The organism is Pontibacter anaerobius (assembly GCF_026241195.1).
GTDB lineage: Bacteria > Bacteroidota > Bacteroidia > Cytophagales > Hymenobacteraceae > Pontibacter > Pontibacter anaerobius.
In genome coordinates this window covers 57,672-114,872 of sequence record NZ_JAPFQO010000006.1, presented here as the reverse complement: position 1 = coordinate 114,872, position 57,201 = coordinate 57,672, and the positions used below count along the sequence as shown (strand labels likewise).

Genomic DNA, 57,201 nt, shown 5'->3' with positions numbered 1-57,201 from the left:
GGTGGTCTTACCGTTGGTACCGGTCACGCCAATAAGCTGCAGCTGCCTGGAAGGATGCCCGTAGAAAGCAGAAGCCATTTGCCCCAGCGCCTCCGCCGAGTCCTTTACCTGCACATAGGTTAAGCCCGGCTGCAGTTCCTGTGGCAGCTCCTCGCAAACGATTGCCGCTGCATGGGCTTCCTCCGCTTTTTGTATAAAAGCATGGCCATCTGCCTGCACACCGCGCACCGCTACAAACAGCACCCCATCCCGCACCTGTCGCGAGTCGAAGGTGATGGCCTGCACCGGCACATCGAGTGTGCCGTGTGTGCTGCGCACGTTAACGTTTTGTAGTATGTTCTGCAGTACCTGCATCAGCCAAGTATAATTGTTATCTTTTTGTCTTCGTTAATATCTGTTCCCGGCGCCATCGACTGTTTTTTAACCGATTTCCCGATCCCCTGCACGTCTACATCCAGGTGCTGGTTACCAAGTATAAACAGCGCGTCCCGAAGGGTCATTCCCACCACATCCGGCACTTTGCCCTGTAGCACCGGGTTGGCCTTAAACTCCAGGGAGCGGCGTTTGGCCGAAACCTTTACCCAGTCTTCCTCTGCGTTAGCGGTTTGGGTGCTGATACCGAGCTTGTTGTAAATCATCTTCAGGTCATCAAAACTACCTGCGTTCGCCACCGGCATGCTGTCTTTGTTTGGCACCACACGGGCCTGCATCGGCTTGTGCATGGCCAGGTCACGTGCATATGCCTTATCAGCCAGTTCCTTGAACACCGGTGCCGCCACATCGCCACCATACACATTTACACCTCTCGGGCTATCAATGATCACGATACAGCTGTACTTCGGGTTATCTGCCGGAAAGTATCCCGCAAATGAGGTGGAGTATTCCCGCACATAGCGTCCCTCTTTTACCTTTCGGGCTGTACCTGTTTTGCCAGCTATTTTATAGTCACTGCTCAGGATGTTCTTGGCGGTGCCTTCCGCCACTACACCCTCCAGCATGATTTTCAGTTTTTTCAGTGTTTCGTCTGAGCAAATCTTCTCGTTCAGCACGCGTGTCTCAAACGATTGCACCACCTCATCCACCTTGCGGATCTCCTTCACAATGATTGGCTGGATCTTTACCCCGTTGTTTGCCACGGCATTGTAAAAGGCCAGCGTCTGCAAAGGCGAAAGCTTCAGTTCGTACCCGATAGACATGGAGGTAAGCGTTGTGCCGTACCAGTTCTTATCCTGCGGGTCTTTCATGTATGGCCTCGCCTCGCCCTCCATCTGGAAACCAAGCGTGCTGTTTAAACCGAATTTGTTCAGGTACTCGACATAAGCCTGCTGCTCATTGCCGAAATATTTTTCCATCAGTTTGGCCACCCCGATGTTGGATGACTTCTCAAACACCTGCTGCACCGTCAGTTTGCCGTATCCGTTGATCTTGGCATCCGTCATGATGGTGTTTTTGATGCGGTAGCGGCCATCCCCGGTATCAATGGTATCGGTTAGGTTAACCTCCGGCGAGTGCTCAAAAAGCGCCATCATCGAGGCTAGCTTAAAGGTGGAGCCTGGCTCTGTACGCCCCTGGCTACCAACTGCATAGTTATAATCCTCAATGTAACCGCCTTTGGTTTTCCCCAGGTTAGCCAGTGCCTTGATCTCACCAGTCTTCACCTCCATCAGGATCACGGTGCCGTACTCCGCATTTGTTTTCTCAAGCGCCTTGTATAGGGCATTTTCCGCTACGTCCTGCAGGTTGATGTCTAACGTGGTCTTGATATCGTAACCGTGCTGCGGCTTTACCTCGGTGCCGTCGTAGATCGGCTTGCTGCCCCCGGCAATACGCTCAAAAAGCGCTTCCCCGTCTGTTCCGGACAGGTTTCCGTTGAAGCTATACTCCAAGCCAGCCCCGTTCTTATCTTCGTTTATAAAGCCAATGGTACGCTCGGCTAGTATACCGAATGGCTTAAAGCGTTTCTCTACTTTCTCGAAAATCACGCCTCCCCTGTTTTTACCCTCCCGGAAGATCGGCCAGCGGGACATCATTTTCTTGTCCTGGTAATTGATCTGGCGGCTGTGCAGACGGATATACCTTCTGCCGGAATGCCGCGCGTTCTTGATCTTGCGGCGGTAATAATCCTCTGACTTCTCCCCATAAAAGCGCGAGAGGAGCAGCGCCAGCGAGTCTACCCCACTGTTAAACACCTCTGCCTTCGCCACGGTAGGGTCGAAAGCCACGCGGTAAAAAGGCAGCGAGGTGGCCAGTATACTCTCATTATCGGAGAGGATGTTGCCACGGGTAGCATGCACTGGCTTGTAAAAGATGCGGCGCTCCTTGGAGATGCTCTTCCACTTATCGCCATTCAAAAACTGAATATGCACGACCTTATACACGATCGCGCATGCAAACAGGCACACCAACAGGAATACCAGTCTAACCCTGATCAGTATGGACTTCTTAATACTCATCTGCAGGCACTATCACTTGGTAAGGCGGCCTGGAGCTTTCCTCCAAGCCCAGCGGCGCCACGTTACGCGCCACCTCCGATTGCTTACTCGCTTCCATGTACTCCGACTTTAGGGTGGAGTAGTCTGCACGGAGGTCTTCTACCTCCACCTTCACTTTATCAATCTGCCGAATGGTTTTCACGGCAAAATGGGTATTACCGATGTATAAAAGCGTAATGCCCGTCAGAAACAGGACGCGCGGCATGTATTTAAGCGGCACCCCCTCCTCAAACAAGGCATCAACATTGGCGTACTTATCCAGCAGTGCAAACAGACTGAAACCCTTTTTCTTAGGCTTCTGCGGTTCTTCTGCCTCTGGCTTCACGCGTACCGAATTACCCCTCGGCGCGCTCGTTCTTTTTGTAAGTACATTAGAAGCCATACTTGTTTTCTTTAGCTAGTAGTTTGTTTTACTTTCCTTCGCGTTCCTCCTTCTTCTCAGCTACCCTTAGCTTGGCACTCCTGGAGCGGCTGTTCTGCAGCAGCTCCTCTTCTGTTGGCGTTATCGGCTTGCGATGCACGGCCTCCAGCGGCTTTATCTCGTTCCCGAACAGGTCTTTCTCCACCTCTCCGAAGAACTTGCCTTTGGCTATGAAATTCTTCACCAAACGATCCTCGAGCGAGTGATACGAGATCACCGAGAGCCTTCCGCCCGGCTTTAGCACCTCTGCCGCCTGCTCCAGCATCTCCTCCAGCGCCTTCATCTCATCGTTCACCTCAATGCGGAGGGCCTGGAACACCTGGGCCAGGTACTTATTCTCCTTCCCTTTCGGGGTACAGGAGCTGATAGCCTGCTTAAAGTCAGCGATCGTCTCCAGGGGCTGCCGGTTGCGTTTCTCCACCACCGTGCGGGCCAGTGTCTTGGCGTTCTTCACCTCCCCATAGATACCGAAGATGCGATGCAATTGCTCTTCTGAGTAAGACTCCAGCACTTCCTGAGCGGTTACACCTGCATCGGGGTTCATGCGCATGTCAAGGGGCCCGTTAAAGCGGGTCGAAAAACCACGCTCCGGCACATCGAACTGGTGCGACGAAACCCCCAGGTCGGCCAGAATACCGTCCACTTGCTTCACACCGTATAGGCGCAGGTATTTCTTCAGGTCGCGGAAGTTGGCACGCACAAACTGAAAGGTCGACCCCTCCAGCTTCTTCGACTGCTCCTGTGCATCACTATCCTGATCAAAACTATAGAGCTTGCCTGTTGTAAGCTCTTTCAGGATGCGCGCAGAGTGGCCTCCGCCCCCAAACGTCACATCCACGTATATTCCGTCCGGCTTTACAGCCAGCGCCTCTACTGATTCCTCCAGTAATACTGGGCGATGATACTCCATTATACAAGTGGCTCCTCAGCCGGTTTATCCCCCAGGAACTTCTGGGCAAGCTGTGAGAAATTCTGCTGGTCCTTAATCAGGAACTCCTCATACTTATCAGGGTTCCAAATCTCTACACGGTTCCCTAGCCCTACCACAATCGCCTCCTTCTCCAGCTCAGCAAAGCGCGACATGGTTTTGGGCACAATAAAACGACCCGCACCATCCAGCTCTATCTCGGTGTTACCCCGGAAGAAGTTCCGCTGAAAGTGGCGGTACTCCTCGTTGAACTCGTTCAGGCCGGCCACCTTGTCGTAAATCACCTTCCACTCGGCCTTCGGGTATAGAACCAGGCAAGGCTCAAACCCCCTCATCAGCACCACATGATTGCCAGACGCCTCCGGCAGGTTGGCTTTTATCTTTGCAGGTAAAACCAACCTTCCCTTCGGATCGATCTTGCACTCATATTCGCCGGAAAGGAAGTTCATAGGCTTATGGTGGTTTTGTCCGTATAGACTTTGGACTATACAAATGTAGCCAATCAGCAAAATAACGCAACCACAATCTACCACTTTTTACCACTTTGTGGATAAATTATGGTAATCCACACCACTTATCCACATTATCCACACCACCGGCCCCTCATTTTGGGTATAACTAAATTTGCAGCGAATCTTCAAATTCAGTAAAATACGACCCCAATTAAATATAAATATCTGATAATCAAATAATTAATGTTATAGTATAAAAAATAGACTATGTTTTATACTTATCCACCGGGAGAGTGGGGCGAAGTGGCAAAAGTGGGAGAAAGTGGAAGGGATTTAACTAAGGTGGAGGAAGGTGGCAGATGATTTCGTATATTTGTGATGTGAGAAGCATCCTCAGACATATCGTTCTGCTGGCACTAACGCTAAGTGTGGTTATGGGCTCAGTTGGCGTTGCACTAAGCAAACAGCTTTGCCAGGTAACCGGGCTGCAGCCGGCAAGCGCTTCCTCACTGCCGGAAACCTGCTGCGCAGCCCCGGAGAATAAGGAGAGCAAGGACGATTGCTGCCAGGAGCATGTTGCTTACCAAAAACTGGAGCCAGTACCGGAGCAGAAACTGTTTCATTTACAGGTACCCCTGCTGGCACCTGATATCCAGTTACCGGATGCTCTGAAGTATGCCTCAGGTATAAATCCGCACATCCGTGTTTATACTTACACCAACACCTCACCCCCTCTGCACGGCCGACAGCTGCTGCATTTCCTGCACACCCTGATCGTTTAGACCAACTCGGAAACAGACAAGCATGCACAGGCATCATAACCTGGGCCACTTATGCGATTTATTTTATTCTGAGCGAAAACGATTACTTACATGATAAACCTTAGCGGCAATGCAAGGGGCTACATGCTTGCCCTGTTTGCCATATTTTCATTTACCACACTAGCCACCGCCCAACAACTGCAGGGCAAGGTGGTAGATAAACAAAACCCAAGCCTGCCACTTATTGGCGCTAACGTAGTCTGGCTGGGAACCGAAAAAGGTACCGCAACCGACGCCTCGGGTAACTTTACCCTCTCCTGGGCAGATGCCACCACACCGGCTGTTATCGTGACTTACATAGGCTATACCCCGGATACCGTGGAGGTAAGCGGAAAGAGCCAGGTTACACTTAGCCTAAGCCAGGCAAGTGGCCTGAAGGAGGTGGTGATAGAGGGAGAAGTGGAGCGCCACTCTGCCCTTACCCCTACCCAGACCGAGATCATCACAAGCCGCGACCTGGAGAAATCGGCCTGCTGCAACCTGGCGGAGAGCTTCGAGACCAACGCCTCTGTGGAGGTAAGCACCACCGACGCTGTTTCCGGGGCAAAGCAGATCCAGATGCTGGGGTTGGATGGCTCCTACACTTTACTGACCACCGACAACGTGCCTGCGCTGCGCGGCTTGGCCACACCTTACCGGCTCAACTACCTATCCGGCACTTTCATTGAGTCGATCGACATTATCAAAGGTATGGGGTCGGTGCTGAACGGTTATGAGTCCATATCGGGACAAGTGAACGTGACGCTGCGCGACCCGGCCAAGGCGGAGCGCCTGTACCTAAACCTCTATGGCAACAGCCTGGCCAAGTATGACGCCAACCTAAACCTGGCCACCGGTCTTGGAGATAAATGGAGCACCCTGTTGATGCTGCACACCAACCAACTGCACAACCGCGTAGACCGCAACGACGATGGCTTTATGGATCTATCGCTGGGATCACAGTACAACCTGTACAACAAATGGAAGTATGAGCATGGTGCCTGGGTATCGGAGTTTGGGCTGAATGCACTGCAGGAGGAAAGAACCGGCGGACAAACAATGTATGACAAGGACAAACCACAGGCAACCCAGCCATACTACGGCACAGAATCGGAAGTGGACCGGCTGTCTGGCTTTAACAAGACTTCCTATACTTTCCCCGGTAGGCCTTACCAGAGCCTGGGACTCATCACCTCTGCCACACACCACAAGTTCGACTCGCAGTACGGGCTGCGCACCTATAACGGAGAGCAGAACAGTGCCAACGCGCGCCTGATCTTCCAATCTATTATAGGCGACACGCGCCATACGTATAAAACAGGCCTCAGCTATACTTTTGAGGATTACGCGGAAAGCCTTTCTGACTCCTCCTTTAGCCGCACGGAGCGTATCCCGGGTGTTTTTGGCGAATACGTATACAACAACACCGCAAACCTGACGGTAGTGGCGGGGGCCCGGGCAGATTTCCACAACCTCTACGGCACTGTGTTCACGCCAAGGCTCAACCTGAAGTATGATTTCTCCCCGAACACCATCGTGCGCATAGCCACAGGCAAAGGATTCAGGGTAGCCAACCCGATAGCCGAGAACACGGCGGCCCTGGTAAGTGCACGCATATTTGTGGCAGAAGAGGAACTGCAGCCGGAGGAGGCTTGGAACATTGGTGGGTCTTTTACCCACTACTTTGAGGCGGCCGGTCGGCCGGGTGCTTTCGTAACGGATTTTTACCACACCAGCTTTACCAACCAGGCAGTGGCGGATATGTACAGCCAGCCGGGGGCAGTGTTGCTCTACAACCTCGACGGCCGCTCCTACTCCAACAGCTTCCAGGCTGAACTGCAGTATGAGTTGCTGAAGGGCCTGGACGCCAAAGCGGCTTATAAGTACTACGATGTAAAGACAAGCTACAAAGGCGAGTTGCTGCAAAAACCCATGATACCGGAGCACCGCTTCTTCGTGAACCTTGGCTTTGCCACTCCTTTTGATAAGTGGCGCGCCGACCTGACTACCCAGTTCTTCGGCCTGATGCCGCTGGCCCCGGTGGCTCGGCAACCGGAACAACCTGTCCATACTTCCAGGCGCTTTGCCACGGTAAACTCGCAGGTAACGCGGGCCTTTAAGCATTGGGAAGTATACCTGGGAGCCGAGAATCTGCTGAATTACCGTCAGTCTAACCCAATTATTGGCGCAGACGATCCTTTTGGCAGTAACTTTGATGCTAGCATGGTGTGGGGGCCTATAACCGGCCGCGTAGTATATGCCGGTCTCCGATTCAGAATTGATTAACCTTTTATTTCACCATACTTTAAAATCATACATAGATGAAAAAACTACAAGTTCTATTCTTCTCAATGGTGCTGGCCCTGGTAAGCATGGGGGCAAACGCCCAAACCAAGCAGGACGACAAAACGCAGACGGTGCAGATCAAGACTTCGGCTGTGTGCGAGATGTGCAAGAAAACGCTGGAGAAATCCATGGCCTACGAGAAAGGCGTAAAATCCTCTAACCTGGATGTGCAGTCGAAGGTGCTGACAGTGGTGTTTGACAACCGCAAGACAAATTCAGACAATATCCTGAAAGCCGTGACCAAAACCGGTTACGACGCCAACGAACTGACAGCCGATGAGCGTGCCTACAACCGCCTGGACGACTGCTGCAAGAAAGAAGCCGGCGACCACTAAGCGCCTGCCTATCTATTAAGAAGAAAGGGAGCCTTTACAGCTCCCTTTCTTTTTATACCTACAGTCTGAAGATACCCTAGAATTTAAAACCCAGGTGCATCCCGATGGAAAGCACCGGTGTGCCATCCTTGTAATGGAAGTAGGAGATCCGGCCACCGGCCACACCGTTGCGAAGTATACTGAAATCGTTTTCCAGGAAGCCGTGCAGGCCTACGTCAGAGGTTTTAATGTGGGTTACGGAGCCATCTACGGTTCCCTGTCCTTCAGGGTCAGAGTTGATCTCGGCACGGTGTCTAAAGCTTGGCCCTGCCCCCAGCCTGAGCAAAACAATCTCTCCCTGCATCACATCAAAGGCAGCTTCTAAGGAGCCCATGTAAAAGGTGTTCTGGATGGTGTAGATCTGCTTGGAATCGTCGTAGCGTTTGGCGGAAAGCAGGCCCAGGTTCAGGCCAAGGGAAAGCCTGTCGCCGAGGTAGTGGCTAAAGCTATTGCTAAACATCAGGCCTTGGCTGTCGTTTTCGGAGAGCCAGACAAAGTTTACACCCGCCTTCAGGGTGGCAGGTTCTTTACCGGCACCACCGTTCACGAAAGTCTGTGCTGATGCGGTGTACGGCTGGCTCAGCAAAAGTATACTTAAGCAAGCACTCAGGGCAATAGAGGCTACTCTGAATCTCATGGCAGGAAAGGCAAAGGGTTAACAGAAAGTATAAACCTTTAAGCATACGACAGGCCTGCTGTCGCTGTTGCACTTCTCAGCCTCTCAATTTTATACTTCTCAGATTTATACTTTGGTTTTATAAAGCTGCCACCAGGGCAGGTAGGGTTTGTCGTGGTGCTCGTAGTGGTAGCCGAAGAAGTAACAGCTGATAAATGCCCAGAAATGGTTTTTGGCCTGCGTGCCTGATTTATGCGGGTTATCAGCCGGGTGCTCGCCCCGGTGCGGCAGGTAAGTTCCGAAGTAAAAAAGCTGAAAAGTGGCCAGAATTGCCGGCAGCATCCAGAACAGCACCACGTTCTCCAGCGGAAAAATTAGCTTGAGCACATTGAACGTAAGAGCCATCAGCAGGAGCTGCCACCAGGTTATATACTGCTTCAGAAAGCTGAAATACCAGGGCCAGAACGCGCCGTGGTGGTAATCCGGGTCATCATCGGTGGCTACGTGGCGGTGGTGCTGGTGGTGGCGCGGCAGCAGGCGCGGGTACCAGTTGTAGGCAAACAGGAAAGCCGTTACCGTACCAATTGCCCTGTTAAGGCGGGGTTTGCCCGGAGCCGCCACACCGTGCATGGCATCATGGGCCGTAATGAACAGGCCGGTGTACAGGTGCGTTTGCAGCAACACAAAGATGTAGGTCAGCGGCGAAGAGAAGTCTACAGCATAGGACGTGAGCAAGTATACCAGCAGCACAGACCAGCAGACAAGTATAATTGCTGCGATAGCTGTTCCCCGGTAATCGTTTCTTCTTGCTATAGCCATTCTTTTTGTTCTATCATAAGATCGCACTAGGTAGCACGATTATTTCTGAGGTTATTGCCCTGCAGAAACGCACTCCTCTTCTTTACTTCTAAGTCTTAGGTAAAAACAGCCGTTATACTTGTTGCGGAAAACGTGCTACGCCTCTAAAATTTATACTTCAGCAGCTCATCGCGCACCTCTTCCATGAGCCACATGGGGGTTGAGGTGGCCCCGCAAATTCCCACCGTCTGGTCGGCAGAAAACCACTCCTGTTGCAACTGCTCCACCTTCGAGACAAAGTATGTCTCCGGGTTTGTATCCTTGCAGACCTGGTAGAGCACCTTGCCATTGCTCGACTTGGTACCTGAAACGAAGATCACTTTATCGAATCTAGAAGCAAACTTGCGCAGCTCTTTGTCACGGTTCGAGACCTGGCGGCAAATGGTATCGTTGGCATCCACTTCGTAGCCCTGCTCCTCCAGCCTGTTTTTTATACTATAGAAGCTGTTCGTGCTCTTAGTGGTCTGGCTATAAAGGGTTATTTTGGGTGGCAACTCGTGCTGCAGCAGTTCCTCCATACTTTCGAACACTACTGCCTGGTTACTTGTCTGGCCGAGCAGGCCCATCACCTCGGCGTGGCCGTGCTTGCCGTAAATATAGATCTTGTCGCTTTTGTCGTAGGATGTTTTGATGCGGTTCTGCAGTTTCAGCACCACCGGGCAGGAGGCATCCACCAGGGTCAGGTTATTCTGCAGGGCGGTCTGGTACGTTTCCGGTGGCTCCCCGTGGGCACGGATAAGCACCGTCTCGTTGTGCAGCTGCCGCAGCTGCTCATGGTTGATGATGCGCAGGCCCCGCTGCTGCAGGCGCTCCACCTCCACATCGTTGTGCACGATATCTCCGAGGCAATAAAGATACCCCTGCTCATCCAGAATATCCTCGGCCATCTGGATAGCATACACCACTCCGAAGCAAAAGCCGGAGTTATCGTCTATGGTTACGTGCAGGGTGCTCATACATATTCTATACAGCTACAGGGTCATATTGTTTAACGCTTTTCCGCTGCCTAAGTCCCTCATACACAGAAATAGTTAGCAAAAGCATCAGCATAGAGTATAAAGTGTCCTCCACAGGTATGGAAACGATCCGGAGGCCCAGGTTATAGTCGTTATTGTACCACACGATGGGCAGATACGTGAGTACGCCGTTTACAAGCAGGAACGGCACCAGGTGCACGAGGTAAGCCAGGTAAAAGCGCCCCAAATAGCGGGTGCCAAAATACCTGAGATGCACCAGGTGCATCAGCGTTAACAGCATGAAAGTGATGGAAGTATAAACCCGCCCCATGTTAAAGACAGCGATCAGGGGCAGCACCAGCATCAGCAGCACGGCTATTACCTTGGTGTAAGGCTGCAGCAGGTCCTTTGTGATGTAGGCATTCAGCACATCGTAGATAAAAACGCAGGCATAGGGCACCGTGATAAAGAACAGCACCTCCTCCAGCGGCAGGTTGAACAGGTAAACCCCCGTGAGGTACTCCTTGTTAAAGCCCCAGATACCTGCTTTAGTGAAAAGGGCATCCCATACGATAAACAATGCGCCGTTTGCCAGTATGGCCGGGAACAAAGCACCCCAATTTCTATAGAAGGCCACCTTACGGTCGAAAGACAGGAGGAGCGGGAACAGGATGGTGAAAATGTTCAGGTACAGGTAGAGGTACATTCAATTTAATGTATAAAGCGGAATCAACAGTAAATATGAAAACTGATTATGAATAATGCTAAAAGCCCTGCCCAATCGACACTACGCATCACTCCTACCGCCTTATACTTTCAGGGTTAGATGCTGATGCGCCGTAGCTCCTTCTTCTCAGCCTCCGTGCAGTGGTCTTTAGTCAGCAGGAAATCGCGCATGGTGCGGGCAAACTCCGTCGATACGCCTGAGTCCGGGTGGGACTTCAGGCTGCTGATCATCACCTTCTTGTCGCTCTCCAGGTTTGTGCTCAGGTTTAGGTAGCGGGGCACGTAATGCTCCACGGTAAACCTCAGAAAGCGGATCTCCGGGTTGTCCTTATCCAGCTTCACGGCTTCCTCAAAAATGGCGGCTGCTGTCCTGATCTGCTTCAACTTGCTGTAAGGGTTCCAGACGTATTTGGCCATCACCGCCTCAGAGGCGGCTTTGTAAGCCAGCACCACGGGGTCCTTCTCCTCATACTTGCCCATTTTCTTGTTGAAGCGTTCGGCAGCATCTTTGTCTTTGCTCGCCTCCAGGTATTCTGCCCTTAGCTCAGACACGGCGTATACAGCCTTGTTATCGGCCAGGGCTACTTGTATTACAAAAAGTAAAAGTATAAATGGTAATCTCTTAAGCATTTAAATCGCATTAAATCTGTACTTGACGTAGGAACTAAGCAGTAAAGCCAGCTTAGTGTTATCAGGTACTCTTACGCGCTCCTTAAGTATGTGTTTTGCGGGCAGGGCCTGTATCTTGCGGAAAAGCTTGCGGTAATACACGTAGGCCAGGTACACGCCCATGCGTGCCGAGCGCGGTAAGGCCATTATGCCTGCATAGGCATAATTGAAATCCTTCAGGATGTCTTGCTCTATCTCCGCCTTGCATTCGTTGCTGAACTTGCGGTACTCCACCTTCGGGAAGTATACCCTGCCCCGCTCCTTGTAGTCGCTTTTCATGTCGCGCAGGAAGTTTACTTTCTGGAAAGCCGCTCCCAGGCTGCGCGCCGGCTTCTCCAGCCGCTTAAACATCTCCTCATCCCCCTCACAGAACACTTTCAGGCACATCAGCCCCACCACCTCCGCAGAGCCATAGATGTACTCATCGTACAGCGAGCGGTCGTACACATGGTCGTCCAGGTCCATTGCCATACTTTTCAGGAAGGCATCAATATATTTTTTGTCGATGCCATACTTATTCACCACACACTGAAAGGCGTTTAGCACCGGGTTTAGGCTCAGCTTCTGGTCGATAGCCTGATACGTATGCTTCTCGAACCTGGCGAGCAGCTTGCGTTTATCATGGTCATGAAAGGTATCCACGATCTCGTCGGCGCAGCGCACAAAGCCATAGATGGCATAAATGGGCATGTGCAACTTCTTGTCCAGGGTTTTGATGCCAAGCGTGAAAGAGGTGCTGTACGCCTGGGTAATGACTTTGCTGCACTGCATGCAGGTATCGTTGAAAAGCTGCTCCATACGCATTCGGGTTTTGGTTTATTATACGTTTACAGCCACTGGCGGTGCATACTCCCTCTCGATCTCCTTCGCTACCACCTGCCCCGAAATAAGCGAAGGCGGTACGCCTGGCCCGGGCACGGTAAGCTGCCCGGTATAGTATAGGTTCCTGACTTTCCTGCTCTTCAGACTTGGTTTCAGGATGGCTGTCTGCAAAAGCGTATTGGCCAAACCGTAGGCATTGCCTTTAAAAGCATTATAGTCCTGTATAAAATCTTTGTGCGCGTAGCTGCGCTTGTAGATGATGTGGCTCCGGATATCCTGCTTCGTCAGGCGCTCCAGGCGGTCCATCACCAGGTTAAAGTATTTCTCGCGCAGTTCCTCCGTGTCCTGCAGGCCCGGGGCCACCGGTATAAGTATAAACAGGTTCTCACAGCCCTCCGGCGCTACGCCCGGGTCGGTTACCGATGGTGCCGAAACGTAGAACAGCGGTTTTTTAGGCCATTGGGGGTGAGTATAGATCTCCTGCGCGTGCGGCCCGAAGTCCTCATCGAAAAACAGGTTGTGGTGCCGCAGGTTTTTCAGGCGCTTGTCTAGGCCGAGGTAAAACAGCAGCGAGGATGGGGCCATCACGCGGGTGTCCCAATAGCTGTCAGTGTAGCTTTGGCTGGCCTTTGGCAGGAGCTCCTTCTCCACGTGGTGGTAATCAGCACTGGCCACTACAACCTCCGCCTCAAACGTGCCTGTCTCCGTCTGCACATGCGATACGCTTCCCTCCTGCACCTGCAGCCGCTGCACATTCTGGTTATACAGAAACTTTACACCTTTCTCCTCGGCCAGCCGCACCATCCCCTCCACAATCTTGTACATGCCTCCCACCGGGTACCAGGTGCCCAGGCTGATATCGGCATAATTCATCAAACTATAAAGTGCGGGGGTGTTGCGGGGCAGCGCCCCCAGGAAAAGGATCGGGAACTCCATCAGCTTGATGATCTTCTCGTGCCGGAAGAAACGGCGGACATGCTTGTGGAACGACTGAAACACATCCATCCGCAGAACATCCAGCAGCAGCCGGGGGCTCATAAACTCTGCCAGGGAACGGCTGGGCTTGTAAACAAGCTGGTTGATGCCTACCTCATACTTATAGGCAGCCTGCTCCAAGAAGCGGTCCAGTTGAGCGGCACTGCCCTTCTCCATACGCTCGAAGAGCGCGCGAAGCTCAGGCATCCGGGCGGGCACATCCATAAAGTCATCCTCGCCGAACACCACCGTATAGGATGGGTCCAGGCGAAGGAGATCATAATAGTCGGCTGTTGATTTTCCGAACCTGTTAAAGTATGACTCGAACACATCAGGCATCCAGTACCAACTGGGGCCCATGTCAAACGTGAAGCCATCGGCTGTGAAGCTGCGGGCGCGGCCTCCGGGGCTGCTGTTCTTCTCCAGCACCATAACCTCATAGCCTTTGTCAGCCAGGCAGGTGGCCGCAGAGAGCCCCGAGAATCCGGAACCGATAACTATCACACGTTTTGCAGCCATACTTTATAAGGGTGTTTTTTAAGCGTCCTGCTTGTATACTTTCAGCACCTGCTTCAGCTCCTTGCGCGCAATGTGGATGCGGTTCTTCACGGTGCCGATCGGTATCTGTAGTTTTTCAGCTATCTCGAGGTACTTATAACCTACATAATACATCATAAATGGCGTGCGATGCTCCTCACTCAGGTTCTCGATGGCTTTATTGATATCGTTCATGACGAAAGTTGCCGTGCCTTTGTTCTGCGTCACGTAGCTTTCGTCGGTATTGAGGTATTGCAGGTATTCCGAACTGTCGATATTGCTGCTGCGGCGGGTCACCTTATTGTAGTTATTAATAAAGGTGTTGCGCATAATGGTATAAAGCCAGGCCTTTAGGTTTGTGCCGGCTTTAAATTTATCACGGTTCGTCAGGGCCTTTAGCATAGTTTCCTGCACCAGATCTTTGGCATCATCCAAGTCACGGGTCAGGTTCATGGCCGCCGGCCGTAGCGTTTGCGCTACATTCTGTACGAGGGTATTGAATTCCAGAGCAGTCATCTTGTTTAATGTTTTATGGTTTAACCATAAACAAATATACGACACAGTCAGGAATAAAAATATGTTTGTGTAATTTAATTTTGCTTTACATTAAACAAATTCGACAAACACACCAATATAACCTGTGTATGTACATATTTTTTAGGTGAACGACATTAAACAGAAAGGCCGCTGCCCCTTATAAACGAAAGAGGCAGCGGCCCGGATTGCGGATTGCACAAAAAATTATTGCATAGTGGCAATAAGCTCTCTCATACAGCTGAAGCGCTGCACGTTTTGCGGAAAAACCAGCCCCTCTTGCTGCACCTGATAGCCATATACATAGATAGTGCAACCTGAGAACCGCTCCGCAAGCTTGTTGAGGTACCCCTGCACCTGCTCCCGCTCCGGCGTGGATGTGAGAACCGTGCACAGGTACTGCGCCTTAAACTGCTCATAGGTCAACTCCAGGTCTTTGAAAGGCAGGTGCTGCCCCATGTATACCACGCGCTTATTATAGGAGCGCAGAATGTAATGCATGTACAGCAGCGCCAGCTCATGCAGCTCTCCTTCAGGCAGATATAAAATGTATACAGGGTCATCCTCTTTCCAGCGCGCTGTTTGCCCATCTATAGCGACCAAAAGTTTCTGCCGGATAAGGTTGCTCACGAAATGCTCGTGTGCCGGGGTGATGTTGCCCGTCTGCCAAAGCACGCCGATCTTGTTGAGAAAAGGGTAAACCACCTCCTGCATGGTTTCCTGGAAACCCATCTGCAGGGTGGCTGTAGAGAGGGCACGGTCAAACTTAAACTCGTCCATGTCCACCATCGCCGTTACAAGTGCACTTACATGGTGCGAGCAGGCACAGGGCCGCTCACAGAGTTGCTGCACCGTTTCCAGTAGCTGCCCCCGCTCCATCTGTGCTATTTTGGAGATCTTATAGCCGCTCTCGTTCAGCAGCGAGATGTTGAGTAGCTCCTTCAAGTCTGCATCGTCGTAGTAACGGATGTTGGTCTCGGTGCGCCTGGGGTTCAGGATGCCGTAGCGCTGCTCCCATATCCTGATGGTGTGCGCCTTGATGCCTGACAAATGTTCGAGTTCTTTAATGGTGTACTGAGCCACGTTTCTCCTGTTCCTGTTTCTTCAAAATTTGATAGGCTGACCTGAAATACCGGGGTGATACCCACAGCATCCCAAACGACTCAGAGCCATACTTCCCATGCACCTTGTGGTGCACCTTGTGCGCCATGTTCAAGGCTTTCAGGTAAACATTAGACGTTTTCCCAAATAACTTTAACCGTCTGTGGATGAACACATCATGTATCACAAAGTAGGCAATGCCATATAAAGTGATACCGGCGCCAATCCAGAACCTGTAGTCTAAGGGCTCGCTGCCAAGGATGAAAAACAACATTGCCAGCAGGCCATAATAGGCAAAAAACAGGTCATTCAGCTCAAAGGCGTGCTTATGGTGCGTGTGGTGCGACTTATGCAGAAACCAAAGGAAGCCGTGCAGCACATACTTGTGCATGAGCCACGCTACGCCTTCCATCACCACAAAAGTCAAGAGTATGATTCCGATGCCTGTCAGCATACCCACAAAACAGCAAGTTTAAGGAATAGTTTAAAATATTAAACAGGTATTTACCACTTTATTCGTTCTTTGTTGAGGAAAGCCGCTATGCCGCGCTGGCAATCCTCACTGCCTCGGGCCACAGCGTTCATCTCAGCCGCATATTGCAGGCCTTCCTCCAGGGTCATGCCCTGCACACGGGCGATCATCTCCTTGGTTACCTCCATACTTTGCTTCGAGTTTTCGGCACACAGTTTCTGTGCGAAGGCGAACACGCGCTCCTCCAGTTCCTCGGCAGGCACAATGTAGTTCACCAACCCGTAGCGCTCCGCTTCCTCCGCCCCAATGAGGTCTCCGGTGAGCAGCAATTGCTTGGCACGCGCCTCCCCTATTTTGCGTAGCAGGAATACTTTTACAATGGCAGGTATAAAGCCGATTTTCACCTCGGTATAGCCAAACTTAGCCTCCGGCACCGTGAAGCCAAAGTCGCAGATGGCGGCCAGTCCGCAGCCGCCCGCTATGGCGTGGCCGTGTACCTGGGCAATCACCACTTTCTTCAAAGTATAGATCATCCGGAAGAGCTCCATCAGGTGGGTTGAGTCGAGCAGGTTCTCGTGGTAATCGTTCTCCTGCAGGCGCTGGATGTATTCCAGGTCGGCTCCGGCACAGAACACTTTTCCCTCGGCGCGAAGTATGATCACCTTGCAGGCATCATCATCCTCGGCAATAGCAAAGGCACGCTTCAGCTCGGTCACCACTTCAAAATTCAGGGCGTTACGTTTTTCGGCCCGGGCCAGCGTGATGTATCCCACCCGGTCTTTTACCTCGTAGTGCACAAATTCCATCGTCAGCCTTTCGGCCGTATTTGTCATTTCGGTCATGATTTCTCGTCTTATATATAAGTAAAGCTCAAAGTAAAGCCTTGTATTCAAATATACGGAAGTATGGAAGCAACGCTGCATAAATCCCGCCTCCCTCGCAAGTATAAAAATTTATGCGGTCTCCCCACAAGTTTTGCCACAGCAAGTCTCCTGCCAACCTTCTAAAAGTATAAGCGTTTATAAAATAAATTTGCTAACGAACGTTAGGTTGCTTATATTTGTTGAATAAGTATGGAAGCAATATTGAGCAGAAAAGAACAAATCGAACGAACAGCCACCGCCCTTTTTAAAACCAAGGGATATTCGGCTACTTCGATGCGTGACTTGGCCACTGCGCTTGGTATAGAGGCTGCCAGTATTTACTCGCACATTAAGTCTAAAGAGGAGATACTGCAGCGGGTATGCTTTAGAATGGCACAGGAGTTTTTTGAAGCCATCGATGCGGCCGAGGAAGCAGGTGGCTCTGCCACCGACAGGCTAAAGCGCGCCATTGCAGCCCATGTGCAGGTATTGACGCATAACAAAGAAGCCTCAGCGGTTTTTCTGCACGAGTGGCGCCACCTAAGCGAGCCCTTGCTTGGCACGTACCTGGCTTTGCGCGACAAGTATGAGGCCCGCTTCCGGGAGATTATCCGGGCAGGCGTGAAGAATGGCGAGTTTGCCGTGCCCGACGAGAAATTCGCTGCCCTGACCATACTTTCCGGACTCAACTGGACCCATACCTGGTACAAACCAGAAGGAAAGATGACTCCGGCTGAGATTGCTGAGAACCTTTCGGAGATGCTATTAAATGGCCTGAGCACCAAAAAACAGGCTTTACACGATACTTACTCTCACCTTAACACAATCTAAACTATCTAACCTGCCGGACTGGTAACACAGTCCGGCACCTTTTACTGAACCTTAAAACTATAAATATTATGTACGGAGGAGGAAACGTTTTTGAGGCTACTAAATTCGATGACCTGCAGACTGAAGATCCTGCTAAACTGGCCGAGTTTGAGGCACGCATCGCACGCGGCGAAAAAATAGAACCGACAGACTGGATGCCAGAACTGTACCGCAAGCAGTTGATTCGAATGATCGAGCAGCATGCGCATTCTGAAATTATCGGAGCACTGCCGGAAGGTACCTGGATTACACGCGCCCCTGGTTTCCGCCGTAAGATGGCGCAAATGGCTAAGGTGCAGGACGAGGTAGGCCACGCACAGCTTTTATACTCTGCCGCTGAAACATTAGGTAAATCGCGTGAGCAGATGCTGACCGACCTGATCAACGGTAAGTCCAAGTATTCCAACGTATTTAATTACCCTGCCTTTACCTGGGCAGACTCCAATATTATCTCCTGGCTGATTGACGCGGGTGCTATTGTAAACCAGATGGCCAACGCCAAGGGTTCTTATGGCCCTTACTCACGTGCCTTGGAGCGTATCTGCGCCGAGGAGGCTTTCCACCTGAAGTATGGCCACGATGCCGTGGTGCACATGGCAACAGGTACACCAAAGCAGCGCGAAATGATCCAGGCGGCTCTTAACCGCTGGTGGCCTCCGATCATGACCTTCTTCGGACCTTCTGACAAAATGAGCACGCACACCGAAACGCTGATGCGCTGGAAAGTGAAGATGGCTTCTAACGACGAATGCCGTCAGCAGTTCCTGGACATGTACGTGCCGAAGATTTGGGAGCTTGGCCTGACAGTTCCGGATCCTAAGTTGAAGAAAAACCAGGAAACAGGCCAGTGGGAATACACCGAGCCGGATTGGGATGAGTTTAAGCGCGTAATTAACGGCGATGGCCCGTGTAACACCGAGCGCCTTGCCGTACGCCGCACTGCCGAAGAGCGCGGTGCCTGGGTACGCAGAGCCCTGCTTAATCCGAAAGCAAAATATGTGAAGCCGTTAGCCTAACACTAAAACTATGAGCTTAAAGTCACTTGACCCGAGAGTAACACGACTGAATTTGCCTGAAGGCGATGTTCCTGCCATGGAGCCAAAACCAGAGCTGGATCAGTTTGAAACATATGAGGCCTTCCATCAAAAGAAAGAAGGTGCTGCCCATACTTATGTTGGACCAGTGCATGCCCCTAACGAGGATGTAGCATTCCTGTTTGCCAAAGAGCAGTATAGCCGCCGCTTTCCTTGTGTTGGTTTGTGGATAATTCGCACTGAGAACATACAGGTAACGCCTTACGCCAACGACGGTGAGAATGTGTATGATATGATACGCATTGAGGAGCCTGCGGAGCGCAGTGAACAACCGGAGCCTTATGAGATTTTCCACCTGAAGAAGCGTGGTAAGGCACATGCTCATGCTGGCCGTGTGATGGCAACATCATACTTAGAAGCACTGCAGGAGGCCAAAAAATCTTTCGGCGAGAAAGGTCCTATTGTAAACGTGTGGGTGGCAAAATCGAAAGATGTGCTGCAGTCTGCGGAGGAAGACAAGGACATGTGGACCACCATTCCGGAAAAGAAGTACCGCGAAGCCATTGCCTACAAAGTAATGGACAAGATCACGAAGTATAAAGAAGAGAATAAACCTACAACTGCCCAATAATGAACGAGCAAGCGATTAAAGACCTGTTATACAAACTGGCTGACGACCAGCTTATACTTGGCCACCGCAACTCCGAGTGGACCGGTTTCGGCCCGATACTGGAGGAGGACATTGCTTTCTCGTCAATGGCGCAGGATAAGATCGGCCACAGCCTGGCATTTTATACTTTGCTGCAGGAGCTTGGCGAAGCTGACCCGGACACGGTTGCCTTTACCCGCAATGCCAACCAGTTCCACAACAGCCAGTTGGTAGAGCTGCCAAACGGCGAGTATGACTTCAGCCTGATCCGTCACTTTATGTACGACAATGCTGAGATCATCCGCTTTGAGATGCTGAGCCAGTCAAGCTATGAGCCGATTGCCAAAGTGGCTACCAAGCTGAAAGGCGAAGTAAAATACCACGTGCTGCATGCCAACACCTGGATCAAAAACCTTGGCTCATCTACAGAAGAGGCTATACTTCGTCTGCAATCAGCTCTCAATGAGGCTCTGCCTTACGCGCTGGGCATGTTTGAGAAATCGAAGTATGAGCAGGAGTTGATCGATGCTGGCGTATATGCTGGTGAGGAAGCTGTAAAAGCAGAGTGGCTGAAGCGCATACAGGTAGTACTGGAAAAGACAGATCTGAAGCTGCCAGACCTTACAAGTATAAATCCAAAGTTTGGCGGACGCTACGGAGAACACACAGAGTACCTGCAACCCCTGCTGGACGAGATGGCCGAAGTATTTAAAATTGACCCTACTGCTGAGTGGTAGTAGTTTAGTTGTTAGTTATCCTTTATTTGGTTTCATGATAAACTAGCAACTGATAACTACTGACAAATAACCAATTATGAACCTGACCAATGAAAACATATTAACCCTGCTGGAGGAGGTAAAAGACCCTGAGATACCGGTATTGTCGCTGGTGGATCTGGGGGTGATTACGGGTGTGGAGATATCGGAAGATGATCACGTGACCGTAAACATGACCCCTACCTTTGCCGGTTGCCCTGCCATGGACTACATGAAAAAGGACGTGGAGCGCACACTTGAAAAGCACGGCATCAGCAACTATACGGTTAATATGACCTTCGATAAGCCCTGGGATAGTAACAAACTATCTGAAAAGGGTCGTCAGCATCTGAAAGAATTTGGTCTGGCACCTCCACCAAAGTATGATGTGATTCTGGACCTAGATATTCTGGAGCATGTAGCCTGCCCTTATTGCGACAGCGAGAACACCACGCTCCGCACACCTTTCGGCCCAACGCTTTGCCGCTCCATGCACTACTGCAACGATTGCAAGCAAATGTTTGAGCAGTTTAAGCCTCTGTAAAGTATAAAAACGAAGCGCCTGCTATACTCAGCAGGCGCTTCGTTTTTATACTTTACTTATCACCCAAATACATACCACAACCCTTAAAATTGATACCTTTGGCTGTTACCCGCACCAGGTACGGCGACACTTTACCTGACATCGTATCCTCACAGGGTTGCTTAATTATCTCCACCTCTAACTTTCCAGCCTCGGTTGTGGCGCTGTAGGTTGTTTTGTTGCCCTCTGTAACCGGATCAGGCACTGGCGTCTCCAAAGCTATACTTTCAGAAGGCAAGGTCCTGAAGTTCATACTTTCCTCCAGGTCAATTTCCAGCGACCATCCCGGTTCATTTCCGGTAGCCACGAAATCAACCCCAAGCTCCCTTTTTTTGCTCCACAAGGCTGGGTTTTCTTCAGGCTGTGCGGTGTCTCTTTTTAACCGGTACATGGGTGCCAGTGCCGTGGTAATGGGTTTACCCTCCCGGTCCAGCATGTTTAGCTCGCCGTTCGGAGCGAGTTCGAAACTGGTGGGAGATCGCGTATCAGAAGACTCAAGTTCTAGTTTTCCCTTGCTAAGGCGCCAGGTGCCACCTCTTGTATAGGGCTGTACATCGCGGTCCTGGTAAATCATGGTTTCTTCAAACCTGTTGTCAGCGCTCAGGCTTAGGTTGTAGTTGATACCCGGGCAATCGGCACAGGGTATAACGCCACGCCAGGTTCCCACAACAGCGGCAGGCGCTATTGTTTTGCCCACATCCACAGGTTCTGTTGCTACTTCCGCACCCGGACTTGTGGTGCAGCCACTGCCACATAGCATAACTCCCATCAACAGTGCAGTAAAAACTCTTTTCATCATGCTAAAGCTTACGCACAAAGTATAAAGCTGTTTTTCAGGGACAACATTCCTAAAACAAGAGCGCCTTGCAGTTTATGCAAGGCGCTCCGTCTACAAAAGTATGTTAGTCTTATCTACACTTTCGCCATTTCATCTTTTACGAAATCTACCAGGCTCTTAATATAGTCTGAGCTAAAATCAAACTTGATACCGGCGGCCTCATACACTTCGCCGATAGAAACTGTGTAGCCCAGGCTCAGCGCACGCTTGTAAGAGGCCAAACCTTCAGATGGGTTCTCCTTATAGTTCTTCCAGACGGCAATGGCACCAAGTTGCGCCATGGCATACTCAATGTAATAGAACGGCACCTCGTAAATGTGCAGCTGCTTCTGCCACATAAACGGCTTATACTTCTCCAACCCCTCCCAGTTCACTAACTTGTGGTTAAAGGTGTTGAAGATACTGAGCCACTCCTGGTGGCGCTGCTCCTGTGTCTGCTCTGGGTGCTCATAGATCCAATGCTGGAATTTATCCACTGTGGCAACCCACGGGAAAGTTTCCAGGACACTTTCCAGGTGCGTCTTCTTGGCACGCTTCAGTTCGTCCTCATCCTCAAAGAAAGTATCCCAATAGTCCATCGAGATCAGCTCCATCGACATAGAGGCCAGCTCAGCCACCTCTGACGGTGGGTGCTTGAAAGAGTTCAGCCACAGGTCGCGCGTCAGGAAGGAATGTACCGCGTGGCCGCCTTCGTGCAGCATGGTGATAACGTCACGGAGGCTGGAGGTGGCATTCATGAAGATGAACGGCACGCCGATCTCATCCAGCGGGTAGTTATAACCGCCCGGCGCTTTGCCTTTTCGTGACTCCAGATCCAGATGGCCCATTTCGCGCATGGTGGCCAGGCAGTCGCCCAGGTAGGTATCCAGTTTGTAAAATACCTGCACCGTCTTTTCCAACAGCTCGTCACCCGACTTAAACGGTTCCAGCGGCTTCTTCCCGGTTGGGTCTACGTCAAGGTCCCAGGGGCGCAGTTGCGCTACACCAAGTTGATCCTTGCGCTCCTCATCCAGTTTTGTAAGGAGAGGAACAATGGTCTCCTCGATAGAAGTATGGAAATCGAAGCAATCCTGCGGGGTATAATCGAAACGGCCCATGGCGGCAAACATGTAGTCGCGGAAATTTTCGAAATCAGCGTTTGTGGCCACCTTATGGCGCAGTTTCAGCAAACCATCGAACAGTTCATCCAGCTTTTCGCGGTCCTGGAAACGGCGCTCCTGCACCACGCGCCATGCCTCCTCGCGCACGGCTCTGTCGGTACGCTTTAGGCGGTCAGCGGCGCGCTGCAGCGTCATTTCCTCCCCATCCAGCGTTACCGTCATAGCACCAGTTACGGCCGCATATTGCTGCTGTTTGGTGCTGATCTCGGTTTGCAGCGGAATGTTTTCTTCCCGGAAAATTTCCAACGCACGCTCCACTCCTCGAAGATAGATTTTATACTTTTCCTTGTCCAGGCCAGCTACGTACGGAGAGTGCATCAGCTTCAGGTTCAGCTCGTGGTCCAGCGGCGCAATGTTAGGCTCTATCTCTGAGATAAAATACTGAAAAGCCTGTGTGGTTTCCTCATTTTGGGTATCACAGGTCATCCGGATGTAGCGCCAGCCAAGATCCTCAGAAAGCACGCTCTCCAGTTCACTTCGGTCCCGCATCCACTTCTCCAGCTCTTCCACACCACCGATATGGCGGGTCTTCAGTTCTTCAAAGTATGGCTTTATGGTTTCCCACTGCTCCACCTTAAAGTCTTCGGAGAGATAAGTGCGGGGCATGCGTTCTGGAATCGTCAGGTTAGTTGTTTGTTGTATTGTCATTATAGCAATGTATATTTCGGAAGTACAATATAGGCACTTCTTATGAAAGTACAAAAAAAAGAGCTGCGCCATAAGAAATTCTTCAGGCGCAGCTCTTTTATACGTTTTTTATGTCTTAACCGATCTCAATCACCACATTTGATGTTAAAGGATGCCCCACACAGTTAAGGGTGTAGCCTTCTTCCATCTCGGCATCAGAAAGGCCCTCCCGCTCATCCAGGTGCACTTTTCCGCTCAGGCACTTACCACGGCAAGCGGTGCAAAGCCCAGCTTGGCAAGAGTAGGGCAAGTCAATATCCTGCTCCAGAGCCGCTTCCAGTATCGTCTGGTCAGGCTCTACCACAAAGCTGTACTCTGATCCTTCATAAATGACTGTTACCGTCTGGGTCGTGATTTCCCCGTCGTCCTCTGAAGAAAGCACAGCGCCATGCTGCGACTCCTGCTGCTGTTTATCCAGCAGTTTGTTGCTCACAAAGCTCTCCCTGAAAATGCGGTCTGACGGCACATGCAGTACATCCAGCGCATGCCGCACCTCTTCCATCATACCCTCCGGACCACACATGTAGTATACGGCATCCGATACTTTGGCTAATTGCAGTCGCTCCAGGATCTTGATGATCATGCTCTGGTTCATGCGGCCGCGGTGGTCGCAGGCCTCCTGCGGCTGGCTGAAAATATACTCCACGTGCAGGCGTCCCTCGTGTTGCGCCTCCAGTTCCTGCAGTTGTGCTTTAAAAATCACAGATTCCTCGTCTCGGTTACCGTAAAGCAAGGTTACTTTACTATTCGGCTCCTCGCGCAGCACCGCCTTAAGTATAGACATGAGGGGCGTGATGCCGCTACCGGCACCGAACAGCAGCACCTGCCGCTGGTTGGTAGGGGCACAGGTAAGGCAGAAGTTACCGATCGGCTCCATCACCTTAACCTCCTGCCCTACCTGCAGGTTATCCAGCAGGTAATTCGACATCAGGCCAGCCTCCACGCGCTTTACCGTTACCGACAGGCGCGGCGCTTCGTGCGGGGTGCTACTGAGGGAATACGAGCGGCGTATTTCCTTGCCCTCTATCGGCAAAATAAGCGTCAGGAATTGCCCGGGCTTATAGTCTATTGCTTGTTTTTCAGGGTGTTCAAAGTGTATGGTGGCAGCATCTGCCGTTTCACGGGTAATTTCTACAACCTTTAGGTTAAGATAAGGGTTACTCATGTTTTTATGCTTTTGCTCTGATTAGTCTAGGTCTAAAACTTATTTCAATTCTGAAAGTTACGACAATCCCTCCTGTTCTGGGAAAGTATCGTATAAATTTTGAGATACCAGCCTCAGGTACACAATAAAAAATTTGAATATTAGTTGTAAAATATATTAAAAAAAAGCTGAACTTTACCGAACGTTGCATAGGCTACGGTACTTTTACCAAACAGCCTTGCGCCTGTATTGAACGCGATCTTTCTTTAACATGAAAACAACCCCATGCTGTACAAATTAACTCTAAAAAACTGTGAAAAAACTGTAGTTGTAGATGACACTACGTACGATTACATCCAAAACAATGCGTATCTGCAACAAATTGAATTTCTGAAGCACCTGCGCATCCACTCCAACGGCTACGCCTTCTTTCAGAAGAACTGGCCTCTCAAAAACGGCAAGTACCGGAACGAGACTATTTACCTGCACAAAATGATCGGGGAGCAGATGCTGGCTAAGCCTGAGAGCGACCTGAAACTATACGTGCACTTTAAGAACGGTAACAAACTGGACTGTCGGCGCGAGAACCTGGAGTGGGCCCCTCTTTGCAAAATTGTTCGCAACACGACTAAAACAGAGAATAAGCTTGGTGTGCGCGGGGTACATAAAGAGGCACAGAAGTATCGTGCCATTATCCACCACAATAAGCAGCGCATTAACCTGGGCACCTTCGAAACCCTGCAGGAGGCCGCCTTGGCCTACAGCAAAAAGTCTGAAGAGCTTTTCGGTAAGACTAAAAGCCTTAAGACCTTTTCCAAGGTTTTAGAGGAGGAAGAGGCTGCGCCTTTAAACTAATTTCTGCTTAACTTGCACATTGGGTAACCTAATACGTACCCATTGTGCAAGCTTATGAACAATACTCCAAACCTAAGCAACCTTCTTAGCAGGCACTGCCATGCCTTCGCCCCCGTACTGGACGCTGACCTGAACGCTGATTGCGTGTGTACGCTGGATTTCTCCGAAAAGAACCAGTTGCTGCAAAACACCAACCTTCAGAATACTGATGCATTTAATGAAGCCGTTGAACAGATGCTGCAGGAGCGCAATGCCACAACCGGCGTAGGCGGCTACCTGGAAAACCGCTTTATCTACCGCCGCAGCCGCCACTTTGACGTGCAGGCCGAAAGCCGTGACCTGCACCTGGGTGTAGATGTATGGCTGCCCGCCGGAACAGCGGTGTTTACCCCGCTCGACGCCATCGTGCACAGCTTTAGAGACAACGATAACTTTGGTGATTACGGCCCAACTATTATTCTACAGCATGAGTTGGAGGGCGTCACATTTTATACTTTATATGGGCACCTGACCCGTTCCTCGCTTCAGGGCCTGCAGGAAGGTCAGCATTTTGCCAAAGGCCGCAAAATTGCAGAAGTCGGCCCTTACCCCGAAAACGGCCATTGGCCGCCGCACCTACACTTCCAGGTCATCTGCTCCATGGAGGGCAAGTATGGTGATTTTCCGGGTGTAGCTACCCTGGCGGAGCGTGCTAAGTATGAGCAGCTTTGCCCTAACCCAAACCTGATCCTGCAGTGCCGTCACCTGTAGCCACTTTGCAAATCCGCCTCATTTTATTGTAAATTGCAAGTTTACAGGCGTTGTCGCGTCAACCTGCAGCGCCTATTTTTTCACCCAAAACCAATAGTAACAAGATGGAATTGGACATAGATTCTATGCGCGAAATGGTCGTGAACTTTGCTGTGCTGTATGGCATAAAGCTTTTAGTGGCCATTTTCATTCTGGTGATCGGCACCTGGATCATTACACGGCTAAACAAACTGGTAAAGAGCCTGATGCTTCGTAAAGGCGTGGACGAATCGCTGCGGCCGTTCCTGAGTAGTATCGTTAACATTTCGCTGTGGGTGTTGCTGATTGTGCTGGTGATTGCGCAATTAGGTGTTGAGATGACCTCTTTCATTGCTGTGTTGGGCTCTGCCGGTCTGGCCATTGGCCTGGCCCTACAGGGAAGCCTCTCCAACTTTGCGGGCGGAGTACTTATACTTACCATCAAGCCATTCCGGGTTGGCGATTATATTGAGGCACAGGGCCAGGGAGGTACCGTGCAACTCATCAACATCTTTAATACCGTTCTGAAAACAGCTGACAACAAAACCATCTACATGCCGAACGGCCCGCTGGCCTCCACCGTGGTTGTGAACTACTCTGTAGAGGCAACGCGGCGGGTGGAGCTGCTTTTTACCGTTTCTGTAAACAACGACATTGGAAAAGTGCGCCAGCTGCTTCAGGAACTGATAGCGCAGGATGAGCGTGTGCTGCAGGAGCCTGCGCCTGCTATAGTTGTCACAAACTTTGCGGAGCACGCCATCACAATCAGCACCCGCATCTGGTGCAAGCGAGAGGACTTCTGGAGCCTGTTCTGGGACATGAATGAACGCGCCAAAGCTGCCTTCGAAAAAAATGGCATTGCCATGCCAGTGCCACGCCGTGAAGTGCTTTCACAACCAAACGGTAGGGCGACAAATGCAGAGATCGGGGCTTAACACTAGATTCAAAGTATAAAAAAGAGCGGCGCTTAACCTGGCTGGGTTAGGCGCCGCTCTTTTTTAATCAGGCTCTTGAGTGACTCCTGAAATCAATCAAACTTAATCGCTTTCACTGGTTTGATGCGGGCAATCATGGCGGCAGGTATAAGTATGGCCAGCATAGTCAACACCAGGGTAAGGGCATTCAGAATAAGAATCATCCCAAAGTTCCAACTGATCGGCACGCGGTCCATGTAGTAGTTTTCTGGGTCCAGCGGAATCAGTTCGAAATAGTATTGTAAGGCACAGAAACCGATTCCGATAAGGTTACCCCACAGCATTCCTTTGAGCGTCAGTTTTAGCCCCCGGAAATAGAAAACCTGACGGATCTGCGCATCCGTGGCTCCTACGGCTTTCAGAACACCAATCATGTTGATCCGCTCAATAATCATGATAAACACCGTGGAAACCATGTTAAAAGTAGCCACAAAGATGATCAGCACCAGGAAAATCACCACGTTCTTCTGCAGCAGTTTCAGCCAGTCGAAAAGCTGGGCGTGGCGGTCGGTTATCTTCTCCAACTGCAGGTCATAATTCATACTTTCGAACACCAGCTCTGCCGCCTGGTCTATCTGCTCAAAATCCTTTAGCACCACTTCCACGCCCCCTACCAACGTATCGGGCCAGTTGTTGAGCTCACGGATCAGCTTTATGTCGCCGAGTACGAATACTTCATCAAACTCCTCCAGACCAGTGTTGTATATTCCGCTTACCTTCAGTTTTCGGGCGCGTGGCGGGTTTTGTATAAAGTAAAAGATGGCCTCGTCGCCCACTTTAAGGTGCAGTTTATTCGCAATCGCCTGACTCAGGAGTACGTCTTTCGAGGAGGCAGAATCCGTAAACGCCATTAGTTCTCCGCCTTCCAGGTTCTGCTCCATCGCACTGAGGTCGTAGTTCTCCCCCACGCCCTTCACCACCACGCCCAGCACCTCATCCTCGGTTTTAATGATCGCGGTTTTGCGGGCAAAGGACTGTACTTTTTTTATACCTGGAATAGAGTCCGTAACACCGATGTTGTAACTGATGGGAGCCCCTTCGTAAGAATTGTTCGTGTCATACTTGCTGATTTGCAGGTGCGCCCCAAAACTGAAGATCTTGTCCCGAATCTCGTTCCGGAAACCCTCCAGTATGGCAAAAGACACAATCATGATAGCAATACCGGCGGCTATGCTAATAATTGCTATTTTTGTAACCGACTGCGTAAATGAGCCGGTCTGCACTTCTGATATTTTATCGGATATGTATTTGGAGATGTTCACTCGCCTTAATTCACATTAACAGCCTTAAAGATAGGTATGAATTTTGACTTCTACCTTACAAAAAAGATGACACACCCTATCCTATACCTTTCCACATCGCTGCTGCTCTCGCTTGGCGGCTGCAACTCGAAACAAGTGCCTACCACAGCACCTGAGCAAACGCCAACCACTGCCACAGCTCCTGAACCAATGGCACAACCCCTGAAAACAGGCGCCGAGCAACTGGAGTTATACTTGCCACAACTGCAGGGTAAGCGCATCGGCATGATCGTGAACCAAACTTCTACTGTCGGCGACACGCACCTGGTGGATACCCTCCTGAGCCGCGGCGTAGAAATAAAAACGATTTTCGCCCCGGAGCACGGCTTCCGAGGTGAGGCCGATGCAGGTGCGCACATCAAAGACGGAAACGATCCGAAGACCGGTCTTCCGATCATCTCCCTCTACGGCAACAACAAAAAACCGCTGCCGGAGCAGGTGAAAGACCTCGATGTGCTGCTGTTTGACATACAGGATGTGGGCACGCGCTTTTATACCTATATCAGCACCATGCACTATGTAATGGAGGCTGCCGCTGAGAATGGCAAAGAGGTAGTGATACTGGACCGCCCAAATCCGAATGGTTACTACGTGGATGGTCCGGTGCTGGAGCCTGAGCAGAAATCGTTTGTGGGCATGCACCCCATCCCGATCGTGCACGGCCTCACTGTAGGCGAACTGGCTAAGATGATAAACGGCGAGAAGTGGCTGGAGGGGCAGCGGCAGGCAAAGTTAACCGTCATCCCGATGGCTAACTATGACCATAGCATGCCATACGAGTTACCGGTAAAGCCGTCACCAAACCTGCCAAACGCGCAGGCCATTGCCCTTTACCCTTCTATCTGCTGGTTTGAGGGTACCAACGTGAGCGTAGGCCGCGGAACGCCAACACCTTTTCAGCTTATAGGTAGCCCATACTATCAGAAAAAGGACTTCAGCTTTACCCCTGTTAGTACGCCAGGTGCTACCAATCCGCCGCACAAGGGAGTGGTTTGCTTTGGCAAGGACTTAACAGAGGTAGAGGTGGCCGACAAGATAGACCTGGCATACCTGCTGGACATGTACCAGAACTCCACTAACAAGGATAAGTTCTTCAACAGCTTCTTTGAGAGGTTGGCGGGCACCTCTAAGCTGCGCGAGCAGGTGATTTCCGGCAAGACAGAGGCTGAGATCCGTGCCAGCTGGCAGCCAGCCTTATCCGACTATAAAACCAAGCGCAAGCAGTACCTGCTTTACCCAGACTTTAACTAAAGATGAAAGACTTACGCATCGTGTTTATGGGGACACCGGATTTTGCGGTGCCCACCCTGCAGACACTTGTTGAACACAAGTATAACGTGGTCGCCGTTATTACGGCACCCGACAAACCTGCCGGCCGTGGCCAAAAGCTGAACCAGTCGCCGGTGAAGGAGTATGCCGTGGAACAGGGTATACCGGTGCTGCAGCCAACCAACCTGAAGTCAGAGGCTTTCTTGGAAGAGTTGCGCAGTTACAAAGCTAACCTGCAGGTGATTGTAGCATTCCGGATGCTGCCCAAGGTGGTGTGGGCAATGCCGGAACTTGGCTCGTTTAACATACACGCGTCGCTGCTGCCGCAGTACCGCGGGGCAGCGCCTATTAACTGGGCCATCATCAACGGGGAAAAGGAAACCGGCGTTACCTCTTTCTTCCTGAAGCACGAGATTGATACCGGCGATCTCATCTACCAGGAGCAAGTGCCTATTCTGGAGGAAGATGATTTTGGATCGTTGTACGAGAAGCTAAAGTATAAAGGAGCTGACCTGGCCTTACGTACTGTGCAGGCCATAGAGCGCGGCGATGTGCAGCCGCAACCGCAGCTGACATCTCAAGAGGCCAAACACGCCTCTAAGATCTTTAAGGATACCTGTGCAATCAACTGGAACCAGCCGGCAGAGCAGGTTCGGAACTTTATCAGAGGCCTTAGCCCCTACCCCACCGCCTGGGCAAACCTGAACGGCAAGAACTTCAAGATCTATAAGGTAGAGGTGCTGAAGGATACAGCTTATACTTCGGAGCCGGGCACTCTTCACACAGATAACAAGACCTTCCTGCACATACAAACTGCCGCAGGTGCTGTATCTATACTTGACCTGCAGATGGAAGGCAAGAAGCGCATGCCGGTGCAGGATTTGCTGCGAGGCTTTAATTTTGAAGTATAAACTGTATGATAGCCATCGTAGTAGCCGCCGCCGAGAACAACGTAATCGGCAAAGACAATGACCTGATCTGGTACCTGCCTGCAGACCTGAAGCACTTCAAGCGCCTTACTATGGGCCACCCGATGCTCATGGGCCGTAAGACCTATGAAGCTATCGGTAAACCTCTGCCGGGCCGCACCTCCATTATCATCACCACCCAAAAGGATTACAAGGCAGAGGGATGTGTGGTGGTACACTCGCTGGAGGAGGCTATTGCAAAAGGCCAGGAGTTGGATGCGGAGCAGGTAAGCATTATAGGTGGAGCCAACATATATAAGCAGGCCCTACCCCTTGCCGATAAAGTATACCTGACGCGTCTGCATCATACTTTCGAGGGCGATGCTTACTTTCCGGAGCTACCGGAAAACGAGTGGAAAGTAGTAGAGCAGGAAACACATGAGGCAGACGAGAAGAACAAGTATAGCTATACTTTCCTGACGCTGGAAAGAAAGTAGCACACGTCCAGCAAGTATAAAAAGATAGGGCCGCTGAATCAGCGGCCCTATCTTTTTATACTTGTAGCTGCAGTAGTTTAGCGCAGAATATAAAGCTTACCGTAGCCATTCTTGAAGGTACCATCTCCGAATGTATTGCGGTGTTTCATGTCCTCCTCTGCCTTGCTCATCACCACGCGGTAGAGGTATACACCATTGGCCAGTTTATCCCCATACATATCGGTGCCATCCCAGGCATACTCGGTCTTGTTGTTACCGATGCGCAGCGGGCCCAGTTCCTCCTTCATAATTTCTTTCACAACCTTACCGGTAATGGTCAGGATCTGGATCTTCATGTGCTCCGGAATAGTGCTACCGGTAATGGTGAAGATGAAGTTGGTCTTGGTAGAGAACGGGTTCGGGAACGGATAGAAGTTGGATATACTTGACTCGCTCACCACCTCGAAGCCAATCCTGTACGGTGATACGCCAGACTCTTTTCCAGCAGCGTCTTTAGCCCGTACCTGTAAAGTATACTTGCCATCCTCCAACTTACCTGGTTTATACTCTAGCTTAAAGTCATTGGCTTCTGTGGCTGGCGTATAAACTACTTCCTGATTCGCCATCAACTCAACCTCTTTTTCCTGCCCCTCCGGTGAGATAAGCACCATTGACATTCGGGAAGGGTCCTGCAGGAACACGTGCCTGTTCTCATCCTTCACCGTTACGCTGATCAGCGGGCTAGGCGAAACAATATCCCCATCCAAAATATGGATACCATCAAAGGCCACATCCATGATCGGGTGCAGCTTAGACTTCACCTTAAAGTCTACCTCATAGATGTTGTTAGCATACTCCTGCTCAAGCACAAGGCGAGGATTCACATAGAAACTGATCGAATAATCTCCGTCCAACTCCGCCGTAGAAACAGCATGATTAAAGTATACTGTCTCGTTCGCTCCCAACGGCTTTATCTTGAAACGCGATGTAGTAGACGAAATACCTGCTCCACTAAACACCACCTCTACTGTCAATGAATCTGTAAAAGCTGTTGATGTTACGTTCTGGAAAGCCATAGGCACCGTCAGATTGCCGCTTCCAGCTAGTTGGCTAAGGTCGTCACTACTCGCTTTTACCAGGTCGGGGCGAATTACTCCTTCCGGCACCGGGTCATACAGTACAAACCACTCCTTCAGTTGAGGCGCCGTACGTGCCGTTGAGTCTGATAAGAAAGCAGAAAGCTTTAGGTTTGGATACAGAGTCGCATCTATGTGAGAAATATCCAGTACCCTGGAAGTAACCTTATTTTCTAGCACCGTTTCCTCACCCGCTGCATTTACACCAATCAAGCGCAGTGTATACTTGTCGTTTCCGCCAGCATATGCTTTAATATCGTGGTGCAGAGAACCCCATTTTAAAGCCGGGCCTATCGCAGTTGAAGTTATCGTACCCGTCTGGCGGTTGGATTCCAGCGTAACGTTTAATTCTATACTTTGAGAGGAGGCTGGTGTGCCGCCCTCACGTTCAGCTTCTTCCTTAGAGTATGTTTTTTCCTGTGCTGTACCTGGGGCTGCACCTTTCTGGCCTAGTAAGACGAATGGATCCCCAGTTCTTAGCTCATCGATCAACTTAGAGCCTATACTTTTGAAAGCTGCTTTCGTCTCATCCGTAAAATCATTAAACGGTATATTCTGCATCCCAATTACCGCCACATGGTAGCCTGCCGGGATGGAATTGATAAATGAATTCAGCTTGTCAATATTCACTTGTTTTCTTAAGTCATCAGTGTCAAAAATATATGGGTAAGTGGTACACATCACCTGCCCAGGTAAATCTGTAACTGGCTCCAGCGTCACATTATTAAACACGATGATATAAAAGCGGGGCTGGGTATACTTGTAATAGGTAGGGTTACCGCACCAGTAGTTAAGCTGCTGCCTGCCATCTATAAACAAGCCATATGGCGGATCGTTGAAGTGAATATCACCACCTGCCGTTTTGATATCAATAAATTTCCGAATCTTGCCAAACTCCCAAACTCCTCTTTCCTGATCAAGCGGTTTCATCCCGTCTAGAGTTGCTTCCGTAAATTGCCCACGGTGGCTTTGAGACCAACCAGCTGGTACTTCAGGAATATGCCTGAAAGAACTTTGAACCCACACTGTATCTTCACCTGTCTCATAGGTGCCAAAACGGGCGCGCCAGTAGTAGACAATGCTATCAGATGCGCTGTTGATTAAATTAACATCCCAACTGGCAAAACCAGACTTAGTGTTTGAGTTTTTCTTAAGCCAGGGACTGTTGAACGCATGGGTTGTATCTATTTCAAAATAAACACCTTTGTTTTCATTAGCCACTACAGACTGTACTGCTAAGGATACCGTCGTTGCCTCTACAATACTATACTTCATTGGTTTTACCAATGTTAAGCCGCTAGCAGATATATATCGCTGATATACCGCAGTATTGTTATCCTCCTTCAGTTCATCAATAGCATGGCGGCTGTCAACAGTTACTTCAAAGGTATTTATACCTTTCGAAGCAATACCTTTGTTTGGCAAAGTCAGTTGTACACGACTGCTGTTATAAACTGGTGCGACTTTAAAAGAGTCAGTATCCATCACCGTATTGTCAGGCAATGTACGTTTAACAGATAGATACAATGAATCTGAAATCGCTTTACCTAAATTCTGTACATCGAAAGAAAGAACAAGGGAATCTGAAACAGCACTGGCCATTACCCCTCTTTGACCTTTTAGCTCAAAACTATTTTCCTTCACCAAGTAATCAGGCTTATCAGGGTTATAAATTCGAACCGCCGGATCACCCTGCAGAATCATTTCAAGCATCATTGCTGTTGATATGCCAGATCGTGAAAGCTGCTGCACCCTTCTAACCGTCTCCCTCTGAACCTCCCCTAAGGTCTTCCCATAAAAGTCGGGGTCCTGAAAAGCTACGGAATAAAAGTTTGAACTATACCTGTTGAGATCAGAAACATACCCAGTATTAATATGCGCTATAAAAGCGATAGCTCCTTTATCTGGAGTTAAAATCCAGTCTTCTCCAAATGACGAGGTATTTGTATAGAATATTTCGCCAAGGTTACACCCATTCATAATCATTACCGGGTATTTGCCCTTGTTTTTATAGTTGCTAAGAGGGCTGGAAGGCACCCCAATATCCAAGTCTACCGTTCCGGATGAACTATGGCCAAAGAATGTGATCAAAGAAACACCGTTATTTATCTCTTTAGACACATCCATTGTTTCAACCACCTCACTCAGGTTTTTTCTGGTTTTCTGAATAACATTGGCTCCAAGTAGTGGGCCTTTAGCAATACTTGCATAATAATTCAGAAAACCATTAATCTGATCAATCTCTTCTACCTTTAAGCCGCCTCCTAGTTGAAGAATATTCTTTCGCCATTCCGCACCATCTTCAACTCCCTCATACTCTTTGAGTTTATTTAAGTAAGCGATGATATCATCAGGGGTCCTTGCTGTAATTCTCCCTGTCGCAATCCTTGGTTCATAGTTGTTGTTTCTGAAATCAGCTGAGAAAAGAATATCTGAACCTGGATGGGTTCCTAAGCCAGAAGGTACCAGGTCCTGACTTCTTGACGCAGCAGATTTATAGTTTAACCTTCGCAGTTCCAACGACTTGCCTAAGTACAGCATAAACTTCTGGCGGGGAGACTGTAACATGTAAGTTGATAGGCGTCGTAGAGCATTAGGTGAAAACTCCCCATAGTGAAACTGATCTGCCAGGTCATCTACAAAAACGAGCAGGGTATCGTATGCTCCACCAGCTGCTGATTTGCGGTAAGCTGCATACTCTTTAGGGGCAGGAATTGAACTCCCCTCTGCAGGTTGCATCAACAACTTGTTCGTTACGATAATGAAATTAAATGCCTCTGGTTTTATTTCCCGAAAGTTTACAGCCTTAGGGGTGCCCACAGGAATAAGAGCTTGATCGGTTCTCGCTAGCAGCACTTTTTGCTGATTTGGGCCAGCATTAAGTACAAAGCCTTTAGCTGTACCATTCACATACCCAGCAGTTCGTACAATGTTTTGCTGATCCGTTACATTATAGGCAATAACGCTGGCTGGCGCACTGGTAAACTCAAAGTATGGAGTGGCACTGCGCAATGAGTCGGTGTACAAGAACATGGACTTACCTGCATAAATACTTTTCTGAGGAAACGTAACTTGTGCATACGCTAAGCCGGCTTTACCCTTACTTCCGTTAACATCTTGTGAAACCAGTTGTAGGGTAACCCTATTTTGTGATGTGGTGATATGCGCAAATTCCAGCTCATGCTGAGATTTATAAAAGTCGTATGCTCCGTAATCGGCCGTATTGATTTTATAGGGGCTCCCATTAACAACATTTATATCGATGCGATGTGTTTTATCATCAGGACCAACAATAGCATACTTTAACAAAGGCTTGGGGCCAGTAGGTACTACGTTAGTAATTCCGGTAATATTAAAATTCAGTGTACTTTCTGATACGCTGGAGAAGTATCCTTCTCCTCTATCCATCCAAGGCATTCGGTTGGCACCGTAAGGCTTCCCGAGCTGTATTGTTCCTGTTTGCAGCAGAGTGGCCTTCTGCAAATGGTAAGGCTCCGGCGTCATCCCATTGGGGCTCGGGTTCAGCTCGCGCATGCGCTTGTTGCCACCGGCCGGATTTATGGTCAGGAAGTAGGCGGCAGAGTCGGTGTACATGCTGTGGAGCTGGTGCACCTGGTGAGCAGGGTTCTTGTAAAGTTCCTGATCGAGAACACCATCATTGCGTTCGCCATAAAACTCCATGTAGTCCTGTGCATCCAGACGGCCATCGGCCTCGCCGGCAACGTAAATGGCAACCTCTTTACCGCGGCGGAAAAGCTGCAAGTGTTGCGGGTTTACATTCGCTAGCCCGAGCTTTTGCAGGTATTCATAGTCCAGCTTATACAGGCCAGTCTCCACCACCTGCAGCTTGTGATATGTTTTTGAGTAGTCGATCCACTCGTTGCCGTACAGTTCCTGTGCCTGGGCTGCGCCTGCCGTTAAGCCTGCCACCATTAGTAAAACTGCCGTTATAAATCTTTTCATGCTAAAAGTCTTATACATGAGGTGTTCGCTAAAACTTTATACTTTAATCGAATGCGTACCCAAGCGAAACGATAACAGAGGAGGTGTTGCGGCTGCCAGCCGAGTTGCTCTCGCTGTTGTTGATGCGTGATAAGGCAAGGTCCAGGTTCAAGCCCCCGGTTTTTATGCCTACCCCGAAATTAGGTTGTATACGCTTTGTGGTACCTCCGTCGAAATTCTGCGTTTCCTGGTAATTATTAAGGCCACCGCGCACAAATACAGAGTTAGCGTACGCCAGCTCCAGCCCCACATGCGGGTCTACTGACATCAGATCAGACTTGAACAGTACGTTGCGCTTGCCATCAAAAGTAAAGTCTACATCGGTGGCCAGTGCGGCAGTAAGGTTATCGGTAAAGCGGAAGGATTTGCCTAACCCAAGTATAAGCCGGGGCAGGGTTAGTTCAGTGGTATTCTCGGGTAAGTCGTTGCCGGTTTGCAGGTAAGCCTCCTCCAGCTCCTCTACGTTATGGGTCCAGGCGGTAAAGGTGGTAGTGATGTCCTTGGCCATAACGCCGAATTGCCAGGAGCCGCGCTGCAACTGCGCCCCCGCATCAATACCAAAGCCGTAGGCATCGGCAAAATCGCCCACGTTGCGGTAGATGACCTTGGCACTGGCACCTAGCTGCAGCCCCTCGATCAGGTTGCTCTTGCGTGCGTAAGAAAGCAGCAGGGCATAGTCGGCCACGGAGAAGAAACGGATACTGTCGTACTGGATATAGCCGTACTCGTTCTGCAGGCGGCGGGTATCGGCAATATCATCCACACCCACCCGGATGAGTGAAACGCCTAGGGCGCTCACAGAATCGAGGGGCATGGCAAAACTGGCGAAGTCATTCTTGGCGATGCCGGCAAACAGCTCCGAGTGCATCAGGCTCACGTTATACTTGTTGGGCAGGCGCAGCAGTCCGGCGGGGTTCCAGTAGCCGGCGGTGGCATCCTCCGCCAGGGCCGACTGCACATTTCCCATGCCCAACGCGCGGGCTCCCACCCCCAGGTTCAGGAACTCATTGCTATACTTTGGCGTGGATACCTGCGCCTCGGCCACCGACCATGTGAGCAGTACCACCGCCGCCAACAGGCAACGAAGCAGAAAATTGTTCATCCTTGATAGTATAGGTTATATCACTCGCGAAAAAATTTTTATTGCATTTACCAAAGCCGCCCCTTTGCGCCTCCCGCCTGCCATTTGTGCCCTCTTAACACACTGCAGGCCGTTTTAGTTGACTCCGGCCGCAATTTATTTTAATCCAAAATTAATCATTTATAATAACAAATCCCCACTAGGATAACCATTATAAAAAAAGGGCGTAAAGAAAATCAAACAGTACCTTGCGTTACATAGTACCTTATTATATCTTTGCCTCAACATTATAACGGAATCATCATGAAAGTAGAAAACACACAAGTGCAGATGAGGAAGGGAATTCTCGAATTCTGCATCCTTGAGATTATCTCTCGTGGTGAAGTTTATGCGTCCGATATGTTGGAGGAGCTCACAGCGGCCAAGATGATCGTTGTGGAGGGTACCCTCTACCCCCTGCTCACCCGCCTGAAGAACGCGCAACTTCTAGAATACAACTGGGTAGAGTCTACCTCCGGCCCACCACGAAAGTATTACAAGCTCACCGACACCGGCAAAGAGTTTCTGGAACAGCTCCGAAACACCTGGTCCGAATTAGTTGACTCCACAGAATACATTATCCGAAACAAGAAAGCCCAGTAATCATGAAAAAGAATATAAGTATAAACTTGCAAGGCATCATTTTCCAGATCGAGGAAGATGGGTATGAGCAGCTTAACCGCTACCTCGCCTCTATCAGAACATACTTTTCTAACTATGAGGGGCACGAGGAGATTGTAGCCGACATCGAAGCCCGCGTTGCCGAGATTTTCTCCGCCAGAGTATCGCCGGCCAAACAGGTGATTACCCAGGAGGACGTGCAGTACCTGATCATGCGGATGGGTAACGTGACCGACTTTGAGGTGGAGGAACCGCTGGAGGAGGAAACTTACACCCATGCAGGCGCAGGTGCCGCAGCTGCTGGAACTGGCCCTGAGGCCAACTATACGCACACCACGGCAGGCCCTAAAAAGCTGTACCGCGACGTAAACCACAAGGTCATCGCCGGTGTGTCGTCCGGTATTGCCAACTACCTAAGTATAGACCCGCTCTGGATCAGGCTGTTCTTCGTGCTGCTGGTGCTGCTGGGCATCGTTTCAGCAGGTGTATCGGCCGCAACAGGCGTTATCCTTTATGTTATACTTTGGATAGCCATGCCGGAGAGCACCCTGCTGCCCGAAACCAAGGTACGTAAGCTTTTCCGTGACCCGGAGGATAAGAAACTGGCGGGAGTGTCAAGCGGCATAGCCAAGTATTTCGGGGTGGATGTGGCTGTTGTGAGGCTGATTTTCCTGATCTCGATCTTCCTGGGTGGCTTCGGCATCATTGCCTATATCGTACTCTGGATAGCCATGCCCGAGGCGGTAACCCTGACGGAGCGCATGCAGATGCAGGGCGACCCGGTAACGCTGGCAGGTATTGAGCGCACCCTGAAGGACAACCTGAACATGCGCGACAGCAACGGTGAGGAAAGCCCGCTGGCCAAGATCATCCTGCTGCCGATCCGCCTGGTCGCCCAGGTTATCAATTGGCTCGGACGTGCGCTGGGACCTGTACTTGCCTTCCTGATCACCCTGATTCGCGTGGCAGCCGGGGTTATACTTCTGGTGGTTTCCATCGGCCTTACCATCGCGCTCCTTTCCACGCTTTTTGTATCACTTGGTGTCATAGATCAGTCTGAGTACATCGTTTTAGGTGATTTTCCGGCCTCCGTCATGCTCGGGGGCTTTCCCAGGCTCGGATTGGTGGCAGGCTTCTTTGTAGGGCTAATTCCGCTTCTACTGCTGATCGTGCTGGGAGTAAGCCTGCTGATAAAGAGAACCTTCATGAAGCCAATTGTGGGCTGGTCAATGTTTGGCGTGTGGCTGGTGGCGCTATTTACCATGATCGCGACGATCATGATGTTCAGCAACAACTTTCGGCGCACCGGTGAGGTGATCACAACCAAAACTGTACCTGTAAGCAACTTTGGCACCCTTACCCTGGATGCCTACGACACGGGCCTGGACTACGACCATATTTATGTGGAGGTGCAGGAAAACAGCGGCTCAGACGTGGAGATTGTACAGCGCGTGGAGGCTAAAGGCAAAACAGAGGAAGAAGCCAAGCAAAACGCACGTATGATAACCTATCGCACCGTACTGAACGACTCCACCCTGCGTTTCGACGATAGCTATGAGTTTAAGGAGGATGCCGCTTTCCGCGATCAGGAGCTTAACCTGATACTTAAATTACCAAAAGACAAGCCACTGCGCATGACCAGAAGCTTCTTTTACCTGCTGCCTAGCGCTGCACTGGAGGGAGACTATGACCGTGAGAAAGTTTTACGCAACACCTGGAAAGTAAGCGGTGACCGCCTGGTGTGCCTTACCTGTGCCACTGATACTTTATCCACTGAGACAGATACCGATGATTTTAACGTGGACATCGACATGGATGATGACATGAGCTCCATAGAAATGAGCGGCAGTGTGTTGCTGAACGAAAACGAATATAGCAGCAACTCCCGAAGCTTCAACTTCCGTGACTTCAAGCGTGTTACCATCAGTGGTCCGTATCATGTGCAGCTGCGCCAGGGCGATAGTTACAGCGTAACCGTACGCGCCGGCGAAGATGAGATGAAGCGCATTGAACTGGATCAGAATGGCGATGAACTAGATATCAGTACAGAGGAAAAGTTCTTCCGGTTGTTTGATGACCGCGACCCGGTGCTTATCCAGATCACTGCTCCGGACTATAGCAAGATTGAACTGAACGGAGCGATAAAAGCCGATATGGGAAGTATAAAAACGGATAACCTGCGCATGAACTTCTCTGGTGCCATCCAGACGATGGCCAACCTGAACGTGCGTAACCTGACTGTGGATGCTTCCGGCGCTACGATCAGCAAATTTATCGGCAAAGCTGACCGTTTTGAACTTGATGCTACCGGGGCGTGCGGTGTAGACGCTGACAAACTGGAGGCCCGCTATGTGGATGTAGACGTAACCGGAGCCGGTGTGGCAGAAGTGTTCGCTACTAACACCCTGCGCGCCGACGCCTCAGGCACTAGCCGCATCGTTTACCGCGGCAACCCATCCGATACCATCATCGACAGCTCTGGCCCAAGCAGCGTGAAGCGCCGCTAAGGCAAGTATAAATTAAAAAGCTGGCTGAGTAGTTAAAATTTCTCAGCCAGCTTCCCCAACAACCGCCACTTAGTACAGAATAAAACTATTGTATCACAATAATATTACACCGACTCAGGTTATACTTGTAGTAGTGTTTGTTTAGTTGTTTGTTTGATGAGTGAATTTGACGGAGCCTACCCTAATAAAGGCTTCGTCAAAAACACTTCCTTTTCCCTACCCTCCCCGCCTTACCAGTACAACCCCTTTTTTCTGGATTAAAACCCTGTTCTTAGCGAGCAATAAAACCACCTTCTTATTTAATCATGAAGAATACTTCATATATCATGTTGGTGTTAATATCCTTTATGCACATGGTTCAGCCGTCCAAAGCTTGTGCGCAGCACCCGGATAATGTACCTTGCCATGAAAAGCTACTTTCTTACTAAACCTGGCAGGAAACACCTGAAACAGAGTGGTCTTTAGCCATTACGATACCCTCTGGCGGACAACTCCGCTATCTTGGCGCGGCTCACTCTACCAACCCGGATGACGCACAGTTCGCGGAAATACGAAAGTCATGGCAGGAACTGAAACCTACTATCGCTTTTTTTGAAGGCCCAGACCGTGGTACTGCAGCAACAGGCGCCGAGACGATAGCAAAACTGGGAGAATCTGGTTATGTCCGTTATCTGGCCAAGATAGAAAGTATAAAAGCACAGTCGTTGGAGCCAGGGCCACAGGACGAGGTAAATTATCTGTTATCCCTGAAAAAATTCACGACAGAGCAGATAAAGCTATTTTTTATACTTCGGGAGTCCAGTAGGCTATGGGAGCGAAAAGGGATGAACGAAGAACAAGTAAAAGCCGCCATTGCCCAACTACTGCCAAAGGCAAGCCAGATGCTGCCCGCATTTGCAGATGTTTTACCCGATACAGCTTCTCTGCAGCCAGCGTTTGAGAAGTATTGGTCAGCGCTGGCCGAGTGGTGGCAGGCACCAACAGCTTGGTTTACACCAGGAGGAAACGGAGAGGAAACCGGCGGGAAGTTCACCAATGAAATAAACCGCCACATCAGCGAGTTCCGTGATCTGCACATGTATCGGCTCCTAACCGAAGCTGTATTGCGCGGTGAGCGCGTACTGGCAGTAGTAGGCAGAAACCACGTGCCTATGCAGGCTCCCGCCATACGCTGCACACTAAAGTAAGATTAAAGGCAACTCCCTGCTACTCCCCTTTTCCTGACAAAGCTTTGTTGCTCACGACCGATAGGCCCAGTTCCTTTCCCTTTTCCAGAAGAAAGGCGTAGGCTTCGTCAAACTCATTTTTCACTTTCCCCTCTAAAATCGCCTCCGTCAGTACTTCCTTTAGCTCACCAACTGTTTTGGATGGCTTAAGCCCGAATGTCTCCATAATGATCTCGCCCGTGATCACCGGCTGGAAGTTGCGCAGCTTGTCGCTCTCCTCCACCTCCACCAGGCGTTTTTCCACCTTATCGAAGTTCTGCAGGTAACGCTTCACTTTGTTATCGTTTTTGGAGGTGATGTCGGCGCGGCACAGCTTCATCAGCGCATCTATATCGTCACCGGCCTCGAACAGCAGCCTGCGGATGGCAGAGTCGGTTACGGTTTCCTTTACCAGGGCAATGGGGCGCAGGTGCAGGCGCACGAGTTTCTGCACAAACTTCATGTGCTCGTTCAGGGGCAGTTTCAGGTCGCGGAAGAGGCGTGGCACCATGCGGGCGCCGCGGTCTTCGTGCCCATGGAAGGTCCAGCCCACTTTTGGGGAATAGCGTTTGGTATCAGGCTTGGCAATATCGTGCATAATGGCTGACCAGCGCAGCCACAGGTCATCCGATACCTGCGCCACGTTATCCAGCACCTGCAAAGTATGGTAGAAGTTGTCTTTGTGCGAGTTGCCGTTGATGGTTTCCACGCCCTGCAACTCCACCATTTTCGGGAAGATGAGGTGCAGCAGCCCGGAGGCAAACAGCAGCTTAAAGCCATAGCTTGGCACCGGCGAAAGTATGATCTTGTTCAGCTCGTCGGTAACCCGCTCCTGCGACACAATCTTGATGCGGTCTTTGTTTTCCATGATCGCATCAAAGGTGTCGGGGTCGATATCGAAGCCAAGCTGAGAAGCAAAGCGGATGGCGCGCATCATGCGCAGCGGATCATCAGAAAAAGTAATGCCCGGCTCCAGGGGCGTCCGGATAATTTTGCGGCGCATGTCCTTCACACCGTCAAACTCATCTATTAAATCGCCATAATTCTGCTTATTCAAGCTTATTCCCAAGGCATTGATGGTGAAGTCGCGGCGTTTCAGGTCATCATCCAGAGACCCCTGCTCCACCTCCGGCTTGCGCGAGTGCTCGCGGTATGATTCTTTTCGGGCACCCACAAACTCCACCTCCCACTCCCCGGAGCGCAGCATGGCGGTACCGTAATTCTTGAAGATGGACACCTTCGGCTTGTGCGGCAGTTTCTGAGCAACCATGGCAGCTAGGGCAATACCGTCGCCCACGCAAACCACATCTATGTCTTTGGATGGCCTTTTCAGCACCAGGTCCCTCACAAAACCACCGATCACGTAGGCATCTACGTCCAATTCATCAGCGGCCTCTGCTACAACATTAAAAATAGGGTGCTCAGGTAACTGTACTTTCTCCATCATTCTTAAAATCAAAACCTCAGGCTACAGAAGCGCGGCCTGAGGCACAAAAATACGTATAACCGGCTCAATTCCGAAAAAGGCTATACTTTAAGCTAACTACAAATTGGTAAACAGCGCTTTATACTTTACCGAAAGAAGTATAAAGTATGATTTTATACTTTCCTTTAGTCCCTGATGATGCTTTGGCTGCCGTCTTCCTCTACTTTAACGATGCGGGATGGCCTGGAGGCCATGTCATCTTCACGGCGCCAGTTTACCACAAAATCAACACGCTCTTTTATTATATCGCTGACGTCGGCAAAGGTTTTCGGCGATGGCTCCCCACTTATATTAGCCGAGGTAGACACGATCGGCCTGCCCACCTGCCGGATGAGGCGGTGGCAAAACTCTTCAGACGTTACCATGCGTATGGCCACGGTTCCGTCTTCGGCCAAAACCTCTTTGGGCAGGTTCTGCGGGTTTGGGAACACATAAGTAGTTGGCCGCTCCTGCTTTCTTACCATTTCCTCAAAACCCTCCGGCAAATCTTTAATATAATGCTGCAGCATCTCCTGATCAGCCACCAGCAAGATCATCGCCTTCGACTCCTCACGCTCCTTTATCTTGAAGATCTTGCGCACGGCCTCTGCGTTTTCGGCGTCGCAGCCTATACCCCACACTGTATCGGTTGGGTACAGGATCAAGTTGCCCAGCAGCACCTCTTCCTCCGCCGCCTGTACTTCCTTTATTAACTGGCTCATAGTTTTAGTTTTTTTGTTGGTTGCCCGTTATTAGCTACTTCTAAAAAACTGGCTTCAAAAGTTATACTTTACTCACGGACAACAAGCTACCTGATTTCCTGCGTCAGCTCTACCAGCACGCCATTAGCGCTTTTCGGGTGTACAAAGCACACCAGCTTGTTGTCGGCACCTTTCTTGGGCTGTTCGTTCAGAAGTATAAAGCCCTCTCCTTTCAGCCGCTGCATCTCTGCATAAATATCCTCCACCTCAAAAGCGATGTGGTGGATACCTTCGCCGCGCTTCTCCACAAACTTGCTGATGGCGCTCTCGGGAGTGGTGCCCTCCAGCAGTTCTATCTTGGTGCCGCCCACTTTAAAGAAAGAGGTATTCACGCCCTCCGACTCCACATACTCCGTTTTATAGGGCTCCACGCCCAGTAATTTAAAGTACAGCCCGTTGGCCTCACTGAAGTCTCTGACAGCTATTCCTATATGTTCTACGTTTTTCATTTCGTGTTTGTAATTAGTCTAAGTAAAGAATTTTTGCTATTTTTGCACTGGATTCAAAACTAATAATTTCTTCAAACTGTTTAGCTAACAGGACAAAACAAGAAACCGAATAGTTACTATGCTAACACTACCGATATACTTAGATAACAATGCCACTACGCCGCTAGACCCGCGTGTGTTGGAGGCTATGATGCCATACATGACAAACATGTTCGGCAACGCTGCTTCCCGCAACCATGCTTTTGGCTGGCAGGCTGAAGAGGCTGTAGATTATGCCCGTGAGCAGATCGCGGCGCTGATCAACTGTTCTCCTAAGGAAATCATCTTTACCTCAGGCGCTACAGAGTCTGACAACCTGGCGCTGAAAGGCGTTTTTGAGATGTACGCCTCTAAAGGCAACCACATTATTACGCTTACCACCGAGCACAAAGCCGTACTGGACCCTTGTAAGCACATCGAGAAAATGGGCGGAAAGGTTACCTACCTGCAGGTAGATGAGAAAGGCCTTATCAACCTGAAGGAACTGGAAGAAGCCATTACCGACAAGACAATCTTGATCTCGGTGATGTATGCCAACAATGAGATTGGCGTTATCCAGCCTATCCGCGAGATCTCTGCCATCGCCAAAAAGCACGGTATCCTGTTCTTTACAGACGCTACGCAGGCTGTAGGTAAAATTCCGGTAGACGTAGAAGCGGATGGCATTGACCTGATGGCTTTCTCTGCCCACAAAATGTATGGCCCTAAGGGTGTTGGTGCGCTTTATGTACGCCGCAAGAACCCACGTGTTAAAGTAACTGCCCAGATGGACGGTGGCGGACACGAGCGCGGCATGCGTTCCGGTACGCTGAATGTTCCTGGTATTGTTGGTTTAGGCAAAGCTGCCGAAATCGCCAAACAGGACATGGAAGCCGATACCAAGCGTATCGCGGCCATGCGTGACAGACTGGAGCGTGAACTGACTACTATAGAAGAGTCTTACGTAAATGGTTCTACGGAGCACCGTTTACCACATGTGTCCAATATCTCGTTTAAGTATGTAGAGGGCGAAGGCCTGATGATGGGTGTGAAAGACCTGGCAGTTTCTTCAGGATCAGCCTGTACTTCTGCCTCACTGGAGCCATCGTATGTACTGAAGGCCCTTGGCCTGAGCGATGACCTGGCTCACTCTTCCCTGCGTTTCGGCTTAAGCCGATTCACAACCAACGAGGAAATCGACTACGCGATTGACCACGTGAAAGAGGCGGTTGCTAAACTTCGTGAACTCTCTCCTCTGTGGGAAATGTTTAAAGAAGGTATTGACCTGAACTCAATTGAGTGGGCAGAACACTAAGATTTTAATTAATAATGGATAGTGAGTAATGAATAATTACTCAACCTTTTAATTAGTCCTTCATCATTAATAACTTGTAATTATAAAAAGCTATGGCTTATTCAGATAAAGTAATCGACCATTATACAAACCCGCGCAACGTGGGTACACTAGATAAAGCAAAGAAAAACGTTGGTACTGGCCTTGTAGGTGCCCCTGAGTGCGGCGACGTAATGCGCCTGCAGATTGAGGTGGACGAGAATCAGGTGATCACCGACGCCAAATTCAAGACATTTGGCTGTGGTTCTGCTATCGCCTCTTCTTCTTTGGCTACTGAGTGGCTGAAGGGCAAAAGCGTTGATGAGGCACTGGCCATCGACAACATGGCGATTGTGGAGGAGCTGGCCCTGCCGCCGGTTAAGATCCACTGCTCTGTACTTGCAGAAGATGCCATCAAAACAGCTATCAACGACTATAGAGTAAAGAACGGCCTTCCAGAGCTGGAAATGCCGAAGTCTCACCACTAAAAAACCCAGACTCTATGGAGTCAACTACGGATGTGCACGTGGAGAGTGCCCGTATTCAGAAGCAGATTGAGCACCACTTAGGCATAAGCGGGAGCAGTCTGCTTTTTGAATTCCGGCAACTCGACAACAAAACGCGCCTTGACCTGATTACGGTGAACCCGCGCCACCAGCAGTCTTTCCTGTTCCATTCTGAAGAGGGCTATGACCGCCTGGATGTGCTGCGTAAGATGCTGGCCTACGTGCAGAACTACCGCGATCAGGAGAGCTCATTTACAGTACAGTGGATGGCTCGCGATGACAAGGAGCTGAATACTTCTTACTTCAGGGCCCGTAATATGTATGAGGCGCTGGATAAGTTATACTTTGGCCGGGACATGAACACCATCACTGTTTTCAGCGTGGTGCTGAACCCGGTCTCCTAAATTAATAATGTTATGATCACAGTTTCAGATAAAGCAAAAGAGAAGGTATTAAAGCTGAAGCAGGATGCGCAGCTCGACGACTCGTTCCGCTTGCGTGCCTCTGTTGCGGGTGGTGGATGCTCCGGCCTGTCTTATAACCTCGATTTTGACGACGAGGTGAAACCAATGGACCAAGAGTTTGAAGACAAGGGCGTGAAGGTTGTGGTAGACATGAAAAGCTTTTTATACCTGGCCGGAACAGAGCTTGATTTCTCTGACGGCCTGAACGGCAAAGGCTTTTTCTTCAATAACCCGAATGCCACGCGTACCTGCGGCTGCGGCGACAGCTTCTCTGTGTAAACAGCTAAGATTTATAGTTACTTAAAAGGCTCTACCGCAGCGGCAGAGCCTTTTTTTATACTTGTGCGACTCTACTTTTAAAGTATACTATTGACTGCAGGTTTTATCAGCACGCCGCCCATGCTCACGTATAGCCGCAGCCTCTGTGATTTTGATGATCTCTTCCTTACAACGTTTCAGCACGTGGCAAGCGCTGTCGTAGTGGTAAACAGAGGAGTTGCTGCTGTTGCAAAGGTAAACTGTACGCTTAGTTGCCCCGGCAGGTATAGGTGCATTGGGTGTGTTAGCGGCAGAGTTGCCAGTACGCTGGTTTTTACGGAAATCCCAGGGGGCAATGGGATTAGGGTCCTGCCATAGACCACGCTTAAACCGCCGTGCATCTACTTCGGCGTTGGCCAGGTTCTGATCTTTAGAATAGGCTTTGTAGTGCCAGGCATAGCCGTTACGCACTAACTCCTCGTTCAGACTGCGGCCATCCGGAAGTATGATAGTGCCCACCGTGCGGCCATAACGATCCGTGTTGTTGACAATGAGACGCACAGTCTTCCCGAACACGAGCTCGGAAGTATACTGTTTGGCCCGCTGCCCATAGGCTTGGTTCTTCTCAGGGGTGTCAACTCCGTACAAACGAACGGTTTCTTCTTTGCCGTTACGCAGCAGCACAATGGTGTCCCCATCTTTTATACCAACAACTTTGTCGCCGGCTGTGGTGCCTGGCTGCTCCCGTGCTTCCTCAGCAACTTCGTCAGCCTCCTCTACAGCCACATCAGCATCCTCTTCCGTTGCAACCTCAGTTGCCTCTTCTTCTCCGTTGCGCTCTAGTATAGCCTGCTGCCGCTTTCTGAACTGCTCCTGCGCGTCTTTACGATCGTTTTTGCAGGAGAATAGAAGCAGAAGCGCCAGGGACAGGTACAGGAATCTTTTCATGGTCTTTTATGGGTATACTTTACATACGGAACGGCTCGCCGTCCAGCACAAAAGTATGGCTATGCACCGCCAAGAGCAAATAGGAAGGAGGTGATTTATACCAGCTCAAGCGCAGTAGCTGGTGCAGGCGTTACGCTATCAGATGGTTCTACAGCAGAAACAGCCGGTAACCTGAAGTAGAAGGTGCTACCCTGCGCAGGTTCGCTTTCTGCCCAGATGCTACCGCCGTTACGCTCTATAAAATACTGGCAAAGCTGCAGGCCTAACCCGCTACCACGCTCATCAGCGGTGCCTTTGCTGCTAATGCTGTTGCCGCTGAAGAGTGAGGTAAGCTTCTCCGGCGACATGCCGATACCCTTATCCTGCACCGTAATGGTGATATCGCTTTTGTCCAGCACAGAGGCAATGTGTATGCTGCCCCCTTTCTTGCTGAATTTGATGGCATTGGCTATGAGGTTGCGCAGCACCAAGTTGGCCATCTCTTTATCTGCGAAAAGGCAGTGGGTGTCAGCTATGTCACAGGTAAACCGGATCTCCTTGAACTCTGCCTGCGGCTCCAGTAAGCGTATGTTCTGCTGCACAAGCCCATTTAGGGCGGTGGCTTCAGGCTTTACCGTAAGTCCGCGCATCTGCACCCTGGACCACAGCAGCAGGTTATCGAGCAACCACAGCGAGTTCTGCTGGCTAGCTTCCAGGGAGGCCATAAACGGTTTCAGCTTATCTTGTGGCACGGCGCCTTTGGCTATGAGCTGCAGCAGGCCCTGCAGCGAGGTAAGCGGGCTTTTAAGGTCGTGGGCAATAACAGAGAAAAGCTTATCCTTCACAGAATTGAGCTTTTCCAGTTCCTCTTTCTGCTCACGCAACAAGGCAGCCTGGCCGGCAAGTTGTTCCTTTTGCAAAGTGAGGGCCGTACTGTGCTCCAGCACATCCGTGTTCTTTTGCACCAGCAGATCGTTGAGGCGGTGCATGCGCCGACGGCCCAGGAAGAAAACCACAGCCAACACACCAACCAACAGCAGCAAAGCCCCGGTAAAAAGCTGGGCCGTGTTTCTGCGCTCTATCATTTGCTGTTGCAGGCTGGTTTGGGCTTTCAGCAACAGGTTTTCCTGTGCGGCTTTCTCATTTTCATACTTAAACTCTAACTCGGCCAGCTGCGTTTTCGCCACGGTAACCTGTACACTGTCCTCATACTGGTTCTGGAGCGTCAGGTAGCGGTGGGCGTTTTTGTAGTCGTCTAACTTTATATAAAGTTTGTTCAGCATTTCAGCCGCTAACTTTACTTCATTCTTGGAGTTTAGCTGCTGCACCAATTCCACATTCTGAAGCGCATAAGGCAGGGCCATTTCCGGTTGCTCTGCTACGATGTATGCTTCGGCTAACCCGCTCAGCGAGTAAGCCTCATCCATGGTGCTGCCAACTCTTCTGGAGATGTTTAAGGCCTTATGGTGATAGTTCAGGGCTTTCTCCCAGTCTCCTTTTTCGGAGTAGATAAAACCAATGTTGTTTAAGCTGATAAGTGCCCCGGCAGACTCCTTTGATTTCATAAGTTGCAGGCCACGTAAAGTATAATCAAGTGCTTTATCCAGATCCTTCTGCTCCTGGTAAATACCGCCCAGGTTACTAAGCGCAAGTGCAACAGCCATAGTATCCTTCAGGGCTATGGATATTTCCATCGACTTAGTGTAAAGACCAATGGATTTTTCATGATCTCCTTGCGAGGCAAAAACGGTGGCTATGTTGTTGTAAGTGGCGCTCAGGCCAGCCGAGTCGCCTATAGTCTCTCTTATGCGCAGTGATTTGTAGTAGTAGTTGCTCGCCTCGCTATAATTGCCATAGATATCATAGGCCACGCCAACATTATTATAGGCAAGCGCCAGTGCTTTCTGGTTTTTCAACTCATGGGCTAAGGCTATAGCCCTGTTGCCATACTTTAGAGAAGTGCTGAAGGAGGAGTTCCAATACTGCTTGCTAAGCTCACAGAGCAGAAATACTTGTTCGTCTGCATCGTGTGTGTTGGCCAGTTTTGACTTTAGGTCTGTAATTTTATCGGATTGGGCTTGAACCGACGAAAAGGCCAGCAATAGGCTTAAAAGTATGATTTGTTTCATTTGCAGTATATTGCCTTCCTCAAATATACAATTTTTTGTCAATAATATATAGAAATATACTTTTAAGCTACTCTGTAACTGACAGATAAAACAAGGGTTGAACATTAATCCAGCCTAAGGCAAGGCTGCCCAAGTGCCGGTTTAGAGCCCTACTACCTCTACCTTGCTAACGCCGCCGGCCTGTCGCTGAACCTTGATTTGGGTGCTGATGCGCTCCTTCAGCGCCTCCACGTGCGAGATGATGCCGATCATCTTGCCGCTGGCCTGCAGGTTCTCTAACGTGGAGATGGCAGAGTCCAGCGTTTCTGCATCCAGTGTACCGAAGCCCTCATCTATAAACAGGGAGTTGATCTGCGTGCGCCGGCCAGCCAGGTCAGATAGCCCAAGAGCCAACGCCAGGCTAACCAGAAAGCTCTCGCCGCCGGAGAGTGTGTTCATCGGGCGAACAGCCTCTGCCTGGTACATATCCACGATCAGCAGTTCCAGATCCTCAGCCGAGGATTTAAGGATGCGATATCGGTCATTAAGCTTTTGCAGGTGTCGGTTGGCCAATTCCACCAGCCTTGCCAGGGTAAGCCCCTGTGCAAAGCGGCTGAACTTGTTGCCGTCGGCAGAGCCAATCAGGTCGGCCAGTTGCGACCAGCGGTGGCATATTTGCTGTTGTGTTTTCAGTTGTTCGGCCAGTTCCCGGTTCTTCTCCCGTTGCTGCGCATCCTGCTCCAGTAGCTGCTGGTGGCGTGCACGCTGTGATATGAGTTCCCGCTGGTGCTCTGCTTTCTGCCGGTGCTGTTCCTGCAGGGTTTCCATACTTTCATCGGTCAGCTGCTTTTGCTGTAGCTGTGCCAACTCCTGCCGCACATCGCTGAGGCTTTTGCGAAGCTCGGTCAGGTGCTTTTCTGTTTGAGTTTTCAGGTTGGCCAGGCGGTCGGCTTCGTCGCGGTGGAGCAGCATCTGGCTCAGGGCCTCAATCGTTTCGATACCTTTTTGCTGCAGCACATGCAGCAGCCCCTGCCGCAGCTCTTCCAGTATAGACTTGTTCTGCTGATGCTTCTGCAGGCACTCCGTCTGCCGGGCGCGGGCCTCCTGCAGTTCCTGTTGCTTCTGCAATTGGGCTCTACGGGCCTCCTCGGCCTGTGCGGCACGAGCATTCAGTTCCTGCCGTGCCAGTTTCCGCTCCTGCTCGGTGTCTTTATCGCCGAACAAAGTATGGCGCTCGGCTTTAAGCTGTGTCAGCTGCTCGTGCTCTTCTTTCAGCGCCTGCTTCCGCTCCTCCTGCTCTTTCAGTTTCTGCGTTTCGTTGGCTTTTAGGTTCTTCACCTCCGTATTCAGCTCCACATACTTCCCACGCATACTTTCCAGTGCCTGCTGCTTCTGGGCATAAGCCACCGACTGCTGTTCCAGTGTCTGCAGCAAGGTATGGCGCTCCTCGGCTTTATACTTTTGCCCGAAGGTGGCGGCGAAGGACTCGGCGGTTTCGGTTTGCGCCTGCTGTTGCTCCTGCTCATCGGCAAGTATAAGTTGTAGCTTCTGCAGCTGCGTTTGCAGTAAATTATCGGAAGCCTGCAGCTGGTTAAATGTGGACTGCGCCTGCACCTGGAACTCCCGCAGCTTCTGGTTTTGCTGGTTTATACTTTCCAGTTCGCGGCTTAAACTCCGTGCCTGTACCAGTTGCTGCTGCAGCGCCGTGGCCGAAGCCTGCTGCGCCTGCTTTAGCTGCTCCAGCTGCTTAACATCAGCTATACTTATATTTTCCGAGAACCCCTCTGACAGCTGCTCAAAGGTATGGATCAGGCGCTTCAGCTCATTTTCCGCTTCAGATTTGGCTGTAATCCCGAGCTGTTGTTTCTGCTCCAAGGAAGCTAACTGCAACTGCAACTGGTTTATACTTTGCTCCAGCTCTTTTACCAGCACCTGCTGCTTGTCACGTTTTTGCACCTCCTCCGGCAGGTCAGAAGTGTAGCTGTCTTCTATAAAAGGATGGTGCGTAGAGCCGCAGAGCGGGCAAGGCTCGTCTTGGGTTAAGGTATGGCGTGCCTCCTCGTACTGCTGGATCTGCTGCTGCAGCTGCACTAGTTTCTGCAGCGTCTGCAGGTGCTCCTCGGCCTGTTTATACTTTGTGTGGCTGTCCTGAAGTTTTATACTTGCTTCCTTCGCCTGCTGTGCGAGCTGCGCCAGGTGCTCATTTATACTTCTAAACTTCTGCTGATGCCCCGCGTGCTGCTGCGCCAGTTCCTGCAGGCGCTCATACTTAGCCACCACCGCTGGCTGGCTCTGCGCCGCCTGCTCCAGCTCCTCCATACTTTTATCGGCCAGAATACTTTGCAGCGCGGTTAACTTTTCTTCTTTCTGCTGTTGCAGCTGTGTCTGCTGCGCTTTTTGTTGCGCCTGTTGCTCCTGAAGGTCAGATAGCTGCTTTGCCTCCCGCTGCCGCTGCTGGTTCAGTTCCTGCCGCTCCTGCTGGTTGCGTTTGATGCGCTGCTCCACCTCCTGCAGGTCGCGGAGGGTGGCTTTGAACTCCGGCAAGTGCTCTTTCAGGTCCTGCAGCTGCGCATGTTGCTCCAGCCAGCTTTTTATACTTGTAGCCTCCTGCGTCAGCTTATCCAGCTCCTGTTGCCTGGTTTGCAGTTGAGCCTGCTCCTGCTGCTGTTGCTGTTCAAAACTTACATAGGCATTCTTGTTTTTCGCGTAAGAGTCGCGGATGGTGTTGAGTTGATGATCCAGCCGGGCTACCTGCGCCAGCAGCGGCTCCAGCTTTTGCAGCTGCTCCTCCTGCTGATGGTGCGCTCTGGTGGCTTCTGTAGCTATCTTACCTGCGGCTTCCAGTTCCGTTTCCAGCACCGGCACACGCTTTTGCAGTGTCTGCAGCTGCTCCTGCACCTCGGTTACTTTGCTGTTGGCGCTGCGGATTTCGGCCAGCTCGCCCACAAACTGGTGCGCCTGCTCATGCTGCTGCAGCTTGGTAAACTCTGGCTGCAGCTGTGCCAGTTTCTGCTCCTGCACCTGCAGTGCCTGCTGGTGCTGCTCTTGCTTTGCGTGCAGCTGCGCCACCTGCTGCAGCCACTGCACCTTCTCCTGCAGCTTTAAAAGATCGCCCTGAAGTATGGCTTCCTGCTCTGCCAGTTCTTTTATACTTTGTTCGTAAGCCTCGCGCTGTTCCTCGGGCAGCAGCTGCGTGTTTTTCAGGAGTTGTTCCAGGCCCTCATACTTTTGCCGCTCCTGTTTCGCCTTCTCGTAGGCATACTTCGAGATTTCGGAATAGATGCCGGTATCAGTGATCTTCTCCAGCAGACTGCTACGCTCATTGGGGCTGGCCTTCAGGAAGCGCGCAAAATCGCCCTGCGAGAGCATCACCGAGCGAAGAAACTGGCTATAGTCAAGGCCGCAGAGTTCGGCCACCTTACCCGGCACCTCGCTTGGTTTCAGGTCAAACAGTTCATCCTCGTCAAAAGCATACAGCTCCATGTGCACCGGCTGTATGTTACCTTCCACCTTGCCCCGACTGCGGCGCAGGTGCCACTTGGAGCGGTAACGCTTACCATTCGCCTCAAACTCTACCTCCGAATAGCATTCGGGTGTGTGGCGCGTCATCAGTTCCAGCGGTTTGTCGTTGCTGTGGCGGTGCACCAGCCCGTACAAGCCTACCGTAATTGCATCCAGAATGGTGGTTTTGCCCGCGCCTGTGGGGCCGGTGATGGCAAACAGCCCGGCCTCCGCCAGCGGACTCAGGTCGAAACGGATCTCATGCTCACCTTTCAGCGAGTTCAGGTTCTGGAAGCGTACGGAGAGGATTTTCATGGGTGAACTGTAGGTAATTCAGAAGGAAAGCTTTGCTTAATAAGCTCAGCTAGTTTTCGTGTGTCTTCAGTGTTCGTTCTGAAGTTTAAGGTGTAAATGAGGCTACTATCTCTGTATAGAAGCAACTTGCTGTACCCAAGCGGTAACAGCATATCAGTTTTCCACCAGACATCCCTCATCACATAGTCTTTCCGTTCTGGCGCAACGATAGCATTATCTACTTTTGACAAGTTAACGGTCTGTTTTCGCAGCATGGGACGGAAGTAGTAAAAGCTGAGAATACCTTTATCGAAGGTTACTTTACTGTCGTAGGCATTGAGCAGAAAGTGCAGCAGCAAACCTGTCGGAACTCCACCTGCTATAGTGATCAGCCAGTTTTCTGTGAAAGCAAAGGCAAGAGCAGCCACAACCAATGTTTTAGGTATGATACCATAAACACTCAGGGGTAATCTAGTCTTAAATTTATCGGTGGCTTTCATGATATCTATACTTGAGTTGATACTCCTAACTTTGCCTTTCTTTTAGCTTTAATAGCACTTATAAGACTGCTAAACATACTATCGTTCATCAAACCAGACTGAAAGCGGTGTATTCTGAAATCTGTAGTAATAACTTTTAAGGCAGTCTCCTGCTTAGGTTGAGTCTCAGTGGTAACATGATTTATACCCTTTATTAAAAAAGGCTTTCTCCACCATGGGAAGAGGTAATTCTTAACGATCAAGTGGTTCTCACCTAGTAAAAAATAATGGCTCTGTCGGACGAGAATAAAGTAAAATGCTAGAGCAAGCACTAAGAAAATGCCTCTTAAAATGAACGGAGCCTCTAAAAAGATAGCAACATAGATTAGGAGCAATACAAGAGGAGAAAAGATGTAGTAGTTAGCAAACTTGTAAGGAGGCTGCCTATATTCTTGGAAATCCTCTAAATAGAATTGCAGAGACTCCTCCTGCGTAAAAGTAGTGGTTGAAACACGAAAAGAAGAAGTTTGTCCTTTTAAAAAATTGCTCAGATTGCTAAGGTTAGTCCTTATCAGACTTCCATTCCAATAGTGCTCTACAAATATAGTATACTCTGTTCCAGTCTTCAAAACGATGGAACTTGCTTCAACATAATCATAAGACATTATCAAAAAGTAAGTTGTATGTTTACTTCGTACCCTTATCTTTTTAATTTCAGCAAAATCTATACTTTCATTGCCAATCCGGATTCCTTTTCCATCAATTTCAATTTGCGGGGATTTACTAATGTAAAAGTAAAATGTGTAACAGATAAAAGATATAACTAAAACAGGCATAACAATCGTAAGCCCGAAATCATCAAAATAATTTCCGCTTTTAATGTTGTCAAGAAGCGTAGAAATGCCAGCGTACAAACCCAACAGAAACGGAAGAACCAGCAATAGTAGGAAGTATAGTTTATAATTAAATCTGGTTCTGAATACGCTGCTCATACTTTGTATTATTTATTCTCAATAGAACCAGACGCTCGCGTGACCTTCAGACACTGTGAGCGTCTCTACACTTTAACTCTCCCGCTCCTGCCCCATCAACTCCAGCAGCTCCGAAAAAGTGGCCACCAGTTCCGAATGATCTGCGTCGGGGAAGGCGCTTTGGCAGCGTTTCAGGAATACGTCCTTCTCGCGGAGGGTGTGCAGGTCGGACTCCTCCTGTACTTGCTGCTCCAGGGTTTGCGTGGTTTTTTGGATGATCGGCGGGCGGTGAATGAGCAGCTGCAGCTCATCTTTTTTCAGGCTCAGCACCTCCTCGAGCTGCTGGTTCAGGTCGGGCAAGTGCGACTCCAGTTCCAGTTGCAGTTCGGCCCAGGCTATTAATGTATAAGCACTGTTGTCGTAGATGGAGAGCTGCTGCTTCACCTTCTCCAGCGGCCCTTTAAAGCGCACCAGTTTACGGCAGCAGGGTATCTCCAGCTCGCGCAGGTCGGCCAACTTGCCCTCCTCAAAGTCAAGTATAAAAACCACCTTTTTATCGGTTACCTCGCTAAAGCTGAGCGGAATGGGCGATCCGGAATAGCGGATGTGGTGCCTTTTGTTTACTAACTGCGGGCGGTGCAGGTGCCCCAAGGCTACGTAGTCAAACTCAACCGGAAACTGGTCTGCCCCGATCTGGCCGAGGTTGCCCACGTGTATCTCCTTCTCGCTTTCGGAGGCGGAGCCGCCGGCTGCAAACAAATGCCCCATGGCCACCACCGGTATACGTTGCTGCTTATACTTCTGGATGTGTGGCACAAAGGCCTCGTAATGCGCGGCTATACCTTGCTTTATACGCTGCTCGCGCTCCTCGAAACTCTCGCCCGGCACCGATAGGCGCACGTCGCGGTCGCGGAGGAAAGGCACGGCACAAACGGCCAGTTGCAACTCGCCCTGCTCGCTGTGCAGCTCAATTAGTTCATCCAAAGGATCAGAGGAGGCTCCGCCAATAACGTGGATATTGAAGTACTGCAGCAGCTCCTTCGGGGCGTTGAGCGTGGAAACGGAGTCGTGGTTGCCGCCCGTGATGATGATGTGGCGGCAGCAGGTGGCGCATACTTTCCGCAGAAAATCATAGTATAATTTTAGCGCCGTATTAGAAGGGGCTCCGTTGTCAAACACATCCCCGGACATCAGCAACACCTCCACCCGCTCCTGCTCTATGGTTTGCAGCAGCCAGTTCAGGAAATGCTGGTGTTCTTCGGTACGCTCTAAGTTAACGAGGCGCTGGCCCAGGTGCCAGTCTGAGGTGTGTAGTACGCGCATAGCTCTTCTTCTCCAATTCCGGTTCAAGATACATCAGAATATAGTAATATGGCAAGGAATTTCTGTTGATTATCGTCCTGAAGTATAAAATTGAGAAGAAGCCGCCATTGGCTTGCTTTACACTTTATTACAAAGAAAAAGGGCAGAAACAGCTACAAGCCTCTTCTGCCCTTTCTGTACAGGTTTTACACTTTTACTCCTGCCCTGCCGCGCCTGCCTCTGTTGGCAAACCTGCCTCTTTCAGATCCTGAAACCCGCCCAGGTCATAAATATATTTATAACCTGCCTGTTTCATCAACTCGGCAGCCTGCCCACTACGGTTGCCGGAGGCGCAATACAGGTAGTATACTTTATCTTTGTCCCAGTTCTTCATATCCTCCGTAAATGCACCACCACGGAAATCGGAGAGCAATGCTCCGTCCAGGTGGCCGCTTTCATACTCTTCCGGAGTGCGCACATCCACCAGCACCGTCTTGCTGTTCATGTTTTGCTCCTTAAACTCATTGGGGGTCAATTTCTGCACTTGGGCTGGGCCTTGCT

At 50.3% G+C, this 57,201-nt stretch carries 53 protein-coding genes (2 of these 53 running past the window's edge); 21 read left to right on the top strand and 32 right to left on the bottom strand.

Going from position 1 to position 57,201, the window contains the following annotated elements:
- The 5 genes in view from OO017_RS09510 to mraZ are tightly spaced (at most 28 nt apart) and all read right to left on the bottom strand, a layout consistent with a single transcriptional unit that may run on beyond the window.
- A protein-coding gene (locus OO017_RS09510) for a UDP-N-acetylmuramoyl-L-alanyl-D-glutamate--2,6-diaminopimelate ligase (protein ID WP_266052245.1) crosses the window boundary here: on the bottom strand, window positions 1-354 show its start. 1,110 nt of this gene lie to the left of the window's left edge; 354 of the gene's 1,464 nt are visible here — the first part of the coding sequence; its start codon is at window positions 352-354; its stop codon lies beyond the left edge, outside the window.
- Window positions 354-2,453 carry a PASTA domain-containing penicillin-binding protein gene (locus OO017_RS09505; protein WP_266052244.1) on the bottom strand — a complete coding sequence of 700 codons (2,100 nt, stop codon included), beginning with the start codon at window positions 2,451-2,453 and terminating at the stop codon, window positions 354-356. Before OO017_RS09505 ends, OO017_RS09510 begins: the two co-directional genes overlap by 1 nt.
- Window positions 2,443-2,874 (bottom strand): FtsL-like putative cell division protein, encoded by a 432-nt coding sequence (locus OO017_RS09500; RefSeq protein WP_266052243.1) that lies wholly within the window; start codon window positions 2,872-2,874, stop codon window positions 2,443-2,445. The genes OO017_RS09505 and OO017_RS09500 overlap by 11 nt, the downstream gene beginning before the upstream one ends.
- 28 nt (window positions 2,875-2,902) lie before the next feature.
- Complete coding sequence (gene rsmH / locus OO017_RS09495) at window positions 2,903-3,823, bottom strand: 16S rRNA (cytosine(1402)-N(4))-methyltransferase RsmH (protein ID WP_266052242.1); 921 nt, start codon at window positions 3,821-3,823, stop codon at window positions 2,903-2,905.
- Window positions 3,823-4,290, bottom strand: a complete 468-nt coding sequence (gene mraZ / locus OO017_RS09490; protein WP_073852298.1) for a division/cell wall cluster transcriptional repressor MraZ — start codon at window positions 4,288-4,290, stop codon at window positions 3,823-3,825. Before mraZ ends, rsmH begins: the two co-directional genes overlap by 1 nt.
- Window positions 4,291-4,673: 383 nt before the next feature.
- On the opposite strand from mraZ, the gene OO017_RS09485 reads away from it, so the two are divergent.
- The 3 genes from OO017_RS09485 (at window position 4,674) to OO017_RS09475 (ending at window position 7,774) form a co-directional block, all read left to right on the top strand.
- A complete protein-coding gene (locus OO017_RS09485; protein ID WP_266052241.1) occupies window positions 4,674-5,075 on the top strand; it encodes a hypothetical protein in 402 nt (133 codons plus the stop codon).
- 90 nt (window positions 5,076-5,165) lie between these two features.
- Entirely contained in the window at window positions 5,166-7,379 is a 2,214-nt protein-coding gene (locus OO017_RS09480) for a TonB-dependent receptor (RefSeq protein ID WP_266052240.1), read from the top strand.
- Between the two features lie 35 nt (window positions 7,380-7,414).
- Entirely contained in the window at window positions 7,415-7,774 is a 360-nt protein-coding gene (locus OO017_RS09475) for a heavy-metal-associated domain-containing protein (protein ID WP_266052239.1), read from the top strand.
- Between the two features lie 76 nt (window positions 7,775-7,850).
- Here OO017_RS09475 and OO017_RS09470 read toward each other — a convergent pair whose 3' ends face one another.
- The 11 genes from OO017_RS09470 to OO017_RS09420 all read right to left on the bottom strand — a co-directional run bounded on the left by OO017_RS09470 (window position 7,851) and on the right by OO017_RS09420 (window position 16,885).
- Window positions 7,851-8,450 carry a hypothetical protein gene (locus tag OO017_RS09470; RefSeq protein ID WP_266052238.1) on the bottom strand — a complete coding sequence of 200 codons (600 nt, stop codon included), beginning with the start codon at window positions 8,448-8,450 and terminating at the stop codon, window positions 7,851-7,853.
- A gap of 105 nt (window positions 8,451-8,555) precedes the next feature.
- Window positions 8,556-9,248 carry a fatty acid desaturase gene (locus tag OO017_RS09465; protein ID WP_266052237.1) on the bottom strand — a complete coding sequence of 231 codons (693 nt, stop codon included), beginning with the start codon at window positions 9,246-9,248 and terminating at the stop codon, window positions 8,556-8,558.
- A gap of 143 nt (window positions 9,249-9,391) precedes the next feature.
- Window positions 9,392-10,243: a 4-hydroxy-3-methylbut-2-enyl diphosphate reductase gene (locus OO017_RS09460; protein ID WP_266052236.1), complete on the bottom strand. Its 852-nt coding sequence runs from the start codon at window positions 10,241-10,243 to the stop codon at window positions 9,392-9,394.
- A 7-nt stretch (window positions 10,244-10,250) separates the two neighbouring features.
- On the bottom strand, window positions 10,251-10,949 hold the full coding sequence (locus OO017_RS09455) for a lycopene cyclase domain-containing protein (protein WP_266052235.1): 699 nt from the start codon (window positions 10,947-10,949) through the stop codon (window positions 10,251-10,253).
- A gap of 116 nt (window positions 10,950-11,065) precedes the next feature.
- Window positions 11,066-11,599 (bottom strand): tetratricopeptide repeat protein, encoded by a 534-nt coding sequence (locus OO017_RS09450; protein ID WP_266052234.1) that lies wholly within the window; start codon window positions 11,597-11,599, stop codon window positions 11,066-11,068.
- Window positions 11,600-12,436 (bottom strand): phytoene/squalene synthase family protein, encoded by an 837-nt coding sequence (locus OO017_RS09445; RefSeq protein WP_266052233.1) that lies wholly within the window; start codon window positions 12,434-12,436, stop codon window positions 11,600-11,602.
- 21 nt (window positions 12,437-12,457) lie between these two features.
- Window positions 12,458-13,954: a bifunctional phytoene desaturase/3,4-desaturase gene (gene crtID / locus OO017_RS09440; RefSeq protein ID WP_266052232.1), complete on the bottom strand. Its 1,497-nt coding sequence runs from the start codon at window positions 13,952-13,954 to the stop codon at window positions 12,458-12,460.
- 18 nt (window positions 13,955-13,972) lie between these two features.
- Entirely contained in the window at window positions 13,973-14,488 is a 516-nt protein-coding gene (locus OO017_RS09435; protein WP_266052231.1) for an RNA polymerase sigma factor, read from the bottom strand.
- 225 nt (window positions 14,489-14,713) lie between these two features.
- Entirely contained in the window at window positions 14,714-15,589 is an 876-nt protein-coding gene (locus tag OO017_RS09430; RefSeq protein WP_266052230.1) for a MerR family transcriptional regulator, read from the bottom strand.
- Complete coding sequence (locus OO017_RS09425) at window positions 15,570-16,061, bottom strand: sterol desaturase family protein (RefSeq protein WP_266052471.1); 492 nt, start codon at window positions 16,059-16,061, stop codon at window positions 15,570-15,572. Before OO017_RS09425 ends, OO017_RS09430 begins: the two co-directional genes overlap by 20 nt.
- Window positions 16,062-16,111: 50 nt before the next feature.
- Window positions 16,112-16,885, bottom strand: a complete 774-nt coding sequence (locus OO017_RS09420) for an enoyl-CoA hydratase/isomerase family protein (RefSeq protein WP_439651306.1) — start codon at window positions 16,883-16,885, stop codon at window positions 16,112-16,114.
- A gap of 267 nt (window positions 16,886-17,152) precedes the next feature.
- On the opposite strand from OO017_RS09420, the gene OO017_RS09415 reads away from it, so the two are divergent.
- The 5 genes from OO017_RS09415 to paaD all read left to right on the top strand — a co-directional run bounded on the left by OO017_RS09415 (window position 17,153) and on the right by paaD (window position 20,794).
- Window positions 17,153-17,773 (top strand): TetR/AcrR family transcriptional regulator, encoded by a 621-nt coding sequence (locus OO017_RS09415; RefSeq protein ID WP_266052228.1) that lies wholly within the window; start codon window positions 17,153-17,155, stop codon window positions 17,771-17,773.
- Between the two features lie 68 nt (window positions 17,774-17,841).
- Entirely contained in the window at window positions 17,842-18,828 is a 987-nt protein-coding gene (paaA, locus tag OO017_RS09410) for a 1,2-phenylacetyl-CoA epoxidase subunit PaaA (RefSeq protein WP_266052227.1), read from the top strand.
- A gap of 10 nt (window positions 18,829-18,838) precedes the next feature.
- Entirely contained in the window at window positions 18,839-19,477 is a 639-nt protein-coding gene (locus OO017_RS09405; protein WP_266052226.1) for a phenylacetic acid degradation b, read from the top strand.
- Window positions 19,477-20,232, top strand: coding sequence for a 1,2-phenylacetyl-CoA epoxidase subunit PaaC (gene paaC / locus OO017_RS09400; RefSeq protein WP_266052225.1), 756 nt, complete (start codon window positions 19,477-19,479; stop codon window positions 20,230-20,232). The genes OO017_RS09405 and paaC overlap by 1 nt, the downstream gene beginning before the upstream one ends.
- Before the next feature lie 76 nt (window positions 20,233-20,308).
- Window positions 20,309-20,794 carry a 1,2-phenylacetyl-CoA epoxidase subunit PaaD gene (gene paaD, locus OO017_RS09395; protein ID WP_266052224.1) on the top strand — a complete coding sequence of 162 codons (486 nt, stop codon included), beginning with the start codon at window positions 20,309-20,311 and terminating at the stop codon, window positions 20,792-20,794.
- Between the two features lie 52 nt (window positions 20,795-20,846).
- On the opposite strand, the gene OO017_RS09390 is transcribed toward paaD, so the two are convergent.
- The 3 genes from OO017_RS09390 to OO017_RS09380 form a co-directional block, all read right to left on the bottom strand.
- Window positions 20,847-21,632, bottom strand: coding sequence for a copper resistance protein NlpE N-terminal domain-containing protein (locus OO017_RS09390; RefSeq protein WP_266052223.1), 786 nt, complete (start codon window positions 21,630-21,632; stop codon window positions 20,847-20,849).
- Between the two features lie 113 nt (window positions 21,633-21,745).
- The gene (locus OO017_RS09385) at window positions 21,746-23,479 is read right to left on the bottom strand and encodes a M3 family oligoendopeptidase (protein ID WP_266052222.1); all 1,734 of its coding nucleotides are present in this window, start codon (window positions 23,477-23,479) and stop codon (window positions 21,746-21,748) included.
- Between the two features lie 115 nt (window positions 23,480-23,594).
- Window positions 23,595-24,683 (bottom strand): ferredoxin--NADP reductase, encoded by a 1,089-nt coding sequence (locus tag OO017_RS09380; RefSeq protein WP_266052221.1) that lies wholly within the window; start codon window positions 24,681-24,683, stop codon window positions 23,595-23,597.
- A 264-nt stretch (window positions 24,684-24,947) separates the two neighbouring features.
- Between OO017_RS09380 and OO017_RS09375 the strand changes: the two genes are divergently transcribed.
- The 3 genes from OO017_RS09375 to OO017_RS09365 all read left to right on the top strand — a co-directional run bounded on the left by OO017_RS09375 (window position 24,948) and on the right by OO017_RS09365 (window position 27,220).
- Complete coding sequence (locus tag OO017_RS09375) at window positions 24,948-25,517, top strand: HNH endonuclease (RefSeq protein WP_266052220.1); 570 nt, start codon at window positions 24,948-24,950, stop codon at window positions 25,515-25,517.
- Between the two features lie 54 nt (window positions 25,518-25,571).
- Window positions 25,572-26,267, top strand: a complete 696-nt coding sequence (locus OO017_RS09370; protein ID WP_266052219.1) for a peptidoglycan DD-metalloendopeptidase family protein — start codon at window positions 25,572-25,574, stop codon at window positions 26,265-26,267.
- A gap of 104 nt (window positions 26,268-26,371) precedes the next feature.
- Window positions 26,372-27,220, top strand: coding sequence for a mechanosensitive ion channel family protein (locus OO017_RS09365; protein ID WP_266052218.1), 849 nt, complete (start codon window positions 26,372-26,374; stop codon window positions 27,218-27,220).
- Between the two features lie 92 nt (window positions 27,221-27,312).
- Here the strand turns inward: OO017_RS09365 and OO017_RS20015 are convergent, their stop codons facing one another.
- Window positions 27,313-28,521: an ABC transporter permease gene (locus OO017_RS20015; RefSeq protein ID WP_266052217.1), complete on the bottom strand. Its 1,209-nt coding sequence runs from the start codon at window positions 28,519-28,521 to the stop codon at window positions 27,313-27,315.
- Between the two features lie 66 nt (window positions 28,522-28,587).
- Between OO017_RS20015 and OO017_RS09355 the strand changes: the two genes are divergently transcribed.
- The 3 genes from OO017_RS09355 to OO017_RS09345 are packed head-to-tail and all read left to right on the top strand — an operon-like array spanning window position 28,588 to window position 31,234.
- The gene (locus OO017_RS09355; protein WP_266052216.1) at window positions 28,588-29,811 is read left to right on the top strand and encodes an exo-beta-N-acetylmuramidase NamZ family protein; all 1,224 of its coding nucleotides are present in this window, start codon (window positions 28,588-28,590) and stop codon (window positions 29,809-29,811) included.
- 2 nt (window positions 29,812-29,813) lie between these two features.
- On the top strand, window positions 29,814-30,740 hold the full coding sequence (gene fmt, locus OO017_RS09350) for a methionyl-tRNA formyltransferase (RefSeq protein WP_266052215.1): 927 nt from the start codon (window positions 29,814-29,816) through the stop codon (window positions 30,738-30,740).
- 5 nt (window positions 30,741-30,745) lie between these two features.
- The gene (locus tag OO017_RS09345) at window positions 30,746-31,234 is read left to right on the top strand and encodes a dihydrofolate reductase (protein ID WP_266052214.1); all 489 of its coding nucleotides are present in this window, start codon (window positions 30,746-30,748) and stop codon (window positions 31,232-31,234) included.
- A 77-nt stretch (window positions 31,235-31,311) separates the two neighbouring features.
- On the opposite strand, the gene porU2 is transcribed toward OO017_RS09345, so the two are convergent.
- Window positions 31,312-36,282 (bottom strand): putative type IX secretion system sortase PorU2, encoded by a 4,971-nt coding sequence (porU2, locus tag OO017_RS09340; RefSeq protein WP_500797067.1) that lies wholly within the window; start codon window positions 36,280-36,282, stop codon window positions 31,312-31,314.
- Between the two features lie 73 nt (window positions 36,283-36,355).
- Window positions 36,356-37,453, bottom strand: a complete 1,098-nt coding sequence (locus OO017_RS09335) for a putative type IX sorting system protein PorV2 (protein ID WP_266052212.1) — start codon at window positions 37,451-37,453, stop codon at window positions 36,356-36,358.
- Between the two features lie 282 nt (window positions 37,454-37,735).
- Here OO017_RS09335 and OO017_RS09330 point away from each other — a divergent pair, with 282 nt between their 5' ends.
- From OO017_RS09330 to OO017_RS09320, 3 genes are all read left to right on the top strand, one after another.
- On the top strand, window positions 37,736-38,074 hold the full coding sequence (locus tag OO017_RS09330; RefSeq protein ID WP_266052211.1) for a PadR family transcriptional regulator: 339 nt from the start codon (window positions 37,736-37,738) through the stop codon (window positions 38,072-38,074).
- Between the two features lie 2 nt (window positions 38,075-38,076).
- A complete protein-coding gene (locus OO017_RS09325; RefSeq protein ID WP_266052210.1) occupies window positions 38,077-40,599 on the top strand; it encodes a PspC domain-containing protein in 2,523 nt (840 codons plus the stop codon).
- 824 nt (window positions 40,600-41,423) lie between these two features.
- Window positions 41,424-41,786, top strand: coding sequence for a hypothetical protein (locus tag OO017_RS09320; RefSeq protein ID WP_266052209.1), 363 nt, complete (start codon window positions 41,424-41,426; stop codon window positions 41,784-41,786).
- 19 nt (window positions 41,787-41,805) lie between these two features.
- Here OO017_RS09320 and OO017_RS09315 read toward each other — a convergent pair whose 3' ends face one another.
- From OO017_RS09315 to mce, 3 genes are all read right to left on the bottom strand, one after another.
- Window positions 41,806-43,248, bottom strand: a complete 1,443-nt coding sequence (locus OO017_RS09315; RefSeq protein WP_266052470.1) for a CCA tRNA nucleotidyltransferase — start codon at window positions 43,246-43,248, stop codon at window positions 41,806-41,808.
- 167 nt (window positions 43,249-43,415) lie between these two features.
- Window positions 43,416-43,991, bottom strand: coding sequence for an L-threonylcarbamoyladenylate synthase (locus tag OO017_RS09310; RefSeq protein ID WP_266052208.1), 576 nt, complete (start codon window positions 43,989-43,991; stop codon window positions 43,416-43,418).
- Window positions 43,992-44,077: 86 nt separating this feature from the next.
- Entirely contained in the window at window positions 44,078-44,479 is a 402-nt protein-coding gene (gene mce / locus OO017_RS09305; RefSeq protein ID WP_266052207.1) for a methylmalonyl-CoA epimerase, read from the bottom strand.
- Between the two features lie 118 nt (window positions 44,480-44,597).
- Here mce and OO017_RS09300 point away from each other — a divergent pair, with 118 nt between their 5' ends.
- From OO017_RS09300 to OO017_RS09285, 4 genes are all read left to right on the top strand, one after another.
- Entirely contained in the window at window positions 44,598-45,812 is a 1,215-nt protein-coding gene (locus OO017_RS09300; RefSeq protein ID WP_266052206.1) for an IscS subfamily cysteine desulfurase, read from the top strand.
- Window positions 45,813-45,904: 92 nt separating this feature from the next.
- The gene (iscU, locus tag OO017_RS09295) at window positions 45,905-46,318 is read left to right on the top strand and encodes a Fe-S cluster assembly scaffold IscU (protein WP_266052205.1); all 414 of its coding nucleotides are present in this window, start codon (window positions 45,905-45,907) and stop codon (window positions 46,316-46,318) included.
- 14 nt (window positions 46,319-46,332) lie between these two features.
- A complete protein-coding gene (locus tag OO017_RS09290; protein ID WP_266052204.1) occupies window positions 46,333-46,740 on the top strand; it encodes a hypothetical protein in 408 nt (135 codons plus the stop codon).
- Window positions 46,741-46,752: 12 nt separating this feature from the next.
- Entirely contained in the window at window positions 46,753-47,079 is a 327-nt protein-coding gene (locus OO017_RS09285; protein WP_266052203.1) for a HesB/IscA family protein, read from the top strand.
- Between the two features lie 87 nt (window positions 47,080-47,166).
- Here the strand turns inward: OO017_RS09285 and OO017_RS09280 are convergent, their stop codons facing one another.
- The 7 genes from OO017_RS09280 to OO017_RS09250 form a co-directional block, all read right to left on the bottom strand.
- Window positions 47,167-48,006, bottom strand: coding sequence for a thermonuclease family protein (locus OO017_RS09280; RefSeq protein ID WP_266052202.1), 840 nt, complete (start codon window positions 48,004-48,006; stop codon window positions 47,167-47,169).
- Window positions 48,007-48,101: 95 nt separating this feature from the next.
- The gene (locus OO017_RS09275) at window positions 48,102-50,114 is read right to left on the bottom strand and encodes a tetratricopeptide repeat protein (protein ID WP_266052201.1); all 2,013 of its coding nucleotides are present in this window, start codon (window positions 50,112-50,114) and stop codon (window positions 48,102-48,104) included.
- A gap of 141 nt (window positions 50,115-50,255) precedes the next feature.
- On the bottom strand, window positions 50,256-53,909 hold the full coding sequence (locus tag OO017_RS09270) for an AAA family ATPase (RefSeq protein ID WP_266052200.1): 3,654 nt from the start codon (window positions 53,907-53,909) through the stop codon (window positions 50,256-50,258).
- A complete protein-coding gene (locus OO017_RS09265) occupies window positions 53,906-54,388 on the bottom strand; it encodes a hypothetical protein (RefSeq protein ID WP_266052199.1) in 483 nt (160 codons plus the stop codon). The genes OO017_RS09270 and OO017_RS09265 overlap by 4 nt, the downstream gene beginning before the upstream one ends.
- Window positions 54,389-54,393: 5 nt before the next feature.
- Complete coding sequence (locus OO017_RS09260; protein ID WP_266052198.1) at window positions 54,394-55,359, bottom strand: hypothetical protein; 966 nt, start codon at window positions 55,357-55,359, stop codon at window positions 54,394-54,396.
- A 72-nt stretch (window positions 55,360-55,431) separates the two neighbouring features.
- Window positions 55,432-56,661: an exonuclease SbcCD subunit D C-terminal domain-containing protein gene (locus tag OO017_RS09255; protein ID WP_266052197.1), complete on the bottom strand. Its 1,230-nt coding sequence runs from the start codon at window positions 56,659-56,661 to the stop codon at window positions 55,432-55,434.
- 193 nt (window positions 56,662-56,854) lie between these two features.
- Window positions 56,855-57,201 carry the 3' portion of a rhodanese-like domain-containing protein gene (locus OO017_RS09250; protein ID WP_266052196.1) on the bottom strand. Its footprint extends 61 nt past the window's final position, so 347 of the gene's 408 nt are visible here — the last part of the coding sequence; the start codon falls outside the window, past its right edge — the gene reads right to left on this strand; its stop codon occupies window positions 56,855-56,857.

Excerpts from the sequence above, each read along its gene's own strand:
- OO017_RS09505 (WP_266052244.1), bottom strand. The coding sequence starts at position 2,453 with ATGAGTATTAAGAAGTCCATACTGATCAGGGTTAGACTGGTATTCCTG.
- OO017_RS09500 (WP_266052243.1), bottom strand. The coding sequence starts at position 2,874 with ATGGCTTCTAATGTACTTACAAAAAGAACGAGCGCGCCGAGGGGTAAT.
- rsmH (WP_266052242.1), bottom strand. The coding sequence starts at position 3,823 with ATGGAGTATCATCGCCCAGTATTACTGGAGGAATCAGTAGAGGCGCTG.
- mraZ (WP_073852298.1), bottom strand. The coding sequence starts at position 4,290 with ATGAACTTCCTTTCCGGCGAATATGAGTGCAAGATCGATCCGAAGGGA.
- OO017_RS09480 (WP_266052240.1), top strand. The coding sequence starts at position 5,166 with ATGATAAACCTTAGCGGCAATGCAAGGGGCTACATGCTTGCCCTGTTT.
- OO017_RS09475 (WP_266052239.1), top strand. The coding sequence starts at position 7,415 with ATGAAAAAACTACAAGTTCTATTCTTCTCAATGGTGCTGGCCCTGGTA.
- OO017_RS09470 (WP_266052238.1), bottom strand. The coding sequence starts at position 8,450 with ATGAGATTCAGAGTAGCCTCTATTGCCCTGAGTGCTTGCTTAAGTATA.
- OO017_RS09465 (WP_266052237.1), bottom strand. The coding sequence starts at position 9,248 with ATGGCTATAGCAAGAAGAAACGATTACCGGGGAACAGCTATCGCAGCA.
- OO017_RS09460 (WP_266052236.1), bottom strand. The coding sequence starts at position 10,243 with ATGAGCACCCTGCACGTAACCATAGACGATAACTCCGGCTTTTGCTTC.
- OO017_RS09455 (WP_266052235.1), bottom strand. The coding sequence starts at position 10,949 with ATGTACCTCTACCTGTACCTGAACATTTTCACCATCCTGTTCCCGCTC.
- OO017_RS09450 (WP_266052234.1), bottom strand. The coding sequence starts at position 11,599 with ATGCTTAAGAGATTACCATTTATACTTTTACTTTTTGTAATACAAGTA.
- OO017_RS09445 (WP_266052233.1), bottom strand. The coding sequence starts at position 12,436 with ATGGAGCAGCTTTTCAACGATACCTGCATGCAGTGCAGCAAAGTCATT.
- crtID (WP_266052232.1), bottom strand. The coding sequence starts at position 13,954 with ATGGCTGCAAAACGTGTGATAGTTATCGGTTCCGGATTCTCGGGGCTC.
- OO017_RS09435 (WP_266052231.1), bottom strand. The coding sequence starts at position 14,488 with ATGACTGCTCTGGAATTCAATACCCTCGTACAGAATGTAGCGCAAACG.
- OO017_RS09425 (WP_266052471.1), bottom strand. The coding sequence starts at position 16,061 with ATGCTGACAGGCATCGGAATCATACTCTTGACTTTTGTGGTGATGGAA.
- OO017_RS09420 (WP_439651306.1), bottom strand. The coding sequence starts at position 16,885 with ATGGAATTTGTGCACTACGAGGTAAAAGACCGGGTGGGATACATCACG.
- OO017_RS09415 (WP_266052228.1), top strand. The coding sequence starts at position 17,153 with ATGGAAGCAATATTGAGCAGAAAAGAACAAATCGAACGAACAGCCACC.
- paaA (WP_266052227.1), top strand. The coding sequence starts at position 17,842 with ATGTACGGAGGAGGAAACGTTTTTGAGGCTACTAAATTCGATGACCTG.
- OO017_RS09405 (WP_266052226.1), top strand. The coding sequence starts at position 18,839 with ATGAGCTTAAAGTCACTTGACCCGAGAGTAACACGACTGAATTTGCCT.
- paaC (WP_266052225.1), top strand. The coding sequence starts at position 19,477 with ATGAACGAGCAAGCGATTAAAGACCTGTTATACAAACTGGCTGACGAC.
- paaD (WP_266052224.1), top strand. The coding sequence starts at position 20,309 with ATGAACCTGACCAATGAAAACATATTAACCCTGCTGGAGGAGGTAAAA.
- OO017_RS09390 (WP_266052223.1), bottom strand. The coding sequence starts at position 21,632 with ATGATGAAAAGAGTTTTTACTGCACTGTTGATGGGAGTTATGCTATGT.
- OO017_RS09385 (WP_266052222.1), bottom strand. The coding sequence starts at position 23,479 with ATGACAATACAACAAACAACTAACCTGACGATTCCAGAACGCATGCCC.
- OO017_RS09380 (WP_266052221.1), bottom strand. The coding sequence starts at position 24,683 with ATGAGTAACCCTTATCTTAACCTAAAGGTTGTAGAAATTACCCGTGAA.
- OO017_RS09375 (WP_266052220.1), top strand. The coding sequence starts at position 24,948 with ATGCTGTACAAATTAACTCTAAAAAACTGTGAAAAAACTGTAGTTGTA.
- OO017_RS09370 (WP_266052219.1), top strand. The coding sequence starts at position 25,572 with ATGAACAATACTCCAAACCTAAGCAACCTTCTTAGCAGGCACTGCCAT.
- OO017_RS09365 (WP_266052218.1), top strand. The coding sequence starts at position 26,372 with ATGGAATTGGACATAGATTCTATGCGCGAAATGGTCGTGAACTTTGCT.
- OO017_RS09355 (WP_266052216.1), top strand. The coding sequence starts at position 28,588 with ATGACACACCCTATCCTATACCTTTCCACATCGCTGCTGCTCTCGCTT.
- fmt (WP_266052215.1), top strand. The coding sequence starts at position 29,814 with ATGAAAGACTTACGCATCGTGTTTATGGGGACACCGGATTTTGCGGTG.
- OO017_RS09345 (WP_266052214.1), top strand. The coding sequence starts at position 30,746 with ATGATAGCCATCGTAGTAGCCGCCGCCGAGAACAACGTAATCGGCAAA.
- porU2 (WP_500797067.1), bottom strand. The coding sequence starts at position 36,282 with ATGGTGGCAGGCTTAACGGCAGGCGCAGCCCAGGCACAGGAACTGTAC.
- OO017_RS09335 (WP_266052212.1), bottom strand. The coding sequence starts at position 37,453 with ATGAACAATTTTCTGCTTCGTTGCCTGTTGGCGGCGGTGGTACTGCTC.
- OO017_RS09330 (WP_266052211.1), top strand. The coding sequence starts at position 37,736 with ATGAAAGTAGAAAACACACAAGTGCAGATGAGGAAGGGAATTCTCGAA.
- OO017_RS09325 (WP_266052210.1), top strand. The coding sequence starts at position 38,077 with ATGAAAAAGAATATAAGTATAAACTTGCAAGGCATCATTTTCCAGATC.
- OO017_RS09320 (WP_266052209.1), top strand. The coding sequence starts at position 41,424 with ATGAACGAAGAACAAGTAAAAGCCGCCATTGCCCAACTACTGCCAAAG.
- OO017_RS09315 (WP_266052470.1), bottom strand. The coding sequence starts at position 43,248 with ATGGAGAAAGTACAGTTACCTGAGCACCCTATTTTTAATGTTGTAGCA.
- OO017_RS09310 (WP_266052208.1), bottom strand. The coding sequence starts at position 43,991 with ATGAGCCAGTTAATAAAGGAAGTACAGGCGGCGGAGGAAGAGGTGCTG.
- mce (WP_266052207.1), bottom strand. The coding sequence starts at position 44,479 with ATGAAAAACGTAGAACATATAGGAATAGCTGTCAGAGACTTCAGTGAG.
- OO017_RS09300 (WP_266052206.1), top strand. The coding sequence starts at position 44,598 with ATGCTAACACTACCGATATACTTAGATAACAATGCCACTACGCCGCTA.
- iscU (WP_266052205.1), top strand. The coding sequence starts at position 45,905 with ATGGCTTATTCAGATAAAGTAATCGACCATTATACAAACCCGCGCAAC.
- OO017_RS09290 (WP_266052204.1), top strand. The coding sequence starts at position 46,333 with ATGGAGTCAACTACGGATGTGCACGTGGAGAGTGCCCGTATTCAGAAG.
- OO017_RS09285 (WP_266052203.1), top strand. The coding sequence starts at position 46,753 with ATGATCACAGTTTCAGATAAAGCAAAAGAGAAGGTATTAAAGCTGAAG.
- OO017_RS09280 (WP_266052202.1), bottom strand. The coding sequence starts at position 48,006 with ATGAAAAGATTCCTGTACCTGTCCCTGGCGCTTCTGCTTCTATTCTCC.
- OO017_RS09275 (WP_266052201.1), bottom strand. The coding sequence starts at position 50,114 with ATGAAACAAATCATACTTTTAAGCCTATTGCTGGCCTTTTCGTCGGTT.
- OO017_RS09270 (WP_266052200.1), bottom strand. The coding sequence starts at position 53,909 with ATGAAAATCCTCTCCGTACGCTTCCAGAACCTGAACTCGCTGAAAGGT.
- OO017_RS09265 (WP_266052199.1), bottom strand. The coding sequence starts at position 54,388 with ATGAAAGCCACCGATAAATTTAAGACTAGATTACCCCTGAGTGTTTAT.
- OO017_RS09260 (WP_266052198.1), bottom strand. The coding sequence starts at position 55,359 with ATGAGCAGCGTATTCAGAACCAGATTTAATTATAAACTATACTTCCTA.
- OO017_RS09255 (WP_266052197.1), bottom strand. The coding sequence starts at position 56,661 with ATGCGCGTACTACACACCTCAGACTGGCACCTGGGCCAGCGCCTCGTT.